The organism is Ornithinimicrobium sediminis, assembly GCF_021272345.1.
Classification (GTDB): Bacteria; Actinomycetota; Actinomycetes; order Actinomycetales; family Dermatophilaceae; genus Ornithinicoccus; species Ornithinicoccus sediminis_B.
This window is the reverse complement of sequence record NZ_JAJSDQ010000002.1, coordinates 1-55,245: the sequence shown is the minus strand read 5'-3', so window position 1 is coordinate 55,245 and position 55,245 is coordinate 1. Positions and strand designations below refer to the sequence as shown.

Annotated in this window: 56 protein-coding genes, 1 tRNA gene, 1 pseudogene and 1 riboswitch (1 of these 59 only partly in view); of the genes and pseudogenes, 32 read left to right on the top strand and 26 right to left on the bottom strand. The window is 73.1% G+C overall.

The window, feature by feature from the left end; genetic code table 11:
* From LVO85_RS04625 to LVO85_RS04615, 3 genes are all read right to left on the bottom strand, one after another.
* Positions 1–217: the 5' portion of an NADH-quinone oxidoreductase subunit A gene (locus tag LVO85_RS04625; RefSeq protein WP_232746252.1), read on the bottom strand. It extends 146 nt beyond the left edge of the window; 217 of the gene's 363 nt are visible here — the first part of the coding sequence; the start codon lies at positions 215–217; its stop codon lies off the left edge, out of view.
* Positions 218–539: 322 nt separating this feature from the next.
* The gene (locus LVO85_RS04620) at positions 540–1,448 is read right to left on the bottom strand and encodes a hypothetical protein (protein ID WP_232746251.1); all 909 of its coding nucleotides are present in this window, start codon (positions 1,446–1,448) and stop codon (positions 540–542) included.
* Between the two features lie 174 nt (positions 1,449–1,622).
* Complete coding sequence (locus LVO85_RS04615; protein WP_232746250.1) at positions 1,623–2,315, bottom strand: demethylmenaquinone methyltransferase; 693 nt, start codon at positions 2,313–2,315, stop codon at positions 1,623–1,625.
* Between the two features lie 38 nt (positions 2,316–2,353).
* Here LVO85_RS04615 and LVO85_RS04610 point away from each other — a divergent pair, with 38 nt between their 5' ends.
* Positions 2,354–3,670 (top strand): isochorismate synthase, encoded by a 1,317-nt coding sequence (locus tag LVO85_RS04610; protein WP_232746249.1) that lies wholly within the window; start codon positions 2,354–2,356, stop codon positions 3,668–3,670.
* Positions 3,654–4,187, top strand: coding sequence for a GNAT family N-acetyltransferase (locus tag LVO85_RS04605; protein WP_232746248.1), 534 nt, complete (start codon positions 3,654–3,656; stop codon positions 4,185–4,187). The genes LVO85_RS04610 and LVO85_RS04605 overlap by 17 nt, the downstream gene beginning before the upstream one ends.
* Here the strand turns inward: LVO85_RS04605 and LVO85_RS04600 are convergent.
* Complete coding sequence (locus tag LVO85_RS04600) at positions 4,166–5,383, bottom strand: MFS transporter (protein WP_232746247.1); 1,218 nt, start codon at positions 5,381–5,383, stop codon at positions 4,166–4,168. The genes LVO85_RS04605 and LVO85_RS04600 overlap by 22 nt on opposite strands.
* Before the next feature lie 152 nt (positions 5,384–5,535).
* On the opposite strand from LVO85_RS04600, the gene LVO85_RS04595 reads away from it, so the two are divergent.
* On the top strand, positions 5,536–6,864 hold the full coding sequence (locus LVO85_RS04595) for a GNAT family N-acetyltransferase (protein ID WP_232746246.1): 1,329 nt from the start codon (positions 5,536–5,538) through the stop codon (positions 6,862–6,864).
* 11 nt (positions 6,865–6,875) lie between these two features.
* Here LVO85_RS04595 and menD read toward each other — a convergent pair whose 3' ends face one another.
* Positions 6,876–8,579 (bottom strand): 2-succinyl-5-enolpyruvyl-6-hydroxy-3-cyclohexene-1-carboxylic-acid synthase, encoded by a 1,704-nt coding sequence (menD, locus tag LVO85_RS04590; protein WP_232746245.1) that lies wholly within the window; start codon positions 8,577–8,579, stop codon positions 6,876–6,878.
* A gap of 135 nt (positions 8,580–8,714) precedes the next feature.
* Between menD and LVO85_RS04585 the strand changes: the two genes are divergently transcribed.
* Complete coding sequence (locus LVO85_RS04585; RefSeq protein WP_232746244.1) at positions 8,715–9,491, top strand: SurA N-terminal domain-containing protein; 777 nt, start codon at positions 8,715–8,717, stop codon at positions 9,489–9,491.
* Positions 9,492–9,514: 23 nt separating this feature from the next.
* Here LVO85_RS04585 and LVO85_RS04580 read toward each other — a convergent pair whose 3' ends face one another.
* From LVO85_RS04580 to LVO85_RS04535, 10 genes are all read right to left on the bottom strand, one after another.
* Entirely contained in the window at positions 9,515–9,943 is a 429-nt protein-coding gene (locus tag LVO85_RS04580) for a hypothetical protein (protein WP_232746243.1), read from the bottom strand.
* Between the two features lie 147 nt (positions 9,944–10,090).
* A complete protein-coding gene (locus LVO85_RS04575) occupies positions 10,091–10,261 on the bottom strand; it encodes a hypothetical protein (protein WP_232746242.1) in 171 nt (56 codons plus the stop codon).
* A complete protein-coding gene (locus LVO85_RS04570) occupies positions 10,261–10,770 on the bottom strand; it encodes a hypothetical protein (protein WP_232746241.1) in 510 nt (169 codons plus the stop codon). Before LVO85_RS04570 ends, LVO85_RS04575 begins: the two co-directional genes overlap by 1 nt.
* A 1-nt stretch (position 10,771) precedes the next feature.
* Positions 10,772–11,302 carry a hypothetical protein gene (locus LVO85_RS04565; protein WP_232746240.1) on the bottom strand — a complete coding sequence of 177 codons (531 nt, stop codon included), beginning with the start codon at positions 11,300–11,302 and terminating at the stop codon, positions 10,772–10,774.
* On the bottom strand, positions 11,299–11,847 hold the full coding sequence (locus LVO85_RS04560; RefSeq protein ID WP_232746239.1) for a MauE/DoxX family redox-associated membrane protein: 549 nt from the start codon (positions 11,845–11,847) through the stop codon (positions 11,299–11,301). The genes LVO85_RS04565 and LVO85_RS04560 overlap by 4 nt, the downstream gene beginning before the upstream one ends.
* Entirely contained in the window at positions 11,844–12,521 is a 678-nt protein-coding gene (locus LVO85_RS04555) for a hypothetical protein (protein ID WP_232746238.1), read from the bottom strand. The genes LVO85_RS04560 and LVO85_RS04555 overlap by 4 nt, the downstream gene beginning before the upstream one ends.
* Positions 12,521–14,074 (bottom strand): cell wall-binding repeat-containing protein, encoded by a 1,554-nt coding sequence (locus tag LVO85_RS04550; protein ID WP_232746237.1) that lies wholly within the window; start codon positions 14,072–14,074, stop codon positions 12,521–12,523. Before LVO85_RS04550 ends, LVO85_RS04555 begins: the two co-directional genes overlap by 1 nt.
* Positions 14,075–14,107: 33 nt before the next feature.
* Positions 14,108–15,607 carry a selenocysteine-specific translation elongation factor gene (locus LVO85_RS04545; RefSeq protein ID WP_232746236.1) on the bottom strand — a complete coding sequence of 500 codons (1,500 nt, stop codon included), beginning with the start codon at positions 15,605–15,607 and terminating at the stop codon, positions 14,108–14,110.
* Positions 15,604–16,881, bottom strand: a complete 1,278-nt coding sequence (gene selA, locus LVO85_RS04540) for an L-seryl-tRNA(Sec) selenium transferase (RefSeq protein ID WP_232746235.1) — start codon at positions 16,879–16,881, stop codon at positions 15,604–15,606. The genes LVO85_RS04545 and selA overlap by 4 nt, the downstream gene beginning before the upstream one ends.
* A gap of 21 nt (positions 16,882–16,902) precedes the next feature.
* Positions 16,903–16,997 (bottom strand) — tRNA-Sec (locus LVO85_RS04535).
* 36 nt (positions 16,998–17,033) lie between these two features.
* On the opposite strand from LVO85_RS04535, the gene selD reads away from it, so the two are divergent.
* The 4 genes from selD to LVO85_RS04515 all read left to right on the top strand — a co-directional run bounded on the left by selD (position 17,034) and on the right by LVO85_RS04515 (position 21,726).
* Positions 17,034–18,020 carry a selenide, water dikinase SelD gene (gene selD, locus LVO85_RS04530; protein WP_232746234.1) on the top strand — a complete coding sequence of 329 codons (987 nt, stop codon included), beginning with the start codon at positions 17,034–17,036 and terminating at the stop codon, positions 18,018–18,020.
* Positions 18,021–18,033: 13 nt separating this feature from the next.
* The gene (locus LVO85_RS04525; protein ID WP_232746233.1) at positions 18,034–18,423 is read left to right on the top strand and encodes a DoxX family protein; all 390 of its coding nucleotides are present in this window, start codon (positions 18,034–18,036) and stop codon (positions 18,421–18,423) included.
* Between the two features lie 55 nt (positions 18,424–18,478).
* Positions 18,479–20,716 carry a helicase-associated domain-containing protein gene (locus LVO85_RS16945; RefSeq protein ID WP_232746232.1) on the top strand — a complete coding sequence of 746 codons (2,238 nt, stop codon included), beginning with the start codon at positions 18,479–18,481 and terminating at the stop codon, positions 20,714–20,716.
* Between the two features lie 197 nt (positions 20,717–20,913).
* Positions 20,914–21,726, top strand: a complete 813-nt coding sequence (locus LVO85_RS04515) for a TrpB-like pyridoxal phosphate-dependent enzyme (protein WP_232746231.1) — start codon at positions 20,914–20,916, stop codon at positions 21,724–21,726.
* A 37-nt stretch (positions 21,727–21,763) separates the two neighbouring features.
* On the opposite strand, the gene LVO85_RS04510 is transcribed toward LVO85_RS04515, so the two are convergent.
* From LVO85_RS04510 to ribD, 6 genes and pseudogenes are all read right to left on the bottom strand, one after another.
* Positions 21,764–23,734, bottom strand: a complete 1,971-nt coding sequence (locus LVO85_RS04510; protein ID WP_232746230.1) for a M13 family metallopeptidase — start codon at positions 23,732–23,734, stop codon at positions 21,764–21,766.
* A 101-nt stretch (positions 23,735–23,835) separates the two neighbouring features.
* The gene (locus LVO85_RS04505) at positions 23,836–24,771 is read right to left on the bottom strand and encodes a hydroxymethylglutaryl-CoA lyase (RefSeq protein WP_232746229.1); all 936 of its coding nucleotides are present in this window, start codon (positions 24,769–24,771) and stop codon (positions 23,836–23,838) included.
* A gap of 18 nt (positions 24,772–24,789) precedes the next feature.
* Positions 24,790–25,260, bottom strand: coding sequence for a 6,7-dimethyl-8-ribityllumazine synthase (gene ribH / locus LVO85_RS04500; protein WP_232746228.1), 471 nt, complete (start codon positions 25,258–25,260; stop codon positions 24,790–24,792).
* 14 nt (positions 25,261–25,274) lie between these two features.
* Positions 25,275–25,889 (bottom strand): annotated as a pseudogene (gene ribB / locus LVO85_RS04495) (3,4-dihydroxy-2-butanone-4-phosphate synthase); the annotation flags it as partial.
* Positions 25,882–26,523, bottom strand: a complete 642-nt coding sequence (locus tag LVO85_RS04490; protein ID WP_232746227.1) for a riboflavin synthase — start codon at positions 26,521–26,523, stop codon at positions 25,882–25,884. The gene LVO85_RS04490 and the pseudogene ribB, both read right to left, overlap by 8 nt.
* Positions 26,524–26,525: 2 nt before the next feature.
* On the bottom strand, positions 26,526–27,581 hold the full coding sequence (gene ribD / locus LVO85_RS04485; RefSeq protein ID WP_232746226.1) for a bifunctional diaminohydroxyphosphoribosylaminopyrimidine deaminase/5-amino-6-(5-phosphoribosylamino)uracil reductase RibD: 1,056 nt from the start codon (positions 27,579–27,581) through the stop codon (positions 26,526–26,528).
* A gap of 145 nt (positions 27,582–27,726) precedes the next feature.
* A riboswitch (FMN riboswitch) is annotated at positions 27,727–27,853 on the bottom strand.
* 120 nt (positions 27,854–27,973) lie between these two features.
* Here ribD and LVO85_RS04480 point away from each other — a divergent pair.
* From LVO85_RS04480 to LVO85_RS04435, 10 genes are all read left to right on the top strand, one after another.
* The gene (locus LVO85_RS04480; RefSeq protein WP_232746225.1) at positions 27,974–29,635 is read left to right on the top strand and encodes a DNA repair helicase XPB; all 1,662 of its coding nucleotides are present in this window, start codon (positions 27,974–27,976) and stop codon (positions 29,633–29,635) included.
* Positions 29,636–29,682: 47 nt separating this feature from the next.
* Positions 29,683–30,396: an HAD family hydrolase gene (locus LVO85_RS04475; RefSeq protein WP_232746224.1), complete on the top strand. Its 714-nt coding sequence runs from the start codon at positions 29,683–29,685 to the stop codon at positions 30,394–30,396.
* Positions 30,397–30,489: 93 nt separating this feature from the next.
* Positions 30,490–31,188, top strand: a complete 699-nt coding sequence (locus LVO85_RS04470; protein ID WP_232746223.1) for a response regulator transcription factor — start codon at positions 30,490–30,492, stop codon at positions 31,186–31,188.
* Positions 31,189–31,219: 31 nt separating this feature from the next.
* Positions 31,220–32,710, top strand: a complete 1,491-nt coding sequence (locus LVO85_RS04465) for a sensor histidine kinase (protein WP_232746222.1) — start codon at positions 31,220–31,222, stop codon at positions 32,708–32,710.
* A 64-nt stretch (positions 32,711–32,774) separates the two neighbouring features.
* Complete coding sequence (locus LVO85_RS04460) at positions 32,775–34,067, top strand: S1C family serine protease (protein WP_232746221.1); 1,293 nt, start codon at positions 32,775–32,777, stop codon at positions 34,065–34,067.
* A gap of 124 nt (positions 34,068–34,191) precedes the next feature.
* Positions 34,192–34,833: a helicase domain-containing protein gene (locus LVO85_RS04455; RefSeq protein WP_232746220.1), complete on the top strand. Its 642-nt coding sequence runs from the start codon at positions 34,192–34,194 to the stop codon at positions 34,831–34,833.
* A gap of 96 nt (positions 34,834–34,929) precedes the next feature.
* Positions 34,930–35,427 carry a hypothetical protein gene (locus LVO85_RS04450; protein ID WP_232746219.1) on the top strand — a complete coding sequence of 166 codons (498 nt, stop codon included), beginning with the start codon at positions 34,930–34,932 and terminating at the stop codon, positions 35,425–35,427.
* A gap of 96 nt (positions 35,428–35,523) precedes the next feature.
* Positions 35,524–35,970 carry a hypothetical protein gene (locus LVO85_RS04445; protein WP_232746218.1) on the top strand — a complete coding sequence of 149 codons (447 nt, stop codon included), beginning with the start codon at positions 35,524–35,526 and terminating at the stop codon, positions 35,968–35,970.
* Between the two features lie 23 nt (positions 35,971–35,993).
* The gene (locus LVO85_RS04440; RefSeq protein WP_232746217.1) at positions 35,994–36,683 is read left to right on the top strand and encodes an HD domain-containing protein; all 690 of its coding nucleotides are present in this window, start codon (positions 35,994–35,996) and stop codon (positions 36,681–36,683) included.
* A complete protein-coding gene (locus LVO85_RS04435; protein ID WP_232746216.1) occupies positions 36,680–37,285 on the top strand; it encodes an SIMPL domain-containing protein in 606 nt (201 codons plus the stop codon). Before LVO85_RS04440 ends, LVO85_RS04435 begins: the two co-directional genes overlap by 4 nt.
* Before the next feature lie 4 nt (positions 37,286–37,289).
* Here LVO85_RS04435 and LVO85_RS04430 read toward each other — a convergent pair whose 3' ends face one another.
* On the bottom strand, positions 37,290–38,066 hold the full coding sequence (locus tag LVO85_RS04430; protein WP_232746215.1) for a DUF4031 domain-containing protein: 777 nt from the start codon (positions 38,064–38,066) through the stop codon (positions 37,290–37,292).
* 134 nt (positions 38,067–38,200) lie between these two features.
* Between LVO85_RS04430 and LVO85_RS04425 the strand changes: the two genes are divergently transcribed.
* Positions 38,201–38,497, top strand: coding sequence for a WXG100 family type VII secretion target (locus LVO85_RS04425; protein WP_232746214.1), 297 nt, complete (start codon positions 38,201–38,203; stop codon positions 38,495–38,497).
* A gap of 89 nt (positions 38,498–38,586) precedes the next feature.
* On the opposite strand, the gene groL is transcribed toward LVO85_RS04425, so the two are convergent.
* Both groL and LVO85_RS04415 read right to left on the bottom strand, forming a co-directional pair.
* Positions 38,587–40,209 (bottom strand): chaperonin GroEL, encoded by a 1,623-nt coding sequence (gene groL, locus LVO85_RS04420; protein ID WP_232746213.1) that lies wholly within the window; start codon positions 40,207–40,209, stop codon positions 38,587–38,589.
* Between the two features lie 255 nt (positions 40,210–40,464).
* Positions 40,465–41,304: an MBL fold metallo-hydrolase gene (locus tag LVO85_RS04415; RefSeq protein WP_232746212.1), complete on the bottom strand. Its 840-nt coding sequence runs from the start codon at positions 41,302–41,304 to the stop codon at positions 40,465–40,467.
* A 166-nt stretch (positions 41,305–41,470) separates the two neighbouring features.
* Here LVO85_RS04415 and LVO85_RS04410 point away from each other — a divergent pair, with 166 nt between their 5' ends.
* A complete protein-coding gene (locus tag LVO85_RS04410; RefSeq protein WP_232746211.1) occupies positions 41,471–41,911 on the top strand; it encodes a universal stress protein in 441 nt (146 codons plus the stop codon).
* Positions 41,911–43,560, top strand: a complete 1,650-nt coding sequence (locus LVO85_RS04405; RefSeq protein WP_232746210.1) for a sodium:solute symporter — start codon at positions 41,911–41,913, stop codon at positions 43,558–43,560. The genes LVO85_RS04410 and LVO85_RS04405 overlap by 1 nt, the downstream gene beginning before the upstream one ends.
* Before the next feature lie 51 nt (positions 43,561–43,611).
* Here the strand turns inward: LVO85_RS04405 and LVO85_RS04400 are convergent, their stop codons facing one another.
* A complete protein-coding gene (locus LVO85_RS04400) occupies positions 43,612–45,303 on the bottom strand; it encodes a formate--tetrahydrofolate ligase (protein WP_232746209.1) in 1,692 nt (563 codons plus the stop codon).
* Between the two features lie 95 nt (positions 45,304–45,398).
* Between LVO85_RS04400 and LVO85_RS04395 the strand changes: the two genes are divergently transcribed.
* Both LVO85_RS04395 and LVO85_RS04390 read left to right on the top strand, forming a co-directional pair.
* Positions 45,399–45,911: a toxin-antitoxin system HicB family antitoxin gene (locus tag LVO85_RS04395; protein ID WP_232746208.1), complete on the top strand. Its 513-nt coding sequence runs from the start codon at positions 45,399–45,401 to the stop codon at positions 45,909–45,911.
* Positions 45,912–45,954: 43 nt separating this feature from the next.
* Positions 45,955–46,779 (top strand): DUF4097 family beta strand repeat-containing protein, encoded by an 825-nt coding sequence (locus tag LVO85_RS04390; protein WP_232746207.1) that lies wholly within the window; start codon positions 45,955–45,957, stop codon positions 46,777–46,779.
* Positions 46,780–46,818: 39 nt separating this feature from the next.
* On the opposite strand, the gene LVO85_RS04385 is transcribed toward LVO85_RS04390, so the two are convergent.
* Positions 46,819–47,118, bottom strand: coding sequence for a DUF3263 domain-containing protein (locus LVO85_RS04385; RefSeq protein ID WP_232746206.1), 300 nt, complete (start codon positions 47,116–47,118; stop codon positions 46,819–46,821).
* A gap of 180 nt (positions 47,119–47,298) precedes the next feature.
* Here LVO85_RS04385 and LVO85_RS04380 point away from each other — a divergent pair, with 180 nt between their 5' ends.
* The 9 genes from LVO85_RS04380 to LVO85_RS04340 all read left to right on the top strand — a co-directional run.
* Positions 47,299–47,982 (top strand): uracil-DNA glycosylase, encoded by a 684-nt coding sequence (locus tag LVO85_RS04380; RefSeq protein ID WP_232746205.1) that lies wholly within the window; start codon positions 47,299–47,301, stop codon positions 47,980–47,982.
* A 23-nt stretch (positions 47,983–48,005) separates the two neighbouring features.
* A complete protein-coding gene (locus tag LVO85_RS04375) occupies positions 48,006–48,827 on the top strand; it encodes an SGNH/GDSL hydrolase family protein (RefSeq protein ID WP_232746833.1) in 822 nt (273 codons plus the stop codon).
* A gap of 235 nt (positions 48,828–49,062) precedes the next feature.
* Positions 49,063–49,458: a TOBE domain-containing protein gene (locus tag LVO85_RS04370; protein ID WP_232746204.1), complete on the top strand. Its 396-nt coding sequence runs from the start codon at positions 49,063–49,065 to the stop codon at positions 49,456–49,458.
* Positions 49,455–50,189 carry a molybdate ABC transporter substrate-binding protein gene (gene modA, locus LVO85_RS04365; RefSeq protein WP_232746203.1) on the top strand — a complete coding sequence of 245 codons (735 nt, stop codon included), beginning with the start codon at positions 49,455–49,457 and terminating at the stop codon, positions 50,187–50,189. Before LVO85_RS04370 ends, modA begins: the two co-directional genes overlap by 4 nt.
* The gene (locus tag LVO85_RS04360) at positions 50,186–51,016 is read left to right on the top strand and encodes an ABC transporter permease (RefSeq protein ID WP_232746202.1); all 831 of its coding nucleotides are present in this window, start codon (positions 50,186–50,188) and stop codon (positions 51,014–51,016) included. Before modA ends, LVO85_RS04360 begins: the two co-directional genes overlap by 4 nt.
* Complete coding sequence (locus LVO85_RS04355; protein WP_232746201.1) at positions 51,013–52,110, top strand: ABC transporter ATP-binding protein; 1,098 nt, start codon at positions 51,013–51,015, stop codon at positions 52,108–52,110. The genes LVO85_RS04360 and LVO85_RS04355 overlap by 4 nt, the downstream gene beginning before the upstream one ends.
* 45 nt (positions 52,111–52,155) lie before the next feature.
* On the top strand, positions 52,156–53,304 hold the full coding sequence (locus tag LVO85_RS04350) for an acyl-CoA dehydrogenase family protein (protein ID WP_232746200.1): 1,149 nt from the start codon (positions 52,156–52,158) through the stop codon (positions 53,302–53,304).
* Positions 53,305–53,326: 22 nt separating this feature from the next.
* Positions 53,327–54,091, top strand: coding sequence for an SDR family NAD(P)-dependent oxidoreductase (locus LVO85_RS04345; protein ID WP_232746199.1), 765 nt, complete (start codon positions 53,327–53,329; stop codon positions 54,089–54,091).
* 232 nt (positions 54,092–54,323) lie between these two features.
* A partial coding sequence (locus tag LVO85_RS04340) for an ice-binding family protein (RefSeq protein WP_232746198.1) occupies positions 54,324–55,245 on the top strand: 922 nt, incomplete at its 3' end.

The window sequence follows — 55,245 nt, the reverse complement described above, 5'->3', positions numbered from 1 at the left end:
CGAAGACGATGAAGAGCATGGCGGTGAGGTAGTACTTGATCGGCACACGCCCCCCGTCCAGCGCCTGCGGGGTGGGCTGGATCCCGCACTCGTAGGCCTCGGACTTCGCCCGGTTGTACGTCTTGCGTCCCAGCAGTGCGCCACCCGCGACGGACACTCCCGCGAAGAGCAGCCCGAGCGAGAAGAAGAACAGCAGCGGGAGGTAAGGATCAGTCATCCTCGCCCACCCTCCTTTCGGTCCCGGCGCATCGGACGGTCCCACCGCGCGATCTGGTCAAGGCTGGGTCAATCCTAGGGGTGCGTGTGGCGATCCCGCCGCAGGGGTCGGCGGGCGCGGTGCCCGGCTGCCGTCGACGCCCACGGCCGCGGAAGGCACTCGCCACGCCGTCCCGACCGGCATCCGTCCTGGGCGGCCGTGCTGCGGGATGTGCACCCACCCGTGACCTCCCGTTCTTGTGAAGACTTTCACGAACTCGCGCAGTCTACGCCGCAGGTGCGGCGCGGCGCCGACACGTAGACCCCACCCTGGGCCACACACCTCACATACCCGGGAAGTGTCGCTCCCACTCGGCGCCGGGCACAGGCATGGAGACATCCATGCCCCTCGAGCTGAGCAGGTCGACCACCCGGTGCAGGGTCGCCCGCGGGGTGCGGAAGATGTCACCCGAGGTCAGGGTCAGGAGGCGCCAGTCACGGGCTGCCAGGTACTCCCGCCGTCGTATGTCGTGGGCCCACTGACGAGGGTCATCGGCGTGATGTCGCCCTTCGTACTCCAGACCCACCCGGATCGAGGCGAACCCAAGGTCGATGCGGTAGACGACGCGGCCCTCATCCAGGACCTTGACGTTGACGGTCGGCTCGGGCAGCCCAGCGAGCACCAGAAGCAGCCGCGAACGCGACTCCATCGCTGAGTCGACCTCCGCTCGCACCAGATGGGCGGCATGTCTCGCGAGAGAGCCGCCACGACCCCGGAACTGGCTCGCAGCGAACCGGAGGTCCTCCGGCGTGCAGCGCCGTTGCCTCACCGGGGAGTCACCCAGCACAACGAGGTCCACCAGCTCCAGCGACCGGGCAAGGTCGACGAAGGTCTGAGGAGCGGTGGTCAGCGGCACGTCTGCGACAGCGTGGACGTCGATCCCGCCGGGGGCGACATGCGCACGGATTCCCGAGGTCTTCGGTCGTCTCTTCGCGCTCGGCACAGTGACATGGGTGTCATGGTGCCGAGGGACCACGCCGCCCAGGACCTCGGCCGCGGTGTGGTGGCTGACCACAGCACCCGGGCCGGCTACCAGCAGGGCAGCCCTCGCCCGGAGCATCGGGGTCAGCGGAGCGTCAGCACTGACCCGCACCGAGCGGAACAGGCGCCGGCAGGACGGGCCGTCGAGGCGATGCTCGGAGATGCCGGACGCCAGCCCGACTGAGCGCAGAAACGGGTGCAGGTCGTTCACACGCTCGTGAGCCGAAGCAGCTGATAGCGACATGGCGACAGCCTGAGGGACCGCACCCCCGCCGCGTCCTTCTTGTCCACAGGCTCGTCCCCGACGGGATAGGCCTACCGGCCCCGGCCCACCCGGTCACCTGACCGCAGGAGGCCGGGCGGCACAGGGACCGTATGCCGGGGGTCAGGGACGCGTGGCGTGGTGCAGGGCGACGACCCCACCGGTGAGGTTGCGCCAGCGGACGTCCCGCCAGCCTGCGTCGAGGATCTGCTCGGCCAGCTGTCGCTGCGCAGGCCAGGCCTGGATCGACTCGGCGAGGTAGACGTAGGAGTCGGGGTTGCTGCTGACGCGCCGGGCCACCACGGGCAGCGCACGCATGAGGTACTGGCTGTACACGACCCGGAACGGGCGCCACGTCGGCTGGCTGAACTCGCAGACCACCAGCCGGCCACCGGGAGCGGTCACCCGCCGGAACTCGCGGAGCGCCGCGTCCACGTCGGCCACGTTGCGCAGGCCGAAGGACATCGTGACGACGTCGAAGGCCCCGTCGGCGAACGGCAGCTGCAATGCGTCCGCGGCCGTGAAGGCCATGTCGGGACGCCGGCGGCGGCCCTCCCGGAGCATCCCGATCGAGAAGTCGGCCGGGACGACCTCGATCTCAGCGTCGGCGAAGGGCTCGGAGCTGGTGCCGGTGCCGGCGGCGATGTCGAGCACCCGCTCGCCCCGGTGGGCACCGACCGCTCGCACGACGGCCTTGCGCCACACCCTGGCCTGCCCCAGGGAGAGCACGTCGTTGGTGAGGTCGTAGCGGCCGGCGACGTCGTCGAACATCTCCGCGACCTCGTCGGGTCGCTTGTCCAGGCTGGCACGGTGCATGCGGTCATCCTCGCACTCGCGCCTTACAGTGATCCGTTGTGACCCCGAACGTCCCACCGCGCCTGTGTGCACGCACCGTGGAGGTGACCGACCGGACCGGGGCCGACGTGGACCTGCTAACCCTCGTGCCACCGGGGGTCGCGTCGGCGTCCGTGTGCTCGTGGATCCGTGAGGGCGAAGGGATCGTGGGGTGGGGCCGCGTCGCCTCCTGTCTCACCGCGGGCACCGAGCGCTTCGCCGTCGCGGAGCGGTGGTGGGCCGAGGTCTGCGCTGCCGCCACGGTGCGCGACGAGGTCACTCTGCCGGGCACCGGCATGCTGGCCTTCGGGTCCTTCACCTTCGCCCCGGACTCCGCCGACGCCAGCCGTCTCGTCGTCCCTGAGGTCGTCGTGGGACGCCGCGACGGGCGGGTCTGGCTCACGACCGTCGCCCCCGAGGGTCTCGAGCCCCCGCAGCCCACCCTCGGGGGCGCCGAACGGGTCCGGGCCGGCACCGGGCCGACGACGTTCGTCGACGGGTCGGTCTCGTCGGCGCAGTGGCCCTCCGTCATCTCCAGCGCCGTCGAGCACATCGAGGCCGGCAGGGTCGACAAGGTGGTGCTGGCCCGCGACGTGCTCGCCCGCTCGCAGGGTCCGGTCGACCTGCAGCGGGTCCTGCAACGGCTCACACAGCGCTATGCGGCCACGTGGACCTTCGCCGTCGACGGCCTGGTCGGCGCCACCCCCGAGATGCTCGTGCGGCTGCTCGACGGCCGGGCCCGTTCGCGGGTGCTGGCCGGCACCGTGCGCCGTGACTCCGAGCCGGCGCCGCTGGTCACCGAGGCCCACCCGGAGCTCGCGGAGCCACACCCCAGCGACCCCCGTCTGCGGCTGATCTCCAGCGACAAGGACCTCGAGGAGCACGCCTTCGCGGTGCGCTCCGTGGCCGAGGCGCTGGCACCGCACTGCCGCGACCTGCAGGTGCCCGAGGAGCCCTTCGTCCTCGAGCTGCCCGACGTCTACCACCTGGCCAGCGACCTGTCGGGGCCGGCGGTCGACGGTGCCACGTCCCTGCGCCTGGTGGCTGCCCTGCACCCCTCGGCGGCCGTCTGCGGCACGCCCGCGCCGGAGGCGGCCCGTCTCATCGCCGAGCTGGAGCAGATGGACCGGGGCCGCTACGCGGGTCCGGTCGGCTGGATCGACGCGGACGGCGAGGGCGACTGGGGCATCGCGCTGCGCTGCGGTGAGCTGCTCGAGGACGGCAGGACCATGCGGCTCTTCGCCGGTGGGGGCATCGTCGCCGCCTCCGACCCGCGCTCCGAGCTCGCCGAGACCGACGTCAAGCTCGCGGCGATGCGCCATGCCCTGGGCGACTGACGCGACCTCCGGCCTGGTGCTGCGACCGCCGCGGATGTCCGACGAGGACCAGCTCCGGGCCGGGCACGCCGAGCTCGTGCAGGAGGGCTTCCCCTACCTCTTCCACCCCGAGCTGCCCTGGGGCGAGCAGCTCGACCTCGTCGACCGCGAGGCACGCGGCGTGGACCTGCCGCCGGGGCGCGTGCGCGGTGACTACCTTGTGGCCCAGCTCGGGCCTGACCTGGTCGGCCGGGTGTCGGTCCGGCACGCGCTGACCCCTCTGCTGCTGGAGATCGGCGGTCATGTCGGGTATGCGGTCCGCCCGGCCTTCCGCGGGCGGGGCCTGGCCACGGCGATGCTCCGGTCGAGTGTGCACCGGCTCGCCGGGCTCGGGGTCACCGAGGTGCTCGTCACCTGCGACGACGACAACCCGGCCTCGGCCGCGGTCATCGAACGCTGCGGCGGGGTGCTCGAGGACGTGCGCCGCTTCGCCGACGAGGCGCCGGCCAAGCGGCGCTACTGGATCCGTTCGACCTGACCTGCATCCGGCGCGAGGCGGGCCTCGGGCCGGGGCTGCACCCGCAGGTTGCCCGCGAGCAGGATCATGACGACCAGGGCGAGGACCACCGCGTACAGCGCCTGGTCCAGGCCGAAGGCCTCGGCGAGCAGCCCGACCATCGGCGCCCCGAACAGGAACGCACCGTAGGCGATCATGCTCACGGTCGTGATCGAGCGGTTGCCGCGGCCGGGGATCTCACCCGCCGCCGAGATCGCGGCCGGAAAGACTGTCGATACACCCAGACCCCACAGCAGACCGCCGACGAGGGCGAGCCCGAGGAGGGGCTGCTGGGAGGCCAGCAGGATGCCGCTGATCGCGAGGACGCCACCGACCCGGGTCACCTGCACGCGCCCGAACCGGTCGATCGCAGGACCACCGACCAGTCGCCCGAGGGTCATGGTGATGTTGAAGAACATCAGCGCCAGGGCTCCGACCGCCTCGGGTGCACCCTGCACGTCCACCAGGAGCAGCGCCAGCCAGTCGTTGGCCGCTCCCTCGGCCAGCGTGCTGCCCAGGCAGACGACGCCGACCAGCACCTCCAGTGAGGTGAGCCCACGACGGGGCGGTGGCTCGGTGTCACCGACACCCCCCGCGCTGGAGTCCTCGGCGACGAAGCCGCGCACCGCGTACAGGCCGACCACGATCCCCACTGCACTCAGCACCGGCAGCTGCACGAGGCCGACCCCGAGCGTCGCGGCGAGCACACCCGCCCCGGCACCGACCACGGCACCACCGGAGAAGGCGGCGTGGAAGTAGGGCATGAGCGAGCGGCTGCGCCGCTGCTCCACGTGGCTGCCCTGGATGTTCATCGCCACGTCCCACACCCCCACCGGGCCTCCGGTCAGGACCAGGGCGGCCGCCAGCACCCAGACGTTGGGGACGAAGGCCAGGGAGGCCCAGCCGGCGGAGCCGAGCACGACGCAGGTCGCGACCACGGCCCGGCTGCCGAACCTGTCGACCAGACGGCCGGTGAAGGGCATGGCCAGCAGCGACCCCAGGCCGCCACCGACCAGGGCCACCCCCAGCTCGCCGACGCTGGCGCCCAGCGCGTCCCGCACTGCGGGCAGGCGGGCGAACGTCTGTGCCATGACGAAGCCCGCGGTCGCGAAGACCAGCAGGACCGAGAGGACGGAGCCACGACGGACGTCGTGGCCCGCGACGGGGACGGTGGGCACGGAGCAGACCTCAGATGGTGTCGGGCACGGCAAAGCGCCCGCAGTCCTGCGGGCTTCACCTCCATGCTAGGAGATGCGGGTCCCGGCCGTGACATGCCCGGCGTCGCGGAGACAGGTGGCGGACGGCCACCACGCTGGGCGAGGGTGGGGGCATGAGCTCGCAGACGACCCCGGGGCCGGGCAGCGGCCACCGCCTGGTGCCACTGACCCCGCAGGACGCCCCACGGATGACCCGCCTGGCCGAGACGGCCTTCTTCGAGATCGCTCCCGGCATCACGCCGGAGCAGATGGTCGCGACCTTCGCCTACCACCGCTCCTCGGGTGTCGAGACCGACGAGCCGGCACCGGTGGGCGTGCCCGCCGACGCACCCCGACCGCTGGTCGGCCTGTACTGCGCGTACGACATGCACGTCACCGTCCCCGGGCCGGGCGCCGGGCACGCGCAGGTGCCGATGTCGGGCCTGTCCTGGGTCTCGGTGCACCCCGACCATCGACGCCGCGGGATCCTGCGGAGCATGATGGCCCACCACCTGCACGGGCTGCATGACGACGGCGGGGCTCCGGTCGCCGGTCTCTGGGCCGCCGAGGTGGGCATCTACGGGCGCTTCGGCTACGGGACCGCCTCGCACAACATGAAGCTGGAGCTCGGTCGCGGCACTGCCCTGCAGGCTCCCCCGGCCGTGGTGGAGGCGGCTGCGGGTCTGCGCAGCCACATGGTGCCGGTCGACAGCGAGGAGGCCACCGCGGCGCTGCAGCGCGTGCACACGGCTGCAGCCGAGCACCAGCTCGGGGCCGTGACCCGGGGCGAGGACGTGCGTCGGGACTGGTTCCGCGACCTGCCCAAGGCGCGTGGGCCCAAGGAGCCGCTGCACGTCCTCTTCGTCACCCGCGACGGAGAGGCCACGGCCTACGCCACCATGCGTCGCGAGTCCGACTGGAACGACTACGAGATGCCGCAGGGCAAGGTGCGCGTCGGCGAGCTGGGTGCGACCGACAGCGCCGGTCTGTATGCACTGGTCCGCCGCCTCGTGGACTTCGACCTCACCGGCTCGGTGTCCCTGCCCGCCCGGGGCGTCGACGACCCGGTGCTGTGGTGGGCCGGCGGGCCGCGCTCGACGTCGGCCAAGGTCACCGACGCCCTGTGGCTGCGCCTGGTGGACGTCGACCGGGCCCTGAGCCGGAGGGGGTATGCCGCCCCGGTCGACGTCGTGCTCGAGGTCGCCGACGACACGTGCCCGTGGAACGCACGCCGCTGGCGGCTCACGGCCGGGAACGACGGCGTCGGCACGTGCGTCGCGACCGAGGACCCCGCCGACCTGCGGCTGCCCGTCGAGGTGCTCGGCGCCGCGTATGCCGGGGGCCGGTCTGTCGCCGCACAGGCGGCGGCCGGATGGGTGACCGAGGAGACCCCGGGTGCGGTCGTCCGGCTCTCGCGTGCGATGCGGGGTGACCACGAGCCTCTGGGCACCATCGGCTTCTGAGCCGTCCCGCGTCAGGTCGCGGTCGACCGGGCCGCCGCCCGCAGGCGGGCCCGCAGCGCCCGGTGGGCGGACGGGTCGAGCGGGACCTCCAGGACGCGCACACCCCGGACCGGTTCGGCCAGGGCGGCGAGCAGGGTCTGCGTGCTCGGCACCAGCCGGTGCTCCACGCCGTAGCCGCGGCAGAGGGCGGCCAGGTCGGCGCCGGTGGCGGTGCCGAAGACGCGTGCGAAGTCGGCGGCACGCTCGGGAGCGCCGTGCTCCAGCGTGGCGAAGATCCCCCCGCCGTCGTCGTTGAGGACGACCACGGTCAGGTCGGGGCGCGGCTCGTCCGGGCCGATGAGCAGGCCGTTGACGTCGTGCAGGAAGGTCAGGTCGCCGACCAGCGCCACCGTGCGACCCGGGGCTGTCAGCGCGACACCCACCGCGGTGGACAGCATGCCGTCGATGCCGGCCAGCCCCCGGTTGCCCACGACCGTCCGGGCACCGCGGGGCGTGGCGGGGTCGGCGAGGTCGACGTCGCGGGGCGGGTTGGACGACCCGAGCACCAGGGTGTCCCCGTCCGCCAGCGCCCCGAGGACGGCGACGGCAGCGGACGGCCCGGTCGTCGACCCGTCCTGCAGGACGGGAGCCACACGTCTGGCCAGGGCTGCTCCGGCCGCGTGCCAGCTCTGGGCCCAGCCAGGGTCCACGGGGCCGTCGGTGGTCGCGAGGAGCCTCCCCAGGGGATGCACCGCGCGCACGACGTGCGAGGGGTTGGTCCACGTCGAGGTGGCGCTGACGTGCTCGACGTGGACGTCGCCACGGCGCAGGAGTGCCCCGACCTCACGGCTCAGGGTGGCGCGGCCCACGGTCAGCACGGTCTCGGGCAGGTGCTGTGCGAGCCACGGCTCGTCGGTGAGCAGCAGCGGGCCGTGCGGCAGGGCTCCTCTGCGGTCGGACGTGCCGAAGGGCTCGGCGACCACCGGCCAGCCGCGGCGCTGCGCCACCGCCAGCACCTCGCCGGCCACCGCCGGGTCGGGCAGGTCACCGAGCACGAGCAGCGTGCGGGCGGGCAGGTCGGCGAGCGGCTCCATCCGGAGCACCGGCTGCGGTGCCCGCACCCACGGCCCGTCACCGGGCCTGCCGTCGAGGGGCTCTGGCCACGGCACCACCTCCTCACCGGGGAGGGCAGGGGGCAGGGGGTCCCGGAAGCCCACGTTGAGGTGGGCGGGGCCGGGGTCGCCCGCAGCCCCGACCGCGGCGGCCCAGGCCCGACAGGCCACGGAGCGCCATGCCGCCTGCTGGCCCGCAAGTGGCTCGGCAGGTGGCTGGTCGTGCTCGAGACGCACGACCGCGCCGAAGAGGCCCGGCTGCACCGTCGTCTGGTTGGCGCCGGTCCCCCGCAGCTCTGCGGGACGGTCGGCGCTCAGCACGAGCATCGGCACGCGGGCATGGTGTGCCTCGAGCACGGCCGGATGCAGGTTCGCCACGGCCGTGCCGGAGGTGGTGACGACCACCGCCGGCCTGCGGGTGACCTTGGCCAGGCCCAGGGCCAGGAAGCCGGCAGACCGCTCGTCCACCCGCACGTGCAGCCGTAGCCGACCCGAGCGCTCAGCCTCCTGCACCGCATACGCCAGCGGCGCGGAGCGCGAGCCCGGGCAGAGCACGACCTCGCGCACGCCGCAGCGGACCAGCTCGTCGACCAGGACGGTGGCCAGCGCCGTGGAGGGGTGCACAGCACGATCCTGCCACCCCGGCTCGACCCGCCCCTGGTGGGCCCCTGCCCGATCGGCGCCCGTGGCAGAAGCCTGGACGAGGCGGACATCCGCCCGTGTTACCTTCGCCGGTCACCTGTCCACCGAGGGAGAACGATGCCGAAGCAGATCAAGACCTGGCTCACCGCAGCCGCACTGTCCGCCGGCGTGCTCGGCCTGGCGGCCTGCGGCGCCTCCTCCGACGACGCGGGCGACAGCGTGGCCGACACCACCGCGACCGCCCCGGCCGACCCCGGCGACCCGGCCGCCCAGACGGCCCCTCCGGTCGCCGAGCCCGACGTCAGCGACGTGCCCGACGTCGTCGCCGAGGTCAACGGCGAGGAGATCACCGCCGAGGAGTTCGTCACGCTCTACGAGAGCCAGTACGCCCGGGTCGCGCAGCAGTCGCCGACCCCGGTCGACCAGGACGAGCTGAAGCTGCAGACCCTGGACAGCATGATCGGCAGCGCGCTGCTGGTGCAGACGGCCGAGAAGCGCGGGATCTCCCCGACGCAGGACGAGGTGGACGCGAGCCTCGAGGAGCTGGCGGCGGGCTACGGTCTGGAGTCGCCCGAGCAGTTCCTCGAGCTGCTGCAGGAGCAGGGCGGGCTCACCGACGAGGAGGCCCGTGCCGAGGTCGAGACGCAGGTGAAGGTCGACACCCTCATCGCGGAGGAGGCCACCGTCGAGGACCCCTCCGAGGAGGACCTGCGTGACCTCTACGACTCCCTGGTCAGCGACCAGGAGGGTGCTGCGCAGGAGGCCGAGGTCCCGCCGTTCGAGGAGGTGCGCGACCAGCTCGCCGATCAGCTGCGCGGCCAACGTGAGGCGGACGCGGTCAGCACGCTGGTGGAGGACCTGCGCGAGGACGCCGACATCGTCATCAACCTCTGAGGGCGCCGGCGGGACGCGCCGGCTCACCCGCCGAGCACGGCGACGAGCAGGAGCACCGCCGTCACCGTGCTGCCGAGCCTCTCGAGCACCCGGCTGTGGCCGGACAGGAACTGGGCCCAGCCGTCCCTGCCGAGCAGCACGAACTGCAGGATCGCCAGGCTGCGGGAGAACCCGAAGGCCGCCGCGACGGCAACGGTGAACCACCAGGGGTGGTGCGCGAGCACGAGGTAGCCGGCGACCATGTAGGACGCTGCCCCCGGGACGAGCGTGCGCACCCCTGAGCCGTACTCGACCCCGAACCGGAACAGGCCCCGGGCCAGCCCTCGGCCGAACACCTCCTGCGGGATCAGCCGGTCACGCTGCGGCAGGCGCAGGGTGGGACTCAGCAGGTCGGTCGCCAGCAGCGCGACCACCAGCAGCGCCGTCGTCAGCACCCGTGCCGCGGGAGGCACCGGCGAGAGGAGCCCCGACAGGACCGCCAGGAGCAGCCCGGTGAGGGCACCGCCGAGGGCCGTGCCGACCGCGAAGGCCAGCCAGTGGCGACGTCGTCCGTGTCCGCCCCCGACCGAGGCGAGCAGCGCCCAGGCGCTGTTGAGACCTCAAGTGGAGCCGGACAGCGACACCCCGGCCACCACGACGGCCGACAGCACCAGCACGGAGGTCGCTGCGGGCGCACCGGCGACCAGACCGACGGACAGGACGGCCAGCAGCACCATCGTGACCAGGGGGTCGGCGACCCACCGTCGGGACCGGGAGACCTCCGGGGGCATCAGACCACCCAGGGACAGATCGAGCGGTAGCACCCGGCCGAGCTGCAGGTCCACCCGTCGGAGCACCGGTAGGTGTTGCCGTCGCTGAACTTCCAGTGCCACGAGTCGTAGGTGCTCTGGTAGCACGCGTCCGGACGGTGCAGGTAGTAGGTGCCCCCTCGACCCGGCGCCTCCTTGTGCCAGCCGACCCGGTTGCCCGCGCCGTGGTGGTAGCGCCAGCAGCACTGGCGGTCCAGGCACATGGCGGAGGGGCCGCACTGGATGCCCTCCTCCGTGTGGCCCGCGGCGTAGGTGGCACAGGGCCCTGTGGTGGTGCTGGTCCAGTCCTGGAAGTAGGCCGCCCCCGCGCTCGACACGCCGCGGTTGACCAGGGCGAAGGCGCCGAAGGCCAGGCCGACGCCACCGAGCCAGGCGGTGCGCAGCACGCCACGCCGGGACACCGGGTGGCGCAGCCGAGACTGCAGGTGCCCGGTGTCGGCGGCGGGAAGGTCGTCGTACGTCAGGGGCATGTCATCGAGCTCCAGGGGCGGGACGGGAGGCGCGCAGGGAGGCGAGGAAGTCGCGGACCTGGTCCGCGTCGCCCGGCAGCGCCGTGCGGCCGATGACGCCGTCGGCACCCACCTCCATCAGGTACGGCGTGCCGGGGACGCCCAGACGCTCCATGAGGGCGGTGGTGCCCCCGGTGCACCTGGCCTCGTCCAGACCGGGGGGGAGGTCGTCGGGGCAGGGTCCGGTGGAGGCGATGACCAGGTGCCTGCCCAGACCCTGGGCGGCGGCCTCGCCGAGCGCAGCCTCGCAGGACGGACACCCCGGCGACACGAACGCGACGAGCCCTCCCGACACCGGGCGGAGCACGCCGAGGTCGCCGTCGGCCGGCAGCACCAGGCCGGTCAGGACGGGCGCGAGCCGACCCGTCCGTGCCCCGGAGCCGGCGAGGGCACGCTGCACCTCGCCGAGCTGGCGCATCAGCCCGGCGAACCCGAGGGCGAGGACGGCGATGGCCACCCAGGAGACCAGCAGCGCTGCGGTGGTGAAGGTCATGAGGTGGCCCTCCCGAGGACGAGTGGAGCCGACAGCGCGCGCGCCGCCGGCAGGTAGGTCAGGCCCACCGAGAGCGCCGTCGTGGCGCTCACCAGGACGACGACCTCGTGCCACGGGCGACCTGCCACCCCGGCGGCCTCGACGGCCACCGCTCCCCCGAGGGCCAGCAGCCCCAGCAGCACCGCCCGCAAGGTCACCCAGGGCCCCAGCGGGGACTCGCCCACCCCGCAGGCACAGGCGGATGCCGCACCAGGGCGGGCTCGCCAGGCGGCGTGGGCGTACCCCGCCAGCAGGAGGAACAGCGCAGCGGCCGTCAGGCCCAGCCCTCGCTGCGCCGGCGCGTCCCCGAGCAGGACCGCGGCGAGCAGGCCGGCCCCGAGCAGCAGCTCGACCGCCGTCAGCAGCACCACGACGGGGCCCGCCCACCCGGCGCCGAGCACCCCGTGGGCGACCACGGCCCGCCGGGTCGACGCGTGGGTCACCGCGTGAGCCAGCCCGGACGCGGCCAGCACGACGGCGGCGGTCGCCAGCAGGGCCGGGCTCATCCGCGCCTCACCTGCACCTGCGACATCGACCCGACCAGCACGTCCAGGTCGGTCTCCGGGAGCGGGATGCCGTAGACCACGTGGTCGGGCGCCTCGAGGATGACGTGGCGCCCCTCCTCCGGTGCGCTGCGACTGAGCCGACCGCCGGCCACCCGCCTGCCCGAGCCGGCCTCGCCGGGTCGTCCGGGCGTGAAGGCCCTGCGCACGTCCATGACGTAGCGCTGGCCACCGCGCACCTGCACCGGCACGACGGCGTCGTGGGTGCGGTAGGGGGACCACTCGATGCCGCCGCGCGGGTCGAAGCGGGGACCGGCAGCCGTAGTCGTCATGCGGGCCCCGACCAGCAGGGCGGCGAGGTCCTCGACCGACAGACCCGGTGGCGCCGGCCCGAACACCGGGTGGGGGTGCAGCTCGACGAGGAAGACGAGCCCGCTGCCGCCGCCCAGTGCGCCGGTGCGCAGGGTGGTGCCACCGCGCAGCGTGAGCGCCGAGGTCAGCGCCGACCCCGTCGAGGTGACGAAGTGCTCGGCCGCCTCCGGTGTGCCGGCGTTGACCTCGACCTCCCGCCCCGCCGCGAACAACACGCTCGTGCGCACGGGCGTCGTGAGCTCCTCGGCGTCAGGGACGTCGATGACGGCGGTCTCACCGTCGAGCAGCAGCGTCGTCAGCTCCATCAGCTGCCCCCCGCCCAGGGCAGGGTGCGACCGTACTGGTCCCGGACGATCGGCTGCAGCGACGAGGTGCCTCCCAGCACCGTGCCCGTGAGGTCTGCGGTGGCGGCGAGCCTGCTGCGCACCACGTCCGGCAGGTGGTCCGGCCGAGCCAGCAGCAGCGGGGCTCCCCGGGCACCGGCGAGCGCACCTCCGGTGACGGCGTCGGCGAAGCCGGTCCCCGTGGCCAGGTAGGAGGCCGAGGGCGTCCCGAACTCCGCGGCGACCGCGGCCGCGACGGCATACCGGTCGTCGCCACCGAGTCGGCGCAGCGGGGTGGAGCCGGTGGCGTAGCCGGCCAGCTCCGCGGCGACCGCGTCGCTCACCGCCGAGGGACCACCGAGCACGACGACCTGGCGCGGCTGCAGCCGGACGAGCTCCTCGCGGACCGTGGCGGGCAGCGACGTGCGGCGCACGAGGAGCACCGGGCTGTCCCGGTGCGCGGCCAGGGCCCCACCGGCCAGGGCGTCCGGGAAGTTCTCTCCCGTGGCGACATAGGCGGTGGCCACACCCGGCGCGAAGTGCTGCGCCACGAGCGCGGACGTGCCGTAGCGGTCCTCTCCGCCGACGCGCTCCACACTCGGGGCGTAGGCCTCCAGCGCCTGCGCGACGGCGTCGCTGACCGCGGTCGTGCCGCCGAGCACGACGATGCGGTCCGGGTCGAGGCGCTGGAGCGCCTGTGCCGTGGCCGCGGGGACGCTCCCGGTGCGCACCAGCAGCACCGGTGTCCCCGTGCTGCCGGCGACCGCCGCACCGCTCAGGGCGTCCGGGAAGGCCCCGCCCGCCGCCACGTATGCCGTGGGCACGCCGGCGGGGAAGGCGTCGGCGATGCGTGCGGCGGTGGCGTAGCGGTCGGCACCGGCGACCCGTGCCGTGGAGTTGGACCGGCAGTGGTAGACCTCCGCCTGGTCGACCTGCACGGACGTCGCCCGTCCCGAGGTCGCCCGGTGCTCGAACCAGGTCCCGAGCCAGCCGCTCTCGTCGGAGGTCGCCGGCGTGACGTCGACCGCGACACCACGCCACGACGACCCGGTGGTGAACGTCGTCAGCACCGAGTTGACGGCCACCCGAGCCCGCGCGACAGAGGTGCCCCGGGTCGTGAAGCCCAGGAAGGTCGACCTGCCGACGCTCACCTGGCGGTAGGGCAGGAAGAAGTGCTCGGCCTGCCCGGAGACGCCGGGCAGGTAGGAGCGGACGCTGTAGCTGCCGGCGGTCCCTCCGGCGTGCCGCGCGAAGCCGGTGTTGAAGCGAGGCTCCGGCAGGGACCCCTCGAAGCCCTGGACGTAGGTCGTGCCCGAGCGGCTGCGGCCCTCCGGGCAGGGGGCCTGGCCGCTGCGGTTGGGCGGGAAGGTCACCGGGGTGGCGGCGGCGTCGGTGGCCTGGGAGGACACCGAGGCCGGCAGGGGTCCGTCGACCGAGGCGACGGTCGCCGGTACCGTGGACAGACCGAGGGCCGCGACCGTGGCGGCGAGGACGACCGTGGTGCCCCTCCGGCGCGCGCTGGAGCGTCTGTACACCGTGTGTCCTCCCCGGGCCTGAGCAGGTGCAGGTCAGCGCCGGTCGGTTGGCGTGCCCTGCCGTGTCCGGAGTATACGACGGTGCTCGGCGTCCGTGCGGGATGTGAGCTGCCGGGCGTCCAGGTGCTCCAGCAGGGCGACGGTGACCCGGCGCGAGGCGCCCAGGGCGATGCGTGCCGCGCTCGTCGTGAAGGGCTGGTCGAGCGCGGCGAGGGTCTGCCACGCCCGCGCTGCGGCATCCCGGTGCAGCACCAGTCCGCGACCGAGATGGAGCACCCGGCCGGCTGCCGCCAGGTCCCGCACCTCCTGGGGCGTGACCTCCCACGCGGCCAGCTGGTCCTGGTGCGGGGCGGCCAGCGGTGCTGCGGCGAGGTGCTCCAGCAGCAGGCGCACCCCCGTGCCGTCCGGGGCCGCGGGTGTGCGCCGGCTCCGTCCAGAGTCGCGGGCGGAGACACCCCCCGGCTGCTCGAGCGCGACCCCTGCCAGGACGCGCCGGCCCCCCGGGTCGCGCACCACGACCCGGTCCCCCGGCTCCAGGGCGAGCGCCTGCGGGAGGCCGAGCCGCACGGCCCCCTCGCGCACCGTGAGCCGCGCCGACAGGGTCGTGGTCCCCACCGACACGAGCGTCTCCCGGGGCCAGCGCGGCGGCACGCTCACCGGCACCAGCCGTCCGCGGGCCGTGCGCGACCGCACCGGGTCCGGGTCCGCGGTGAGCAGCGTGCCCCGGGGCACCTGGTCCGGCGGCGTGCCGGCGAGGTTCACCGCCAGACGGGCCGGTCCCTGCGCCGAGGCCGTCGGCCGACCGTGGTGCTGCAGGCCACGCACCCGCATACGCTGCCCGCCGGCATACAGGTGGTCACCGACCACGACCCGACCACGAGCCAGGGTGCCGGTCACGACGGTGCCGGCTCCGCGCACGCTGAACGAGCGGTCGACCCACATCCTGGCCGGCCCCGGCGGGCCGGGCCGCTGTGCGGCGCCGATGCGCTCCAGCACCTCGAGCAGGTCGCCCCACCCCCGGCCCGTGCGGGTGCTCAGCGCCACGGCGTCGCAGGGCTCGAGACCGAGGTCACGCATCCGCACGGCCGCGCTCGAGAGCACCCCTGCGGGGTCGGCCAGGTCGCTCTTGGTCACCACGAGCACGACACGGGGCAGCCCCAGTGCCACCAGCGCGCCCGCGTGCTCCTGGGTCTGCGGGGACCAGCCCTCGTCCGCGGCCACGACGAGGAGCGCCGCGCCGGCAGCCGCCAGCCCGTGGACGGTGGTGCCCAGGAAGTCCTCGTGGCCGGGGGCGTCGACGACGGACACCTGCCGCCCCGACGGCAGCGTGGCGTGCACGTGCCCCAGCTCGATGGTCAGGCCACGGCGTCGTTCCTCGGCCAGCGTGTCGGGCTCGGTGCCGGTGAGCCGGCGGACCAGGGAGGACTTGCCGTGGTCGACGTGCCCGGCCGTCGCGACCACCGCCGTCGCGGTCGTCCCCGTGGCGGCTGTCCCCGTGACGGCCGCCGAGCGGCCTCTCTCGGGAGTGCTCACCCGGCCAGCGCGGCCTGCAGAGCGGCGACCAGGCGGCCGGTGTCGTCGGCGGCGACGCAGCGAGGGTCGACCAGACACCGTCCGTCCTGCACCCGCGCCACCACCGGGGGTGACCCCACCCTGAGCCGCTCGGCGACCGGGGCGGGTAGTGCCAGCGCCCAGCCCGCCAGCTCGACGCCGGGGGCACCCCCGCCCCCCACGACGGCGACGGAATCCACGACCTCCCCGCCGACCGCCGCCTGCAGCGCTCGCACCCGTGCCAGCAGGTCGTCCGGGCGGGCAGCCAGCGCGGCCGCCGTGGGCGTCAGGTCCCGCTGGCGCAGGGTGGCGGCGAGCGCCGCCAGGGAGAGCTTGTCGGCGCGCAGGGCACGCGCCACGGGGTGCCGGCGAGCCCTGGCCACCAGCGCCTCGTCGCCGAGGACGACACCACCCTGCGGGCCGCCGAGCAGCTTGTCGGTGCTGAAGGTGACCAGCGAGGCCCCCGCCTGCAGCGCGCTGCTCGCGTCCGGCTCGTCGGGGAGGACGGTGGAGGGGGCGAGCAGACCCGAGCCGAGGTCCACCACGAGGGGCACCCCGAGTCCGGCCAGCTCGCGGACGGACGGCGCACCGGTGAACCCGTGCAGCGTGAAGTTGCTCGGATGCACCTTGAGCACGCACCCGGTCCGCGGTCCGAGGGCCGAGGCGTAGTCGGCGACGCGCACCCGGTTGGTGGCTCCCACCTCCCTGACCGTGGCTCCGGCGCCGGCCAGCAGCTCGTGCAGCCGGAAGCCGTCGCCGATCTCCACCATCTCGCCGCGGGCCAGGACGACCTCCCCCGGCAGGGCCAGGGTCGCGAGCAGGAGTGCCGCCGCCCCGTTGTTGACGACCAGCGCGTCGCCGGCTGCGCCCACCCGGTCGAGCAGCAGCCGCCTGACCGCGTCGCCCCGCGCGGCCCGGCGACCGGTAGCCAGGTCATGCTCCAGGGCGACGTAGCCACCGGCGGCGAGCACCGACTCCCGGGCCGCCCGCGACAGCGCGGACCGCCCCAGGTTGGTGTGCACGATGACCCCGGTGGCGTTGAGCACCGCGACCTCCTCGGCGCGCGGGGCGAGCTCGGCTGCCGCCGCGGTCGGCACGTCGCCGACGGCCAGCGCACCGCGGCGTGCCCGGTCCTGGGCTCGCCGCACGCCGGCGCGCACGACCTCCGGGTGCAGGCCTGCGGCCGCCGTCCGCACGACGTCGGAGGCGAGCACCTCGTCGGTGCGCGGGACCGCTCGGCGCGGGTCGTCGCTCACGGGCCCCCCTCGGTGCAGGACTGGCGGAGGCGGACGGGAATCGAACCCGCCAGACGAGCGGTGCTCGTCTCGTCGGTGTTGAAGACCGCGGGGCCCACCAGGACCCGGACGCCTCCCTGGTGTAGTCCCGCGAGCCTATACGCTCGGCCCTCATGGACCGCCGCCCTCGCCTCACCTCCTACTCCTCGGGAGGGGGATGTGCCTGCAAGCTGCCCCCCGGCGAGCTCCGTGAGCTGGTCACCTCGCTGGGCCCCGGTGACGCGTCGCTGCTCGTCGGCGCCGACAGCGCCGACGACGCGGCCGTCATGGCGATGGGCGGCCCGGAGGCGACCGTGCTCACGGCCGACTTCTTCAGCCCGGTCGTCGACGACGCGGGAGACTGGGGCAGGATCGCCGCTGCCAACGCCCTCTCCGACGTCTACGCGATGGGGGGCACGCCGCGGCTGGCGATCAACCTGCTGACCTGGCCTCGAGGTGAGCTGCCCCTGTCGCTCGCGGCCGAGGTGCTCGCCGGAGCCCAGGAGGTATGCCGACAGGCGGGGTGCGCCGTCGGTGGCGGACACAGCGTCTCCGGCCCTGAGCCGCTCTTCGGGATGGCGGTCGTGGGGACCGTCGACCCTGCTCGGCTCATCCGGGTGGACCGGGCACAGCCCGGCCAGCCGCTGACCCTGACCAAGCCGCTGGGTGTCGGCATCCTCAACGCCCGCCACAAGGCCACCGGCGAGACCTTCCCCGAGGCGGTGCGCGTGATGACCACCCTCAATGCCGCGGCGGCGGAGTCGGCACGGGCGGCCGGTGTCACGGCCGGCACCGACGTGACCGGCTTCGGGCTGCTGGGGCACCTGCTGTCGATGGTGCGCGGGTCGGGTGTGTCGGCGGTCGTCCACGCCGGTGCGGTGCCCGTCGTCGAGGGCGCCCGCGAGTCGCTGGCCGCCGGCTACGTGCCGGGAGGCTCGCGACGCAACCTGGACTGGGTGCGGGAGGCGCTGCGCTCCGACCTGCCCGAGGAGGAGCTCCTCCTGCTGGCCGACGCGCAGACCAGCGGCGGGCTGCTCGTCGCGGGTGAGGTCCCCGGATACCCGGTCGTCGGCGAGGTCGTCGCAGCCGGGGGCGCGAGCACCGTCACGGTGCGGGGCTGACAGGCTGTCGGCCGTGCCCTCACCCGACCACCGGCTCCTCGTCGCCCTCTTCACCGCGTCCGGGCTGCTGCACCTGGTGCGGCCGTCCGTGTTCGAGCCGATCATCCCTGCCCCGCTGCGGCGCTGGGACCGCGAGCTCGTCGTCGGCAGCGGGGTCGCCGAGCTGGTGTGCGCGGCCGGTCTGGCCCATGCCCGCACCCGTCCCGCAGCAGGCGCCGCGAGCGCGGGGCTGCTGCTCGCGGTGTGGCCCGCCAACGTGCAGATGGCCGTGGCCCACGGGCGCAGCGCGCGCCGCCGTGGGGACCTCGCGTCACGAGCGCTCTGGGTCGGCAACGTGGCGCGGCTCCCGGTGCAGGTGCCACTCGTCCGCATCGCCTGGCGGGCGGCACGCAGCCGGACCTGAGGCGCCCGGCAGGAGGTGGTCCGTTCCCGGGCGGGCACGCGACTACCGTAGGACGGTGCCCTCCTCGACCCGCTCCCTCGCCGACGACCTGAGGCGGCGCAGCGACACGGAGCTGGCCGCACTGCTCGTCCGCAGGCCGGACCTGGCCCGCCCCGCTCCCGCCGACGTCACGACACTGGCCGCCCGCGCCACCACCCGCGCCAGCATCCAGCGTGTCCTCGACAGTCTGGACCTGGCCCACCTGCACACGCTCGAGGCCCTCGTCGTCGCCTCCCCCGCCTCGCGTGCCGAGGTCGCCCGCCTGCTCGGGGAGCCGCCACGGTCGTCGCGGGTGGCCGGCTGGGTGCAGGACCTGGCCTTCCTGTCGCTGGTCTGGGAGAGCGACGAGGGCTTCCGGGTCGCGCGCACCGTGGCGGAGGTCATCGGTGACCCCGCCGGGCTGGGGCCGGCCCTGCCGCAGACGCCGACCGGACCCGCCCTGGACGCCGCGCTGCAGGGCCTGGACCGGCACGGTCGGGCGGTGCTCGACGCGCTCACCTGGGGCCCCGCGACGGGGGTGCTGTCGGAGTCGACCAGCTCGGGGGACACCGCTGTGGGCGCGGCGGCGCGCAGCCTCATCGCCCACGGCCTGCTGCACCGGGTCGACGAGTCGCACGTCGTCCTTCCCCGTCAGGTCGCGCTCGTCCTGCGGCACGGTGTGCTGCACCGGGACCCGGCTGCGGAGCCGCCGCGGCCCCGAGGCCCGGTCGTCGACCCCGAGGTGGTCGACGCGACAGCCGGTGGCCGCGCCGCCGAGCTGCTGGTGCTCAGCGCCGAGGTCATCGACGCCTGGGGCGCCAAGCCCCCCAAGGTGCTGCGTGCCGGCGGGCTGGCGGTGCGCGACCTGTCGCGCCTGGCGTCGCGGCTGGAGATCGGGCAGCCGGAGACCGCCTGGCTGCTCGAGGTGATGCACGCGGCCGGCCTCCTCGCCCGCGACGACACCGAGGACGCCACGTGGATGCCGACCGGCGAGACCGACGAGTGGGTGGACCAGGACCCGCACCATCGGTGGGCCGACCTGGCGCACGCCTGGCTCACCATGACGGCCGCGCCCTCGCTGGTCGGGCAGAGCGAGGCGGGCCGGGTGAACGCCCTCAGCCTGCAGACCTCCTGGCCGGCGGGCCGACAGCGTCGGCGCGACGTCCTCACCGCGGTGGGCACCCTCCCCGCCGGGTCGGCGCCCGGGCAGGACGACCTGCTGGACCTGCTGCGCTGGCGCCACCCGGTCCGCATGGCGCGGGCCTCCGCGGCGGGCAGCGGTCCGGGCATCGAGGCGGTGCTGCGGGAGGCCGAGTGGGCCGGTGTGCTGGGCCGGGGCGCTCTCACCGCGCCCGGGCGGGCGCTGCTCGAGGACGGCCGGGACGCCGCTGCCTCGCTCATGGCGCCGCACATCCCGGCGGCGGTCGACCACGTCCTGCTGCAGGCCGACCTGACCGCCATCGCCCCGGGGCGGCTCGAGGGACCGGCCAGGGCCGTCATGCGCCTGCTCAGCGACGTCGAGTCCCGAGGTGGCGCGACGGTGCACCGCATCACCGAGGAGACCCTGCGACGCGCCCTCGACGCGGGCTGGTCGGCCGACCGTGTGCTGTCCGAGATCGCCTCGGTCAGCCACACCGGTGTGCCCCAGCCGCTCGACTACCTGGTGCGCGACGTCGCCCGCCGCCACGGGGTCGCGCGGGTCGGGGCGTGCGCCGCCTACGTGCGCTCCGACGACGAGGCGCTGCTGGACCGCGTCGAGGCGGACCGCTCGCTGTCGCTGCTTCAGCTGCGGCGCATCGCTCCCACCGTGCTCGTCACCCCGGTGCCGGCGGCCACGGTGCTCGACCTGCTCCGCGAGGAGCAGTACGGCCCGGTCGCCGAGGGCGTCGACGGCGGCATCTCCCTGGACCCGGGACGACACCACCGCACCACCCGGCGGGACACCCCACAGGTCCAGGTCAGCGGGGTGGACGCGGACGTCGCAGCACGGATCGTGGCGGGGATGCGACACGGGGACACGGTGCGCGACTCGCACCCCGACAGCGAGACGCCCCCCGCCACGGAGCCGGTCGTCACCCTCGCCCTCCTGCGTGAGGCTGCTGCCGAGGGAGCCGCGGTCTGGGTCGGCTACGTCGACGACATCGGTGGCGTCCAGCACCACCTCTTCCGTCCCGAGCACGTCGAAGGGGGCAGGGTGCGCGGCACGACAGGCGACGGCGACGCCCCGCGCACCCTCCTGCTGCACCGCATCAGCGGGGTGCGCCAGGCGCTGTGAGCCGCGGCCCGGGCACTGGTGAGAGTGCCTCATGGCACGCCCTGACGACACCCGGTCCAAGATCCTGCTCGACGAGTCGGAGATGCCGACGCAGTGGTACAACCTGGTCGCCGACCTGCCCGAGCCTCCCCCGCCCGCGCTGCATCCCGGCACCCACGCCCCGGCCGGCCCCCGACGACTTCGCCCCGCTCTTCCCGATGGCCCTCATCGAGCAGGGAGGTCTCGACGGCCGCTCCCTGCTCGCCGAGGACCCCGACCACCCCGGCTCGCTGGGCATCGCCATCTCCGAGGCCGTCATGATGGCCGTCGCCGACCCGCAGGCACGCTACGCCCTGGGCTCGGTGCTCAACCACGTGCTGCAGCAGACCGTCATCGGCGAGGAGGCCCTGCTGCAGCTGGCCAAGGTGGGTGAGAACCCCGATGTGCTGGTCGGGTGCACCGGCGGCGGCTTCAACTTCGGCGGTCTCTCCTTCCCGTTCCTGCGCGAGAAGCTCGCCGGCCGCATGAACCCGACCGTCCGCTGCGTCGAGCCCGCGGCCTGCCCGAGCCTGACCAAGGGCGAGTACCGCTACGACTTCGGCGACACCGCCGACCTGGCCCCGCTGATGAAGATGCACACGCTCGGTCACGACTTCATCCCCGAGCTCATCCACGCCGGCGGGCTGCGCTACCACGGGATGAGCCCGCTGGTCTCGCACATCTACGAGCAGGGGGTGGTGGAGGCGATCTCGGTGCCGCAGACCGAGTGCTTCGCCGCGGCGGTCCAGTTCGCCCGCTGCGAGGGCATCGTGCCGGCGCCGGAGCCCACCCACGCCATCGCCGCCGCGATCCGCGAGGCGCTCCAGGCCAAGGAGTCCGGGCAGGAGAAGGTGATCCTCACGGCCCTGTGCGGCCACGGCCACCTCGACCTGGCCTCCTACGAGCAGTACCTCAGCGGGGCCATGGTCGACTACGAGCTGCCCGACGAGCAGATCGCCACTGCGATGCGGGGGGTGCCCGTCCTGGACTGAGCGCCCCGTCGGGGGCGCTCGGTCCGGGAGCCGGATCTCAGAAGATGCGGACGCGCTCCTGCGGCGGGAGCCACAGGCCGTCGCCCTCCTTGGTGTCGAACGCGTCGTGGAAGGCGTCGACGTTGCGCACCGTGTTGCCGCGCAGGTCGGCCGGTGAGTGCGGGTCCACCGAGAGCAGACGCTTGGCCTCCTCGACCCGGGCCTTGCCACGCCACACCTGACCCCAGCCGATGAAGAACCGCTGGTCACCGGTCCAGCCCTCGATGTCGGGCGCGTCGCCACCGGTCGCGATGCGGTAGGCGGACAGCGCCAGCTCCAGCCCGCAGAGGTCGCCGATGTTCTCGCCCACCGTCAGCCCCCCGTTGACCCGCTGGCCGGGCACCTCACGGGGCGAGAGGGTGTCGAACTGCGCGATGAGGGCCTGGGCCCGCTCGTCGAACGCGGCGCGGTCCTCCTCGGTCCACCAGTCGGTGAGCGAGCCGTCGCCGGCGAAGCGCGAGCCCTGGTCGTCGAAGCCGTGGCCGATCTCGTGGGCGATGACCGCCCCGATGCCGCCGTAGTTGACGGCGTCGTCCGCCTCGACGTCGAAGAAGGGCGGCTGCAGGATCGCGGCCGGGAAGACGATCTCGTTGAGCATCGGATGGTAGTAGGCGTTGACCGTCTGCGGGGTCATCAGCCACTCGTCGCGGTCGATCTCCTCGCCGAGCTTGCGCAGCTCGCGGTCGGTCTCGACCGCGTGGCCACGGCGGACGTTGCCGACCAGGTCGGTCGGGTCCACCACGTAGGCCGAGTAGTCGCGCCAGGTGGGCGGGTGCCCGATCTTGGGGCGGAAGGCGCCGAGCTTGTCGAGGGCACGGGCCCGGGTGTCCTCACCCATCCACTCGAGCTCCCCGATCCGCCGGCGGAACGCCTCGATGACGTGCTCGACCAGCTGCTCCATCCGCTCCCTGGCCTGCGGAGGGTAGTGCTGGGCGACGTAGAGCTGACCAGCGGCCTCACCGAGCAGGGCCTCGACCAGGCCCACCCCGCGCTTCCAGCGTTCCTTGTTGTCCGGCGTCCCGCTGAGGGTGCGGCCGTGGAAGTCGAAGTGCTCGGCCACCAGGTCGTCGGTGAGGAACGGTGCGGTGGAGTCGAGCAGGCGCACCACCAGGAAGGCCCGCCAGTCCTCCACAGGCGTGCCGGTGAGCTCCTGTCCCACGGCCGTGAGCACGTCGGGCTGACGAGCGACGAGGTGCTCCAGGCGGTCGCGGGAGATCCCCAGGCCTTCGGCCCATGCCGTCCAGTCGAGCCCCGGGGTGCTGTCGACGAGCTCGGCCCAGGACAGCTTGTTGTAGGACTTCACCGCGTCCCGGGCGGCGACGCGGTCCCAGTGCGCGCCGGCGATCCGTGCCTCGAGGTCGAAGACGCGCTGCGGCACGTCGCCACCGAGGTCCAGCCCCACCTCGGTCAGCGCCGGGGCAGCGAGCTCCAGGAGCCGGCCGAGGTAGCCGAGGTAGGCCTCGCGCACCGAGGCGTGCTCCTCGTCGCGGTAGTACGCCTCGTCGGGCAGGCCGATGCCGCCCTGGTGCAGGTAGAGGACGTAGTCCTCGGGGCTGCCGGCGTCGGCAGTGACCCAGACGTGGGCGAGCCCGTCGACGCCGTGGCGCTGCAGGTGCGCGGACACGCGCACCACGTCGGAGGGGTTCTCGACCTCCGCGACGGACCGCAGGTCCTCGACCAGCGGGCTGGTGCCCAGGGCAGCGATCCGCTCGGTGTCCATGAAGCTGGCGTACAGCGCCCCGACCTTGCCCTCGGGGGTGTCCAGCGCGGGCTCCCTCGCCGCGGCCTCCTCGATGAGGGCCCGGACGTTGGCCTCTGCGGCCTCGCGCAGCATGTCGAAGGCGCCGTAGCGCCCGCGGTCCCCCGGGATCTCCGCCGTGTCGAGCCATGTGCCGTTCACGAACCGGAAGAGGTCGTCCTGCGGCCGGACCGCAGTGTCCATGTGGGTCGGGTCGATACCTGAGTGCATGAGCACACCGTATGCGGTCCCACCGGCCGACCTACAGTGGAACCCACGCCGGGGCCTGCGCTCGCGCAGTCTGTCGCAGGCCCGGCGCAGTCGTGTGCCCGTCAGCCCGAGAGGGCTCGCACGACCCGGCTCGGCGAGGGCCGGCCCAGGTGCCCGGCCATCCACCCGCTCGTCTCGACGAGCGTGTCGAGGTCGACCCCGTGCTCGACGCCCAGCCCGGTGAGAGTCCACACGAGGTCCTCGGTGGCCAGGTTGCCGGTGGCCGACCTCGCGTAGGGGCAGCCGCCGAGCCCTCCGGCGGAGGCGTCCACGACACTGACACCCCGGCCCAGGGCGGTCACCGTGTTGCTCAGCGCCTGGCCGTAGGTGTCGTGGAAGTGGACGCCGACCTGGTCGACCCCGATGCCGACCTCCTCCAGCGCGTCGAGCAGCCGCTCCACGTGCCCCGGCGTGCCGACGCCGATGGTGTCGCCGACGGAGAGCTGGTCGCAGCCCAGGTCCATCAGCCGGGCACAGACGTCGACGACCTGCTCCACGGGCACCGGACCCTCCCACGGGTCGCCGAAGCACATGGACACGTAGGCCCGCACCCACGCCCCCGCGTCCAGGGCACGCGACACGACCGGGGCGAACATGTCGACCGACTCGGCCACGGAGCGGTTGAGGTTCTTGCGGGCGAACGTCTCGGTGGCGCTGCCGAAGACGGCGACCGCGGACACGCCGGCCTCCAGGGCCCGCTCCAGCCCGCGCTCGTTGGGCACCAGCACCGGTCGCTGCCGACCGACACCCACCGGACCGAGCGCGGCGACGAGCTCCTCGGCGTCACCGAGCTGCGGCACCCACCGCTGCGGCACGAACGAGGTGAGCTCGACGGTGTCGAGGCCGGCGGCGACCAGGCGTCGCACGAACTCGGCCTTGACCTCGGTGGGCACCCGCGTCGACTCGTTCTGGAGCCCGTCGCGCGGCCCGACCTCGTAGATCGTGACGCGCTCGGGCATCCCGGAGCGGGGCTGGACCATCGGCAGCATCGACGACATGGCCCCAGCCTGCCACCCTCAGTGCGGGCGGAGCACCAGGGCGGTCGCCAGCGCCGCCGTCACCGCCTCGTGCCCCTTGTCCTCCGAGGACCCGGGCAGACCCGCGCGGTCCAGCGCCTGCTCCTCGTTGTCGCAGGTCAGCACACCGAATCCGACGGGGATGCCGGTGCTCACCGAGACCTGGGTCAGCCCCTGGGTGGCGGCCTGGCACACGTAGTCGAAGTGAGGGGTGCCGCCGCGGATCACGACGCCCAGCGCGACGACGGCGTCGTAGACACCGCTGCCCGCCAGCCGGGCGCAGGCGACCGGCAGCTCGAAGCTGCCCGGCACGGCGACGCGCTCCACCCGCCTGACGCCGGCCTCCTGCAGGGCCCGGTCGGCCCCGGCCCGCAGCCCGTCCATGACGTCGGTGTGCCAGGACGCGGAGACCACCGCGACCCGCAGGCCCGAGCCGTCCACCTCCACCTGGGGTGCGCCGCTGCCACTCATGAGGTCCTCCTGTCGTCGAGCATCCGTCGATGGGCGACCAGGTCGGCCACGCTCATCACCGGCAGGCCGTGGGCCCGCCCCAGCGCGTGCACAGCGGCTCCGCGCAGCATCTCCCCCTCGTCGTCGACCAGCTCGGCGATCGCGGCCACCGGGCTCAGCCCTGCGAGCCGGCACAGGTCGACGGCGGCCTCGGTGTGCCCGGGGCGCTCCAGCACTCCCCCCGCACGGGCGCGCAGCGGCACCACGTGACCGGGTCTGACCAGGTCGGCGGCCGTGGTGCGGGCGGACCCCAGCAGCTGCACTGTACGGGCCCGGTCGGTCGCACTGATGCCGGTGCTCACACCGGTCGCCGCGTCGACGGTGACCGTGTAGGCCGTGCGGAGCGGGTCCTCGTTGTCCTGCACCATGAGCGGCAGCTCCAGACGGTCGGCCCACTCCGCCGGCATCGGGGCGCACACGTAGCCCGAGGTATGCCGCACGGTCCAGCCCATCCAGCGCGGGGTGACCGTCTGTGCCGCCAGCACGACGTCGCCCTCGTTCTCCCGCCGGGCGTCGTCGAGCACCAGCACCGGACGTCCGGCGCACAGGGCCTCCAGTGCCTCGCCGACCACGACCTCGACCTCACTCACCGAGAGGTCCGGACGCGGGGGCGGAGGGCCGGGCCGCGGACGGGGAGCCGGCAGCCATCAGCCGCTCCACGTACTTCGCCAGGACGTCGACCTCCACGTTGACCCGGTCGCCCACCTGCCGACGCCCCAGCGTGGTCAGCTCGAGCGTCGTCGGGATGAGCGAGACGGTGAAGGTGTCGGCGCCGAGGTCGGCCACCGTGAGCGAGACCCCGTCGAGGGTGACCGAGCCCTTCTGCACGACATACCGGGCGATCTCCGGCGGCAGCCGGAAGGTGACGACCTCCCAGCGGTCACCCGGCTCCCGGGCGAGCACCTCGGTCGTGGTGTCGACGTGCCCCTGCACGACGTGCCCCCCGAAGCGCCCGTCGCTGCGCAGCGCCCGCTCCAGGTTGACCACCGACCCGACGGCCAGGTCGCCGATGCTGCTGCGGCTCAGCGTCTCGGCCATGACGTCGGTGCTGAACTCCCCGTGGCCCCACTCGGTGACCGTGAGACAGACCCCGTTGACGGCGACCGAGTCGCCGTGGCCGGCGTCCTCGGTGACCAGCGGGCCGCGGATACGCAGCTGCGAGGACGCACTGTGCTCCGTGATCGCCACGACCTCGCCGAGCTCCTCGACGATTCCGGTGAACATCCCTACTCCTCCTCCTGCCCGGCCACCGGGTGTGCGGTGATCCGGACGTCCGGCCCGATCCGGGCCACGTCGTCGATCTGCAGCCGGGCGATGCCGGCCATGCTCGTGATGCCGAGGTCACCGACCGCGGCCGGCCCGGCGCCCAGCAGCGCCGGCGCGACGTAGGCGACCACCTCCTCGACCAGCCCCGCCCGCCAGAACGCCGCGGTCAGCGTCGGGCCGCCCTCCAGCAGGGCCCGCCGCACGCCGCGGCCGTGCAGGCTGGCCAGGGCCGCGGCGAGGTCGTCCCCGGGCAGCTGGACCATCGGAGCCGCGCCGTCGTGCAGCCGCGCCTGCCGGGGCAGCGGGGTGCGACCGAGCACCACGCGCAGCGGCTGCCGCTCACGCGGCGTGCCGTCCGGGTGACGTGCCGTGAGCGAGGGGTCGTCGGCCAGTGCGGTGCCGGTGCCCACGACCACCGCTCCGCAGCGGCTGCGCAGGTCGTGCACGTCGGCACGGGCCTGCGGCGAGGTGACCCAGGCGCTGCTGCCGTCCGCCGCGGCCACCCGGCCGTCGAGCGTGCTGGCGGTCTTCCAGGTGACCCAGGGGCGGCCGTGCCGGGTCGCGAAGGACCAGTGCCGCAGCACCGCCTCGGCCTCGGCGCTGGGACGGTGCTCGGTCTCGACCCCCTGGGCCCGCAGCACGACGGCGCCACCGGCAGCCTTGGGGTCGGGGTCCGCGACGGCATACACGACCCGACGCACCCCGGCCTCGACGAGGGCACGCGTGCACGGCGGGGTGCGGCCGTGGTGGGCACACGGCTCCAGGCTCACGTACGCCGTGCCGCCGGCGGCCCGTCGGCCGGCCTCCCGCAGGGCCTCGACCTCGGCGTGCGGGGTGCCTGCGCCGCGGTGGTGCCCCACCCCGGCGACGACGCCGTCGGCGTCGAGCACGACGGCCCCGACCCGCGGGTTCGGGTCGGCCTCGGGTCCCAGCAGGGCGGCGTCCAGGGCGCGGCGCAGCATGGCGGCGTCGAGCGAGGTGTCCCCCGCGTGGCTCACCGGCCTCATCGTGCTCATCACCCTGGTCAGATCTCTGCTCGTCGGTCGAGCTCCGGGGTGGACACCGATGGTCGGTGAGCTGTGGTCACGCACGGACCCGGCGGGCACGCCTGGCGTGCCACCACCGCGGCCGACCGTGGCCACGGGCCTGCTGTCGCAGGCCCCGCGCTGCCTCCCATCCGGACTTTCACCGTCGGTCCTGGAGTTCCACCAGGTCAACCAGCCGCTGGCTGCGGCCGGGTCGCGGACTGTCACCGCCGGTTCGGACTTGCACCGACCCCGGAGCGCGTGTTGCTCCCTCCATGCTAGTGGACGCCGCGGGCATCCTCTGCCCCCGGACCGTCCCGGCCACCACGCCGGTCCTCACGGTCGGGAACAGGCGCACCGCATACCGGCGTTGTCACCCGGTGATGAGCGGCCCACTGATCGTCCAGTCCGACAAGACCCTCCTTCTCGAGGTCGACCACCCCGACGCCGAACCGGCGCGGCGTGCTATCGCACCCTTCGCCGAGCTCGAGCGCGCCCCCGAGCACGTGCACACCTACCGGGTCACCCCGCTGGGGCTGTGGAACGCGCGTGCCGCCGGCCACGACGCCGAGCAGGTGGTCGACGCCCTGGTCACGCACAGCCGCTACCCGGTGCCCAACGCGCTTCTGGTGGACGTCGCCGAGACCATGGCCCGCTACGGACGGCTCACCCTCGAGAAGTCCGAGGAGCACGGCCTCATCCTGCGCACGACCGACCGTGCCGTGCTCACGGAGGTGCTGCGGCACCGCAGGATCACGCCACTGACCGGCGACCGCATCGACGACGACACCGTGGCGGTGCACCCCTCCGAGCGCGGTCACCTCAAGCAGGAGCTGCTCAAGGTGGGCTGGCCGGCCGAGGACCTCGCGGGCTATGTCGACGGCGAGGCCCACCCGATCGCGCTCCACGAGGCCGACTGGCAGCTGCGGCCCTACCAGCAGCAGGCCGTCAACGGCTTCTGGGACGGCGGCTCCGGAGTCGTCGTGCTGCCCTGTGGCGCCGGCAAGACGCTGGTGGGGGCCGGCGCGATGGCACGCTCGAGCACGACCACCCTGATCCTGGTGACCAACACGGTCTCGGCACGTCAGTGGCGCGAGGAGCTCATCCGGCGCACCTCGCTGACCGACGACGAGATCGGGGAGTACTCCGGCGCCCGCAAGGAGATCCGCCCGGTCACCATCGCGACATACCAGGTGCTGACGCTGAAGCGCAAGGGCGTCTACCCCCACCTGGACCTGCTGGACGCCCGCGACTGGGGGCTCATCGTCTACGACGAGGTGCACCTGCTGCCGGCGCCCATCTTCCGGATGACCGCCGACCTGCAGGCGCGCAGGCGCCTCGGCCTGACCGCCACCCTCGTGCGCGAGGACGGCCGCGAGTCCGACGTCTTCTCCCTGATCGGCCCCAAGCGCTACGACGCACCGTGGAAGGACATCGAGGCCCAGGGCTACATCGCCCCCGCCGACTGCGTCGAGGTGCGGGTGACCCTGCCCGAGTCGCTGCGCATGGCGTATGCCGTGGCCGAGCCCGACGAGCGCTACCGCTTCGCCTCGTGCGCCCCGCCCAAGGACGCCGTGGTCGAGGAGCTCGTGGCCAAGCACCGGGGTCAGCAGGTGCTGGTGATCGGGCAGTACCTCGACCAGCTGGAGACCCTGGCCAACCGGCTGGACGCCCCGATGATCACCGGGGAGACCAGCGTGACCGAGCGGCAGAAGCTCTACGGCGCCTTCCGCACCGGCGAGATCGACCTGCTCGTGGTCAGCAAGGTCGCCAACTTCTCGATCGACCTGCCCGAGGCGTCCGTGGCGATCCAGGTGTCGGGCACCTTCGGCTCCCGGCAGGAGGAGGCCCAGCGCCTGGGCCGGGTGCTGCGCCCCAAGGGCGACGGCCGGACCGCGCACTTCTACACGATCGTGGCGCGCGACACCGTCGACGCGGAGTTCGCCGCCCACCGTCAGCGCTTCCTCGCCGAGCAGGGCTACGCCTACCGCATCGTGGACGCCGACGACCTTGACCAGCTCGACGGGGCACCCACCCTGCCCTGAGACTCCGACATCGACACCCCGCGGCCACCTGCGGTAGACAGGGACCGATGACATCTGCAGCCCGCGACACCGTCCTGCTCGACGTCGACGGCACCCTGGCCGACACGACCTACCACCACGCCCTCGCCTGGGCCCGGGCCTTCGCCCGGCACGACCTGGCCCCGCCGCTGTGGCGCGTCCACCGCGCGATCGGCATGGGCGGCGACAAGCTCGTCGCCATGGTCGCCGGCGACGACGTCGAGCGTGACCTCGGCGACGCTGTGCGCGAGCGCTGGGAGGTCGAGTACGAGCACCTGCTGCCCGAGATCGTGCTCCTCGACGGCGCCCGCGACATGGTCATGGCGCTGCACGAGCGCGGCCTGCGGATCGCCCTGGCCTCCTCGGGCAAGTCGCGGTTCACCGACCACGTGATCGAGCTGCTCGACCTTCCGGAGGGGGTCCTGGCCGCGGTGACCTCCTCCGAGGACGCCGACGAGTCCAAGCCGCAGCCCGACATCCTGCAGGCCGCCCTCCACGACGCGGGCGGCGGGCGGGCGCTGCTCGTCGGCGACACCCCGTACGACGTGGCCTCGGCCGCGCGGATGGGTGCGCCGTGCGTGGCGCTGCGCTCCGGAGGGTTCGGGGTCGAGGAGCTGGAGACCGCCGGCGCCGTCCTGGTCGCCGACGGTCCGCGCGACCTGGTGGACTCCGACTGGGACGAGCTGCTGCGCCGCGAGCCCCCCGAGCGCGCCGAGGGCACCCACGCCCCCATCCCGCACTGACCGGCGCCTTCCAGGGAGGCGGCACGAGGGCACCGGCGCGTGCTCCCAGGCGACCCCCAGCAGACTCACAGAATCGCCGTTCACACTGGGTGCATGAGCACACCCGAGGCCACCCTCCTCGTCGTCGAGGACGAGACCAACATCCGAGAGCTGCTGGCGACGAGCCTCAAGTTCGCCGGCTTCGAGGTCCACACCGCCCCCGACGGGGAGACGGCCCTGCGCCTGGCGGACGAGCACGAGCCCGACCTGGCCGTCCTCGACGTCATGCTGCCGGACATGGACGGATTCACCGTGACCCGGCGCCTGCGCGAACGCGGTCGTGACGTGCCGATCCTGTTCCTCACCGCACGCGACTCCCTCGAGGACAAGGTCAAGGGGCTGACGGTCGGCGGTGACGACTACGTCACCAAGCCGTTCAGCCTGGAGGAGGTGGTCGCCCGCATCCGCGCCGTCCTGCGTCGCACCCAGGAGCTGCTCCCGGAGACCGACACGACCCTGCGCGTGGCCGACCTCGAGCTCGACGAGGACAGCCACGAGGTGCGTCGAGGCGGCCGGGTGATCGACGTGTCGCCGACGGAGTTCAAGCTGCTGCGCTACCTCATGCTGAACCCGGGCCGGGTGCTGTCGAAGACACAGATCCTGGACCACGTCTGGGACTACGACTTCCGCGGCGAGATGGGGATCGTCGAGTCCTACATCTCCTACCTGCGGCGCAAGGTCGACACCCAGGGCGAGCCGCTCATCCACACCAAGCGCGGTGTCGGCTACGTCCTGCGCCCACCGCGCGACTGATGCCCGCCGCGACCTGCCCCTGGGACGGCCCGTGATCGGGGCCCGCTCCCTGCGGCAGACGGCCTACAGCCGGCTGCACGCCCTCTCGCTCACCACCCGGCTGGTGGCGGTGGTCGTGCTGATGGTGCTCGCGGCCTACCTCGTGACCACCACGCTCACGACGATGCTGCTGCGTGGCTACCTCACGGAGCGGATCGACACCGAGCTGCGGCAGTACATCGCCCCGCTGGGCCAGGTCGCCTACAGCAACCTGCCCGAGACCGGCATCGTGCAGACCACACTGGTCCCGCCCAACAACTACTTCGTGCTGCTGACCCCTCGGGCGACCGGCTCCACCACCTACACGCTGGTCACCCCGACCACCGGTGACGACCGTCCCGCGCTGCGGCGCGTCGACTGGGACGACCCTCGGCTGGGGGACGGCCCTTTCACCGTCACCTCCCCCGGTGGCCACGACTGGCGCGTGCTCGCCGACCGCGTGCCCACCGGTGAGGGCACCGTCGCGATCGCCCTGCCGCTGGCGCCGGTCGACAACACTGTCAAGCAGCTGTGGGTGCTCACGTCCTTCATCGGCGCCGCCACCCTCGCGGCGGTGGCGGTGCTCGGGTGGGTCGCAGTGCGCCGGGCCTTCCGTCCGTTGCGGCGGATCGAGGACACAGCAGCGGCCATCGCGGCCGGCGACCTGACCCGCCGCATCCCGCAGCCCGGTGCCGACGACGAGGTCGCCTCCCTGTCGGAGTCGCTGAACGCCATGCTCGCCCACATCGAGCAGGCCTTCTCGGTGCGGGAGGCCTCGGAGGCCCGCATGCAGCAGTTCGTGGCCGACGCCAGCCACGAGCTGCGCACACCCCTGGCGACGGTGCGCGGGTATGCCGAGCTCTACCGGGTGGGCGGGGTGCGTGACCCGGACGACGTCGCCGGGGCGATGAGCCGCATCGAGGGCGAGGCCACCCGGATGACCCGCCTGGTCGAGGACCTGCTGCTGCTCACACGCTGGGACACCGCACCACGGATGGCCGACGAGCCCGTCGACCTGACCGTCCTCGTCGGGGACGTGGTCCAGGACTCGAGGGTGCGCAACCCCGAGCACCACGTGCGGATGGTGCCGCTGGAGGGCGGCACAGGGTCGCCGGTCACCTGCGGTGACGACGGTGCCTTACGACAGGTGCTGACCAACCTCGTGGCGAACGCCGTCGCGCACACACCTGTCGGCACCGACGTCGAGGTCGCGCTCGGTGTGCAGCAGGCACGGTGCGTCGTCGAGGTGCGTGACCACGGCGCGGGCATCGACCCCGCCCTCGCCGAGCGGGTCTTCGAGCGCTTCTTCCGGGTCGACCCCTCACGCAGCCGCGAGCGCGGTGGCACGGGCCTGGGGCTGGCGATCGTCGCGACCATCGTGGCCCGCCACGGTGGCACAGTGCGCCATGTGCCCACCCCCGGCGGTGGCGCCACCTTCCGCGTGGAGCTGCCGCTGAAGACCCGTGACCAGGCACGGAGCGCCGTGCCCGCACCGACGGCCTGAGGTCTCCAGCCAACTCACAGCAGAAGCCCAGACTCGGCCGAGACCGGTGGTGTGTGATGGACCCATGCCTGATCCCTACACCGGTGAGCGGACCCCGCAGTCTCCGAGCGACTCCTCCACCCGCCAGCCCAGCGACACCCAGCCGTATGCCGGCCCTCCGGTCGGCAGCACCCCACCCACGCAGGGCTCCCCGTCGGCAGGCCCGCCGTCGTCCGCACCGGCGCAGCCACCGCCGCACGGTGGCAGCTCCCCGCGGCGCTGGTCCGACCTCCTCGTCGTGGGTGTGCTCTCCGCAGTGCTGGCCTCGGGCGGCACCTACGCCCTGACCGGTGGTCCGGGCGACGAGGGCCCGGTGGTCACGGGCGCCGGCGAGGTCGCCGAGAGGGAGGGCGGCAGCTCCCCTGCCTCGTTCACCTCCGCGGAGGACTGGGGCGGCGTGGCCGAGCAGGTCTCCCCCTCGGTCGTGGCCATCGAGATCGCGACCGGCTCCGGCGGCGGCTCGGGCTCCGGTGTCATCTGGGACGACCAGGGGCACGTCGTCACCAACGCCCACGTCGTGGCCGGAGCCGAGCAGGTGCGGGTCACCCTGGCCGACGGTCGCGCCTACGAGGCGGAGGTGTCGGGCTCCGACCCGGCGACCGACCTCGCGGTGCTCACCGTGACCGACGCACCGGATGACCTGCAGCCCGTCGAGGAGGGTGACGACCAGTCGCTCACCGTGGGCTCCCCTGTGATGGCCATCGGCAACCCGCTGGGCCTGTCGGGCACGGTCACGACCGGGATCGTCAGCGCCCTGGACCGCCCGGTGACCACGCAGTCCACCGAGGGCGGTCAGCCGACGGCCGTCGTCACCAACGCCATCCAGACCAGCGCGGCCATCAACCCCGGCAACTCCGGCGGTGCCCTCGTGGACGCCTCGGGGCGCCTCGTCGGCATCAACTCGGCCATCGCGTCGCTCTCGGCACCCACCGGCGGGCAGGCCGGCAACATCGGCATCGGCTTCGCCATCCCCATGCGCTCGGTGTCCTCCATCGTCGAGCAGCTCATCGAGACCGGGACGGCCGAGCACGCCTTCCTGGGCGTGGGCCTGGACGACGCCGAGGCCACCCTCGACGGTGCGGTCCTCGCCGGGGCCGCCGTCGTGCAGGTCGAGGAGGGCTCACCCGCCGCCTCCGTGGGCCTGGCCGCCGGAGACCTCGTCATCGACATCGACGGTGACCGCGTGTCCAGCGCCGAGGCCCTCGTGGCGCAGGTGCGCGAGCGCCGGGCCGGCGAGGAGGCCGTCGTCGGGGTGCTCCGGGACGGTGAGCGGCAGGAGTTCGAGGTCGTGCTCGACACCCGGCCCGACGTGCCCTGACCGGCTGCCTCGACCCTCGGCCCCACCCCGGGTGCTGCCTTGTCCGACGGGCGCTGTGCTGCAGGACGGCACGCGACGGACAAGGCGGCACCGGACGCGACCGGAGGCGCAGGACCTCTCCCCGATGCAGCTGCGTGCGGTCGGCCGGTGGGCCGCGACCGGCTCGCTGACAGTGCTGGGCGACATCGCGCAGGGCACGACGCCGTGGGCGACCACCTCGTGGGAGGAGTCCCTCGGGCACCTGGGAGCGGACGGCGCACACGTGGAGGTGCTCGAGCGCGGCTTCCGGGTGCCGGGAGCGGTCGTCGACTACGCCGCCCGCCTGCTGCCGCACATCGCCCCCGGCCTGAGGGGACCGTCGGTGCGGCACGACCGGGGACGGCTGGACGTGGTGTCCGTCGACGACCCGGTCACGGGTGCGGTCGCCGAGGTCGCCCGGGTCGCCCGCCACCCGGGCACCGTCGGGGTGGTGAGCACCGACGCCGCGGTGCCGACGCTGGCCGGAGCCCTGAGCGCCGCGGGCACGGCCCACGTGGTGCTGGGCCAGGAGCACGACGACACCCGACCTCCACGGACACAGGTCGTGCCGGCGACCCTGGCCAAGGGCCTGGAGTTCGACCAGGTGGTCGTCGTCGACCCCGCGGCGGTCGTGGCCGCCGAGCCGGACCGGCGCACGGGGCTGCGCCGGCGCCACATCGTCCTGACACGTGCCGTGTCCGGGCTGAGCGTCGTCCACGCAGCACCGCTACCTCCGGAGATGCGCTGAGTCCCACCCCCCGGGGTGGCGTCGCCGGGACACCTCGTCAAGGATGGGGTGCAGGGCCAGGTGGCCTCACGACCGTCCCGTCCTCGAGGAGATGCAATGCACCCCACCCACATCCCGATCCGCGTCGCGACCGGCGCCTACATCCTCAACTCCGGGCTGAGCAAGCTCGGGGCGGACAAGGAGACCGCGGAGGGCCTGCACGGCATGGCCTCCGGTGCCTACCCCTTCCTCAAGAACGTCAAGCCCAAGGACTTCACCGAGCTGCTGGCCTACGGGGAGATCGCCCTCGGCACCACCCTGCTGGCGCCGATGGTGCCCTCCGCGGTGGCCGGCACGGCCCTGGCGGGCTTCGGCGCAGGCCTGGTGGGCATGTACCTCAAGACGCCGTGGATGACGGGGGACGACGGCATCCGTCCCTCGCAGCAGGGGGTCCCGTTCGCCAAGGACGTCTGGCTGGTGGGCGCCGGGGTCACCCTGGCCACCCAGAGCGCCCTCGGCGCCGCCAAGTCGGCCGCCAAGAGCGCCAAGGGCTCGGTGCAGGACCTGGCCTCGGACATCGGCTCCACCACCAAGGACGCCCTGCCGTTCGGCTGACCTGACGGAGGCCGCACAGCCACCCCCCCGGGTGCTGCGCGGCCTCCCAGCGTGGTGACGTAGTCTCGGCGCCAGCACGATCGCCGAGGAGGATGGATGCCGCGCACACGCCTGCGCCCCGGCACGACCCGGGTCGCCATGGTCGCCTGGGGTCTCCAGGTGGTCTTCGCCGTCGGCTGGGTCGCCAGCAGCGCCGTCGACGGGGCGAGCTGGTGGATCTGGCCGTTCGGCCTCCTGTGGGCTGCCGTGGCCCTGGCGTTCCTCTACCGCGCGCACCGGCAGGCGGTCATCACCGACGACCAGGGCATGACGCTGCTCACGGGTCTCCACCGCACCGCCACGATCCCGTGGTCGGCCGTCGCCGACATCAGCGGCAACCCTCCGGGGCCACTGGTCACCCAGCTCGCCGTCGTGCTCAAGGACACCCGCATCGTCGAGACCCCCCTGGGCAGGAGCGACTCCCGGCTGCGGGAGATCTGGCTCGGGCGCACCGCACCCACGAGTGACGCCGCGGACTCACCGGCGGGTGAGCCCCAGCGGTGACCGCTGCTGGCAGACTCGACCCCATGGACGTGGGGACGCTGCCGGCCTCGGTGTCGGCCGCTCTCGTCGCGCTGGCGCCCGATGCCGGGCCCGAGCTGCACCGCGCGGAGCTGCAGCGGATCCACGCGGCCTGGGCCGAGCCGCACCGTGCATACCACACCCTCCGGCACCTGACCGAGATGCTGGAGGCGCTCGAGGAGCTCGCCTGCGCGGGCGAGCTCGACGACGACGCGCTCCCGGTCGCCCGGGTCGCCGCCGCCTACCACGACGTGCGCTACGACCCCCGGGCCGCGCCGGGCAGCAACGAGCACCGCTCGGCGGCTCTCGCCCGTGACCACCTGCACCGGCTGGGGGCCGACCCCGCGGACGTCGACGTGGTGGAGGCGCTGGTCCTGCTGACCGTCGACCACGACCCGGGAGCGGTGCGTGGTCTGCTGGGCCGGGAGCGCCTGCGCGACGCCTTCAGCGACGCGGACCTGTGGATCCTGGGTGCCCCCGCCACGCGCTACGCGGCCTACGCGAGGTCGGTGCGCGCGGAGTACGCACACGTGCCGACAGCCACCTTCCGCACCGCCCGGGCCGCCGTGCTGCGCACGCTGCTCGATCGTCACGCCCTCTACGCCACCGCGCACGCCCGTCGGGCCTGGGAGGACCGGGCACGCACCAACGTCGCCGGCGAGATCGCCGCGCTCACCACGGAGGGACCTTCATGACCCGCATCCACGTCACAGGCACGGGCGCCGCGCGCGCGGTGCCCGACTACGCCACGCTGCACTTCCGTGCGCAGGCCGAGGCAGCCACCCCGGCGGAGGCGCTGGAGACGGTGGGACGCTACGCGTCGGCCGTGCAGCGGACCCTGGACGACCTCGGCACCGACCGGGCCGACCGTGGCAACCAGAGCACGACGGTGCAGCGACGCAGCCGCTGGGACGACGGCACCGAGACGCTCCTCGGCTGGCAGGGGGCGATGACGACCGAGTGCACCGTGCGGGACGTGACCCAGGCCTTCCGGGTGCTCGAGGCGGTGGCCGCCCTCGAGCACGTGGGGGCGACCGGACCGGACTGGCGCATCTCGCAGGACAACCCCGCCCACGCGCGGGCACGGGAGGCTGCCGTGGCGGCCGCCCGGGCCACGGCGGAGGACTACGCGCGCGCCTGCGGGCTGACCCTGGGCGAGCTGGTGCGGGTCGGTGACGCGGAGCCGGTGGTGGGGCCGCTGCGGGCCGCCTCCATGCGTGCCGTGGCGGCCGAGACCGTCGACCCCGAGCTCGCCGAGGTCACGGCCACCGTGTCGATGGAGTGGGAGACGGCCTGAGCCGTCAGAGCCCCTGGCCCACCAGGAAGTGGTCGACCAGCAGCCACCAGTGCTGCTGCCCGCTCAGCCCGCGCGCCTCGGTGGGCGTCGCCCACCGCGCCTCGGTGACGTCGTCGGCGCGGGGCGCCACCGGAGGACGCAGCAGGGGGATCGAGGCCGAGAAGACGGCGATGTGGTTGTCCCCCGCGTCCCACGGGTGGACCTCGTGGCCGACGGGGATGGTGATGCGCTCGTAGCCCACCGGCCGCAGGGTGTCGGCGGTGAGCCGCAGACCGGTCTCCTCGAAGATCTCGCGCACCGCAGACTCGCGCACCGACTCGCCGTGCTCCCGCTTGCCGCCCGGCGGGGCCCAGCCGGGGCGGGAGACGTCGCGCACGAGCAGCAGGTGCACGCCGTCGGTGACCAGGACCACGGCGGCCCCTGAGGAGGCCGGGGGTTCCAGCGGGGAGGCGACGACGTCCAGCACGTGCGGTCCCGGCACCGCCGGCAGACCCTGGGGGTAGCGCCCGAGCGGCCGCTCACCCCTGCGCTTGCGGAACCGCAGGCCGCTGTCGCGCAGCCGGCGCGCGAGGTCGGACTGGGTGGTGGGCACGGCGCCCGCCAGCACGGCGTCGGTATGCCGTTCCTCGGGGATGTCGTAGTGGTCACCTTCGAAGGAGCGCACCGGGATGCCGGCCCGGGCCGCGAACTCGTGCAGCTCCTCGTAGGACGTGTCGCTGATGACGTGCGACCACAGGCGTCCGTGCGCCGGCCACGCCGGCGGGTCGATCCAGATGGCCACGCCGGTCAGCATAGAGGTGGGTGTCGTCGGTGAGCCTGTGGAGAACTCCTGCGACAGCCAGGACACCCGGCCTACGGTCTCGGCAGCGGGGGTGCCGTCCGGTCACCCCACCCACCACGACCCCGGGAGGACACATGAGCACCACCTTCAGCGTCGACACCGCGCGCATCGCCGCGGCGTCCGGCGACATCCAGCGCATCGCCGCGTCGATCGAGAGCGAGGTGCGCGCCATGATGGGCACGCTCACCGCCCTGCAGGACTGCTGGCGTGGGTCGGCGGCCGGCAGCTTCGCCGCGGTGACCCAGGACTGGAGCGCCACCCAGGAGCGGGTCCGCCAGTCCCTGCAGCAGATCTCGGTGACCCTGAAGACGGCCGGCGACGACTACGACCTCGTGGAGCAGGCCAACCGGGCACGGTTCATGCCGCAGTGAGCGACCGGGCATGACAACGGGGCGGCCTCCCGTGGGAGGCCGCCCCGCCGTGCTGTCCGCGAGGAACGCGGAAGTGGGTCAGGACCTGCTCAGAAGTCCATGCCGCCCATGCCACCGTCGCCGGCCGGCATGGCCGGGGTCTTCTCCGGCTTGTCGGCGATGACGGCCTCGGTGGTGAGGAAGAGCGCCGCGATGGAGGCGGCGTTCTGCAGCGCCGAGCGGGTGACCTTGACCGGGTCGGCGATGCCGAAGCCCAGCATGTCGCCGTACTCGCCGGTCGCGGCGTTGAGACCGTAGCCGGGGGTCAGGTTGCGCACCTTCTCCGCGACGACGCCGCCCTCGAGGCCGCCGTTGATGGCGATCTGCTTGAGCGGTGACTCGATCGCGACCCGGACGATGTTGGCGCCCGTGGCCTCGTCACCGGTCAGCTCGAGCTTGTCGAAGGCGGTCGAGGCCTGGATGAGCGCGACACCGCCACCGGCGACGATGCCCTCCTCGACCGCGGCCTTGGCGTTGCGCACCGCGTCCTCGATGCGATGCTTGCGCTCCTTGAGCTCGACCTCGGTGGCCGCACCGGCCTTGATGACCGCGACACCGCCGGCCAGCTTGGCCAGACGCTCCTGCAGCTTCTCGCGGTCGTAGTCGGAGTCGGAGTTCTCGATCTCCTTGCGGATCTGCGAGACCCGGCCGGCGATCTGGTCGGCGTCGCCGGCACCCTCGACGATGGTGGTCTCGTCCTTGGTGACGACGACCTTGCGGGCGTGGCCCAGCAGGTCCAGGTCGGCGGTCTCGAGCTTGAGGCCGACCTCCTCGGAGATGACCTGGCCACCGGTGAGGATCGCGATGTCGCCCAGCATGGCCTTGCGGCGGTCGCCGAAGCCCGGGGCCTTGACGGCGACGGACTTGAAGTTGCCGCGGATCTTGTTGACCACCAGGGTCGCCAGGGCCTCGCCCTCGACGTCCTCGGAGATGATCGCCAGCGGCTTGCCGGACTGCATGACCTTCTCCAGCAGCGGCAGCAGGTCCTTGATCGAGCCGATCTTGGAGTTGACGATGAGGATGTAGGGGTCCTCCAGGACCGTCTCCATGCGCTCGGTGTCGGTGACGAAGTAGGGCGAGATGTAGCCCTTGTCGAAGCGCATGCCCTCGGTGAGCTCGAGCTCCAGGCCGAAGGTGTTGGACTCCTCGACGGTGATGACACCCTCGTTGCCGACCTTGTCCATGGCCTCGGCGATCATGTCGCCGATCTCGTTGTCGGCAGCGGAGATGGAGGCGCTCTGGGCGATCTGCTCCTTGGTCTCCACGTCCTTGGCCATGCCCAGCAGCTCGGCGGTGACCGCGTCGACGGCCTTCTCGATGCCGCGCTTGAGGGCCATCGGGTTGGCGCCGGCAGCGACGTTGCGCAGGCCCTCGCGGACCATGGCCTGGGCGATCACCGTGGCCGTCGTCGTGCCGTCACCGGCGACGTCGTCGGTCTTCTTGGCGACCTCCTTGACCAGCTCTGCGCCGATCTTCTCGTAGGGGTCCTCGAGCTCGATCTCCTTGGCGATGCTGACACCATCGTTGGTGATGGTGGGCGCACCCCACTTCTTCTCGAGCACGACGTTGCGGCCCTTGGGGCCGAGGGTCACCTTGACGGCGTCCGCGAGGGTGTTCATGCCCCTCTCGAGACCGCGGCGAGCCTCCTCGTCGAAAGCAATGGTCTTGGCCATTCGGGTGGTTCCTCCCACACGCTGAACGGGTTGGCGACCGGGCCTGTCGCCCGCGACGGTACGAGTCGTTCGCCCCGGGCTCACGTCGCCCCGGACGGCGGACCCTCAACAGGATCGGTCGAGTGCACTTCTGTCACTCTCATGGTGAGAGTGCTAGAACCATGATTAGCACTCGACCCCCCCGAGTGCAAATACGGGCGCACGGCAGGTGCCCCGGCATACGTGCTGCCGCGCACGGCGTATGCAGCGCGCCGCTCAGCGGTCGGTCGTCTCCAGCACCCGCATGGCGGCATGGCGCAGCGTGGCGTCCTGCAGCCCCAGGCCCCGGCAGGTGGAGACGAGCTGGTCGACGTCCCGCACCCGGCCGGCGACAGCCTCGGCGAGGGTGTCGGCCAGCATCCCCAGACGACCGGCCTGCTCGACGACGAAGTCGCGGTCCACGACGTCCCCGTGCCCGGGCACGGCGATCGGCGCGTCCTTGACCTGCGGACGTGCGAGCAGGGCGTGCAGCGTCGCGGCCCACGCCAGCGGGAACGAGTCCTCCATCGCCGGGTCGGCGCCCTGCTCGATGACGTCGCCCCAGAAGACCACGCCGGCATCGGGCACCGCCACGGCCAGGTCGTGGTCGGTGTGCGCGGGCCCCCCGTAGAGCAGGTGCACGCTGCGCCCCCCGAGGTCGATCTGCGTGTCCTCCTCGACGAGGTAGTGGGGCACGACGATCTGCGTGGCCAGCAGCTGCGCCGCCAGGTGGGGGCGCTCGGTGGCGTGGAAGTGGGCCACCACCTGCTCCCGCTGGTGCTCGGCGGTGGCGCGCAGGTCGTCGGCGGCCCGGGTGTGGGCATAGATCTGCGAGTCACGGAACGCGGCGTTGCCGAAGCAGTGGTCGTAGTGGGCGTGGGTGTTGACCACGACCGGCTCGAGCGTGGTCACCTCCCGCACGGCGGCCAGCAGCTCCTCACCGCGCTCCTCGGTGCCCCGGGTGTCGACGACGAGGGCCCGGCCCTCGCCCACGACCAGCCCGCAGTTGAGCTCGAGCTCGACGTGCCGACGGACGAAGACCCCAGGGGCGATCTCCTGCCACGTCACCTCGGCCATGCCCCTGACCCTATGCGCTGCCGGCACCTCGCGGGTACCGCCACCCGCTCGACGACGGTCGACCCGGACACCCCCGAGACGGAAACGGAAGGGTTTCCGGTCGCGGTCCTCCCAGGTTGCGCCTACTTTCGCGGTGGCCGGTCACCGTCGACCCGAGGAGGGCCCCATGACCCAGTTCCCGCACCGCATCCTTTTCGCCGCCGATGGGTCGGCAGAGTCCGACATGGCGCTGCACCACACCGTGGACCTGCTCGGGCACACCCAGGCGGAGGTCCATGTCGTCCATGTCGGCCTGGTCTCGCCGTGGACCAACCCGGACGCGATGAACCCCACCCAACAGGCCCGGCTGCGCGCCGAGGGCCAGGTCGTGCTCGACGCCCAGGTGGCGAAGTTCGAGGCGGCGGGGATCACCCCCACCGCGACCTACCTGCGGATGGGGCGGGCCACCGACGAGATCCTGCGGCTGCGCGACGAGGTCGAGGCCGACCTGATCATCCTCGGAAGCCGTGGCCTCAACGCCTTCAAGCGCGTACTGCTCGGCAGTGACGCCGAAGGCGTCGTCCGCCATGCTCCCTGCCCGGTGCTCGTCGTGAGGAAGGACCGCTGATGCAGCTCCCCGCCCAGGTGCAGATCCCCATGCAGGAGACCACGACCCCCGACTTCACGGTGGGCCCCCTCGACCTCACGGTCATCATCGTCTACCTCGTCGCCAGCCGGATCATCCCGCTGTGGCTGGGCGCCCGCGCGAAGAAGAAGTCGACCAAGGAGTCCAGCGAGACCGAGAGCTACTTCCTCGGCGGCCGGAACTTCATCTGGCCCTTCGTGGGTCTCTCGCTGGTGGCGACCAACATGTCGGGCGCGACCTTCGTCGGACTCGCCGGCGGCGCCTACAACCAGGGCATCTCGATCTTCGCCTACGAGTGGATGACGACCGTCATCCTGGCGGTCTTCATCTTCTTCATCCTTCCCTTCTACCTGCGCTCCGGGGTCTTCACCCTGCCGGAGTTCCTGGAGAAGCGCTTCGACCGTCGGTCCCGGATGGCCTTCGCCGGGTTCAACCTCTTCGCCAACATGTTCATCGACATGGCGGCCGCGCTCTTCGCCGGTGCCATCGTCGTCCAGACCCTCTACCCCGAGGTGCCGATCTGGGTCGCCGTCGCGGCCCTGGCGATCCTCGCCGCGATCTACACCGTCGTCGGTGGTCTGGGCGCCGTCATGATCTCCGACAGCATCCAGGCGACCGTCACGATCCTCGGTGGCCTCATCGTCTTCATCGCCACCTGGCGGGCCATCCCGTCGTGGGATGCGGTCTACGAGACCGCCGGCGACGACAAGATGAGCCTGATCCTGCCGGCCGACAACCCCGACCTGCCGTGGCCCGGCCTCATCACCGGCGTGCTCATCATCGGGCTCTACTACTGGACCACCAACCAGCTCGTCGTGCAGCGCACCCTCGGAGCGCGCAGCCTCGACCACGGCCGCTGGGGCGCGCTGATGGCCGGCTTCATCAAGCTGACGTTCCTCTTCCTGTTCATCCTGCCCGGCGTCATGGCGCTCACGCTCTACGACCTGGACAACCCCGACACGGTCTTCCCCACCCTGGTCTTCGACCTGCTGCCGGCGGGCCTGTCCGGTCTCATCGTCGCCGCCGTCATCGCGGCCATCACCTCGACGGTCGACTCCATCCTCAACTCGGCCTCGACCATCGTCACGATGGACTTCGTCAAGACCTTCAAGCCGGAGACCACCGACCGCAGCCTGGTGCTCATCGGTCGCATCGCCACCGTGGTGGCGCTGGTCGTCGCCATCATCTGGGCGCCCTTCATCGCCCAGTTCGACACGCTGTACAACTACCTGCAGTCGGTGCTGTCCTACCTGGTGCCGCCGGTCGTCGCCGTGTTCCTCATGGGCATCGGCTGGAAGCGGGTCAACGCGACGGCAGCCTTCCTGACCCTCGTCATCCTGCAGCCGCTCGGCGTCATCGCGTTCATCTTCATCGAGGTCAACGAGGTCATCGAGCTGCAGTTCCTCTACGCCTCCGGCATCGGCTTCGCCACCGCGCTGATCATGCTCACCGTCATCAGCATCGTCGGCAAGACCCCCGACCTGGAGAAGACGGACGAGCTCACCTGGAAGCGCAAGTACTGGAAGGAGGAGACGGACACCCTGCGCGGCACGCCGGTGTGGGCCAACTACCGCGTGCTCACCGGCATCATGCTGGCCGCCACCGTCGGCCTCGTCGTCTGGTTCGCCTGACCACAGCGGTATGCCGTGTCCCTCGTCGGAGGGACACGGCATACCGCTGTCTCAGGACAGGCCCACGACCTGGCCGTCCTCGTCCAGGTCGATCCGGTGCGCCGCCGGGTGCAGGCTCAGGCCGGGCATGGTGCGCACCGTGCCCGCGATCGGGTAGACGAAGCCGGCTCCCACCGACGCGCGGACCTCGCGCACCGGCATCCGCCAGCCGGTCGGGGCGCCCAGCAGCGCCGGGTCGCTGGAGATGGACGCGGGCGTCTTGGCGATGCAGACCGCCAGGTCGCCGAAGCCGGCCCGCTCGTAGGTGTCGAGCTGCCTGGCCGCCTGGGGCGACAGGTCGACCCCGTCCGCACCGTAGACGCGGGTTGCGATCGTCTCGATCTTCTCCCGCAGGGGCATCGTCAAGGGGTACAGCGGGGCGAAGGTGCTGGGCTCCTCGGCGGCCTCGCGCACAGCCTCGGCCAGCTCGACGGCGCCGGCCCCACCGTCTGCGAAGTGGGTCGAGATCGCGACCCGCGCACCCACCCCCTCGGCGATCCGGCGCACCGCCTCGTGCTCGGAGGCGTGGTCGGTCGGGAAGGCGTTGATCGCCACGACCGGGGAGACGCCGTGCAGCCGGAGGTTCTCGATCTGCTTGACCAGGTTGGCGGCGCCGGCCTCGACGTCCGCCGGGTTCTCGGCCAGCAGGTCCGCGGGCAGGGGCTTGCCGGCCTGGATCGTGAACCGGCCGGAGTGCATCTTCAGGGCCCGGGTGGTCGCGACGAGCACGGCGGCGTCCGGGGCCTCGCCGGACACCCGGCACTTGATGTTGAAGAAGCGCTCGGCGCCCATGTCTGCGCCGAAGCCGGCCTCGGTGACGACGTAGTCACCGCAGCGCAGCCCGATGAGGTCGGCCACCACGGAGGAGTTGCCGGTCGCGATGTTGCCGAACGGGCCGGCGTGCACCAGGGCCGGGGTGCCCTCCAGCGTCTGCAGGAGGTTGGGCTTGACCGCCTCGCGCAGCATGACCGCCATGGACCCGGCGGCCTCGAGCTGCTCGGCGGTGACCGGCTCACCTCCGTGGGTCCACCCGATGACGATCCGACCGAGCCGAGCCCTCAGGTCGGCGAGGTCGGTGGTCAGGCCCAGCAGGGCCATGACCTCCGAGGCGGCCGTGATGTCGAAGCCCGACTGCCTCGTCACCCCGTCTGCCCGCCCGCCCAGCCCGACCACGACGTTGCGCAGGGCGCGGTCGTTGACGTCGAGCACGCGGGGCCAGGTGATGGAGCGCACGTCGATGTCGAGGGCGTTGCCGTGGTGCAGGTGGTTGTCGACCAGCGCCGCCAGCATGTTGTGCGCGGACGTGACGGCGTGGAAGTCGCCCGTGAGGTGCAGGTTGAGGGTCTCCATCGGGACGACCTGGCTGTAGCCGCCACCGGCGGCACCGCCCTTGATGCCGAAGGTCGGGCCCATCGAGGGCTGCCGCAGGGCCAGCACGGCCTGCTTGCCGATGTGCTTGAACCCCTGGGCGAGCCCGACCGCGGTCGTGGTCTTGCCCTCGCCCAGCGGGGTGGGGCTGATGGCGCTGACCACGACGTACTTGGCGCGGGGGCGGTCGGCCAGCGCCGCGATGGCGGCGAGGTCGATCTTCATCACATGTCGGCCGTAGGGCTCGACGAGCTCGTCGGGCAGTCCCATCGAGCGGGCGACGTCGGCGATGGGCCGAAGGGTGGCGTTGCGGGCAATCTCCAGATCGGTCAGCACCCTCGCAGTATGTCGTCTGACCGCCGCGCCGCATCCGCAGGCTCGCGTCAGCCGTGAGGCTTGCCATGACATCATGGTGCCGTCATAGTGACGTCATGGATATCAGCACCTACGCAGAGCGACTGCGCCACGAGGTCGCTGCAGCGACAGCACTGGGCGGCGACGAGGCGGCAGCGGCGGCCGAGCGCGTGCTCATGGCCCTCGACCCGGCGGTGCGGCTGACCCTCATGGAGGCTCTCTCGGACGCCGCTGCCGAGATCTCCGCCGAGCTGCCCGAGGGCAGCGTCGAGGTGCGGATGCGAGGTCGGGACGTCGAGCTCGTCGTCGCCACCGACCCCGCGCACCAGCGGGCCCCCTGGGTGACGCCACAGGAGGGCGACCAGGACCAGGCGTCAGCAGACCTCGTGCGCCTCACGCTTCGCCTCCCACCGGACCTCAAGGCGCGCGCGGAGGACGCCGCGACGCGCGCAGGACAGTCGCTGAACAGCTGGCTGGTCGCCGCCGTGCGCAGCGCGACGCTGCAGGGCAGGCCCGACCTGGGCCCCACTTCGCCCACCTCCCCCAGCCAGCCCCGCGTGCCCCGGCGGCACGTCACGGGCTGGGCCTGACCCTCCGACACCACCACGACACCACACCACCCGGGAGGCCCTCATGGACCACGCCTTCAGCACCCCCACCGTCGTCGACCTGCACGTGCAGATCGGCGCCGGCACCGTCACGGTCACCGCCACCGACACCGACCGGACCGAGGTCGAGGTCACCGGCGCGCGCGCCGAGGACGTCGTCGTCGAGCAGAACGGGGACCGCATCAGCGTCAAGGAGCGCGACGTCTTCCGGATGTTCTCCACGACGCGGCCCGTGCACGTCAGCGTCAGCGTGCCGACGGGGAGCGGCCTCACCAGCCGGATGGGCTCGGCGTCGCTGCGCACCCACGGCCGCCTGGGCCGATGCCACCTGGCGTCCGGCTCCGGCGACGTGAGCCTGGGCGACACCGGCGACCTCGACGTGATGACCGGCTCCGGAGACGTGTCGGCCCAGCACGTCGCGGGTGACCTGCGCGCCAAGACCGGCTCGGGCGACCTGTCGGCCCTGGACGTCTCGGGGTCCGCCGACGCGATCACCGGATCGGGTGACCTGCGCCTGCGCACCGTCGGAGCCGGCCTGACGACCAAGTCCGGCTCCGGTGACGTCACCGTCGGCCGGGTCGGTCTGGACGTGTCCTCGACCTCCGGCAGCGGTGACGTCGAGGTGGGCGAGGTCGGCCGCGGCGTCGTCACCTGCCGGAGCGCCTCCGGGGACGTCACGGTCGGGGTGAGCGCCGGCACCCCGACCTGGACCGACCTGCACACGGTCTCCGGCCGCCTGGTGCAGGAGCTGGAGTCGCTCGGTGCGCCGGCCGAGGGCCAGGCCCACGTCGAGCTGCGGATCCGCACGGTGAGCGGCCGCATCCGCGTGCGCCACGTCACCCCGGCCTGAGCTCAGCCCGCTCCGAGACCACCCGGCCGGGGCCGACCCTCAGACGTCGGCCGGGTCGAAGCCCAGACGACGGGCGGACCGCGCCTTCTGCCGCGAGGAGCGCAGCCGTCGCAGGCGCTTGACCAGCATGGGGTCGTGCTCCAGGGCGACCGGTGAGTCGATCAGCTGGTTGAGCCGCTGGTAGTAGCGGGTCGTGCCCATGTCGAACTCGGCCCGGATCGCCGCCTCCTTGGAGCCCTGGTACTTCCACCACTGCCGCTCGAAGTCGAGGATCCGGCGGTCGCGCTCGTCCAGCTCGACGGACGCGTCGAGCTGCTGGACCTCTCTGGCCGCTGCCATGTCTGCGCGACTCCCCTTCCCGTGACGCTGGGTGATGCCTGTCTGCCGGTCAGTCTACGCACGTAATCACACCGGTGTCATTCACGCGCGAGACGCGTCAGGACCCCATCCACCACGCCGTTCACAGCCGCCCCAGGCGCCCCGCAGCAGGCCCCGCTGGACACGTCATACAGTGGCGTCGTGAGCCCTGCACCGACCCCGCTGCGCGACCTCGTGCATCCCAGCTGGGCCGACGTGCTCGCCCCTGCGGAGGCGACGGTGGCCCGGCTCGGCGACTTCCTGCGGACCGAGGTCGCGGAGGGTCGCGGCTACCTGCCGCCGGGCCCGCACGTGCTCCGCGCGTTCCAGCAGCCGCTCGACACCGTGCGTGTGCTGGTGGTCGGCCAGGACCCCTACCCCACGGTCGGCCACGCGGTCGGGCTCAGCTTCTCGGTCGCCCCCGACGTGCGGCCGCTCCCCCGCAGTCTGGCCAACCTCTATGCCGAGCTCGTCGAGGACCTGGGCGTGCCCATGCCCAGCACGGGTGACCTCACCCCGTGGACCGACCGCGGCGTGCTCCTGCTCAACCGGGTGCTGACGGTGCGCCCGGGGGCCCCGGCCAGCCACCGGGGCAAGGGGTGGGAGGAGGTCACCTCCCTGGCCATCGACGCGCTGGTGCGGCGGGGTGGTCCGCTGGTGGCCGTACTCTGGGGCCGGGAGGCCCGCAGCCTGGCCCCCGCCCTCGGAGACGTGCCCACCGTGCAGAGCGCGCACCCCAGCCCGCTGTCCGCGCGAGGGGGCTTCTTCGGCTCACGACCGTTCAGCACAACCAACGACCTGCTCCGCGCCCAGGGTGCGGAGCCCATCGACTGGAGGCTGCCGTGAGCGACAGCGACAACGGCGCCGGTATGCCGCCGCGCCCCTTCCAGGGCACCGGCAGCATCCGCCCCGAGGCGCGGGGCTGGTCCCGCTACGTGGCGGTCGGTGACAGCTTCACCGAGGGCATGTCCGACGTCGACCCGCAGGTGGACAACGGCTACATCGGGTGGGCCGACCGGCTGGCCACCCTCCTGGCCCCCCATGTCGAGGAGTTCGGCTACGCCAACCTGGCCGTGCGGGGGCGCAAGCTCTCCGACATCGCCGGACCGCAGACCGCCGCCGCGCTCGACCTGCGGCCCGACCTCGTCAGCATCGTCGGCGGGGGCAACGACATCCTGCGCCCCCGCGCCGACATCGACGCCCTGGCCGCGCGGCTGGAGGAGGCCGTCGCCCGCCTCCGCGCCACCGGGGCCGACGTGCTGATGGCCACCCCGAGCGACCCCCGGGACGCACCGGTCATCAGGCACACGCGCGGCCGGATGGCCACGTACAGCGCTCACGTCTGGAAGATCGCCCAGCGCAACGGGTGCTACGTCCTCAACCAGTGGTCGTTCGACTTCCTGCGCGACTGGCGGATGTGGTCCGAGGACCGGATCCACATGACCAGCGAGGCCCACCGGCGGGTGGCCCTGGCCGCCTACGCCACCCTGGGCCACGACCCTTCCGAGGCCGACTGGCACGTGCCGCTGCCACCCAGGCCTCGAGCCGGACGCATCGAGGTCATCCGCGACAACGCACAGTGGGCCAAGGTGCACGCCGGCCCCTGGGTGCAACGGCGGATCCAGGGTCGCTCCTCGGGCGACTCCGTCCAGCCCAAGCGTCCGGTGATCCGCCCCCTCCCTCGCCCCTGACCCCGCTTTGCGAGGGGTTTCCCACCGTCCTCCCGCGTTGCGAGGGGTTTCCCGCCCCCTCCTCCCGCGTTGCGAGGGGTTTCCCACCCGTCCTCCCGCTTTGCGAGGGATTTTCCCGGCAGCAACCTCCCTGGCTACGCGAGGTCGGGGACGGAATCTCCCTCGCAACGCGGCGGTGGACGCGACATCTCCCTAGCAAGGCGAGAGACGCAGATGCGGGACTACAGTAGCCGTCATGACGCATCTGCGAGTTTCTGAGGCTGCCGACCTGCTGGGGGTGTCCGACGACACCGTCCGCCGGGCCATCGACGCCGGACGGCTGTCGGCCACCAAGGACGACGCGGGCCGCCTGGTCGTGCCCGGTCGGCAGGTCGCTGCGATGGCCCAGGACCTGTCCCGTGCCCCCGAGGTGGGCACGCTGGGTCGCACCTCGCCTCGCAACCAGATGCGCGGCATCGTGACCCGCATCGTGACCGACACCGTGATGGCCCAGGTCGACATCCAGGCGGGGCCGTTCCGCATCGTGTCGCTGCTCAGCCGGGAGTCGGTCGAGGAGATGGGGCTGGAGGTCGGCAGCGTCGCCGTGGCCTCGATCAAGGCCACCCACGTGACGGTCGGGGTGCCCGGGTGAGACCGGCCGCGGTCCTGGTCGGCCTCCTGGGCACGAGCGCGCTCGTCACCTCGGCCTGCGGTGCACCGGGCGACGACACCGTCACGGTGCTCGCCGCCTCCTCCTTGTCCGTCGTGCTCCCGGAGGTCGAGGCGCTGCTGGAGGCGCAGGACCCGACGACGGACATCGAGATCGCCTACGCCGGCTCGTCGACCATCCTGCAGCAGGTCGACGCCGGTGCCGGCGTCGACGCCGTCGTGCTCGCCTCGGAGGACCTCGTGGACCGCCTCGACACGGCGCTGGTCACGGGCGACCCCGTCCTCGTAGCGGCCAACTCCCTGGCCGTCGTCACCCCGGCCGACAACCCGGCCGGGGTCAGCGCCCTCCGCGACCTCGCCCGCGACGACCTCACCCTCGTGCTCTGCGCTCCCCAGGTGCCGTGCGGGGCCTCGGCCGCGGTGATGCTCGAGCGGGCCGGCATCTCACCGGCGGTCGCGTCCTACGAGCCCGACGTGGTCTCCACCCTGCGCCGCGTCTCCGGTGGGGAGGCGGACGTGGGGGTCGTCTATGTCACCGACGCCCTCGACAACCCCGACGTCGCCACCGTCGCGGTGCCCCCGGAGCTGGACGTCACCACCCGCTACCCCGCCGTCGCCCTCGGTGACAGCGCAGCGGGCGAGCATCTCGTGGCCGCCCTGGTCTCCGCCGAGGTGCAGCGCCTCTTCGCCGCCGCGGGGTTCGCCGCGCCATGACGACGCCCACCACCAGGACGGGGTCTGCCACCGCTGCCACCCGCGGGAGGGCCGGCAACCCGCGGGCGTGGGCGCTGCTCGTGCCCGCCTGGGCAGCCGTCGCGCTGCTGGTGGTGCCCCTCGTCGCACTCGTGCTGCAGGTCGACTGGGCCGGCCTGCCTGAGGACCTCGCCAGCCCCCTGGCGTGGCAGGCCATCCGGCTGTCCGCCCTCACGACGTCGACCACGCTGGTCGTCGTCCTGCTGCTGGGCACGCCGCTGGCGTGGATGCTCGCCCGGGGCACACACCCGGCGATCCCCTGGGTGCGAGCCCTCGTGACGGTCCCCCTGGTGCTCCCACCGGTCGTCGGCGGGGTCGCCCTGCTCGCTGCATACGGCCGCACCGGTGTGCTCGGTGGCCCGCTGGACGACTGGCTCGGCATCACCCTCCCCTTCACCACCGTGGCCGTCGTGCTGGCCGAGGTCTTCGTGGCGATGCCGTTCTACGTCATCTCCGTGGAGGGTGCGATGCGCGGGCTGGACCGACGCTACGACGGCATCGCGGCCACCCTCGGCGCCTCGCCGCTGCGCACCTTCCTCACCGTGGTGGTGCCGATGGTCGGCCCCGGCATCGCCGCCGGAGCGGCTCTGGCGTGGGCCCGGGCGCTGGGCGAGTTCGGCGCCACCATCACCTTCGCGGGCAACTTCCCCGGTCGCACCCAGACGGTGCCGCTGGCCGTGTTCACCGCACTCGAGCAGGACCCTGACGCCGCGGTCGCCCTCTCGGTGCTCATGCTCGCGGTGTGCGTGCTCGTGCTCGCCGTGCTGCGCCGGCGGTGGCTGACGTGACCGGCACGCTGCACGTCGACCTGGGCCTCACGCGGGGTGACTTCACCCTCACGGCAGCGCTCGACCTCGCGCCCGGCACCGTGACCGCCGTGCTCGGTCCCAACGGCTCCGGCAAGTCGACCCTCCTGCTCGCGCTGGCGGGCCTGCTCCCCCTCACCGCCGGCTCGATCACCCTGGGCGGGTGCGCAGACCATCCGGTCACCACCTGGGCCGAGGCCGAGCGAGGGCTCCACCTGCGACCGCAGGACCGGCGGGTGGGCCTGGTGCTCGCCGAACCGATGCTGTTGCCCCATCTGTCGCTGCGCGACAACACCGCCTACGGCCCACGCTCGCGCGGAGCCTCCCGCGCCCAGGCCCGCCAACGGGCCGACGAGGAGCTCGACCGCGTGGACCTGCGGGACCTGGCCGACCGGCGCCCTGACGCCGTCTCCACGGGTCAGGCACAGCGGGCTGCCCTGGCGCGGGCCCTGGCCACCGACCCCGACCTGCTCCTCCTCGACGAGCCGCTGTCGGCCCTCGACCCGGAGACACGCAGCCGCACCCGGGCCGACCTGCACCACCGGCTGTGCGACTTCGCCGGCGCCACGGTGCTCGTCACGCACGACCCGCTCGACGCGCTCACCCTGGCCGACCGGCTCGTCTTCCTCGAGGCAGGGAGGGTGGTGCAGGTCGACACCCCGCGTGCCGCCATCGCGCGACCGCGCAGCCCGTATGTCGCCCGCGTCGTCGGCCTCAACCTGCTGCCCGGCACGGCGCGGGTGGGGCACCGTGTCGAGGTCGAGGTGTCCGGCGGCGTCGTCGTCACCGCGGAGGACCCGGCCGAGGTGGCCGACGGCGCCGCGCTGTGGCTGGCCATCGACCCCTCGGCGGTGGCGCTCTACGAGGAGCCGGCCCCGGGCTCGACGCGCAACACCTGGCCGGTGGTGGTGGCCGACGTGACGGTGGCCGGCCAGCGCGCCAGGGTCGGGCTGGAGGGGCCGCTGCCACTGCAGGCCGAGGTGACCACGGGCGCGGTGGCCGACCTGGGCCTGCGTGCCGGGCGACGCCTGTGGGCGGGGGTCAAGGCGACCGAGGTCACTGCCTACCCCGCCTGAGCCCGGCTGGCGCTGACGTGACGTCCACTCGTTACAGTGCTGGTCATGCCCGTGCAGCGAGTGCTCCCCACCGAAGAAGCCGAGGACCTCATCGCCCTCGTCCGCGAGATCGCGCAGGAGCAGCTGCTCCCGCACGTCGACGAGGCGGAGCGCGAGGGCCGCTTCCCGGCCGAGGTCTTCCGGCTGCTGGGTGAGTCCGGCCTGCTGGGACTGCCCTACCCCGAGGAGCTCGGCGGCGGTGGCCAGCCCTACGAGGTCTACCTCCAGGCCGTCGAGGAGATCGCCTACGCCTGGATGTCGGTCGGCGTCGGGGTCTCGGTGCACGCGCTCACCTGTTTCCCGGTGGCGACGTTCGGGACGCGCGAGCAGCAGGAGTCACTCCTGCCGGGCATGCTCGGCGGCTCCCAGCTGGGGGCCTACTGCCTGTCCGAGCCGCAGGCCGGCTCCGACGTCGCAAGCATGCGCACCCGCGCGGTCCGCAGCGAAGAGGGGTATGCCGTGACCGGCACCAAGGCCTGGATCAGCCATGCCGCGCACGCCGACTACTACTCCAGCTTCGTGCGCACGAGCGACGACGGCGCCCGTGGCCTGAGCTGTCTCATTGTGCCCGGGGACGCCGACGGCCTGACGTTCGGTGCCCCCGAGCGCAAGATGGGCCTGCACTGCGACCCGGTGGCCGAGGTGCTCTTCGACGGGGTGCAGGTGCCGGAGGATCGCCGCATCGGCGAGGAGGGCCAGGGGATGCAGATCGCCATGGCGGCGCTCGACTCCGGGCGCCTCGGCATCGCGGCGTGCGCCACCGGTCTGGCCCAGCGTGCGCTCGACGTCGCCACGGCATACGCGATGGAGCGCGAGCAGTTCGGCAAGCCGGTCATCAGCAACCAGGGGCTGGCCTTCCTGCTCGCCGACATGGCCGCAGCGGTGGGTTCGGCGAGGGCGACCTACCTGCACGCCGCCCGGCTGAAGGACGCGCACCGGCCGCACACGCAGGAGGCCTCGATCGCCAAGCTGGTGGCGACCGACACCGCCATGAAGGTGACGACCGACGCCGTGCAGGTGCTCGGCGGCTACGGCTACACCCAGGACTTCCCGGCCGAGCGTTTCATGCGCGAGGCCAAGGTGACCCAGATCTTCGAGGGCACCAACCAGATCCAGCGGCTGGTCATCTCCCGCCAGCTGCAGACCAAGCACTGAGCACGCGACAGGAGCGGGACACGTGAGGATCACAGACAGCACCGTCGCCCTGGTGACCGGTGGCGCCAGCGGCCTCGGCGAGGCCACCGCCCGACGCATCCTCGCCGACGGGGGCTCCGTCGTGCTGGTGGACCTCCCGTCCGGCCGAGGTGAGGAGCTCGCCGCCGAGCTCGGCGAGCGGGCCCGCTTCGCGCCCGCCGACGTGCGCGACGAGCAGCAGGTGCGCGCGGCCGTCGACATGGCCGCCGAGCTCGGCGAGCTGCGCATCGTCGTCAGCTGTGCCGGCGTCGCCACTCCCGGCCGCATCCTGTCCCGGCGGGGGACGCTGGACCTGGACACCTACCGCACCGTCGTCGAGATCAACCTCGTCGGCACCTTCAACGTGCTGCGGCTGGCTGCCGAGCACATGGCGGGCAACGAGCCCGTCGACGGCGACCGGGGCGTGATCGTGATGACGGCCTCCGTCGCGGCCTACGACGGGCAGATCGGGCAGGCGGCCTACGCGTCGTCCAAGGCCGGTGTGGTCGGGCTGACCCTCACCGCTGCCCGCGACCTGGCCGACAAGGGGATGCGCGTCATGACGATCGCGCCCGGGGTCTTCGAGACGCCGATGATGGCCGGGATGCCTGGTGACGTGAAAGAGACTCTCGAGGCGATGGTGCCGCACCCCTCGCGGCTCGGGAAGCCGGAGGAGTATGCCGCGCTCGTGGCACACATCGTCGACAACCCGCTGCTCAACGGAGAGGTCATCCGGCTCGACGGAGCCCTGCGCATGCCTCCTCGCTAGTGTCCCGACCCGGCATAGCATTCCCCTGAGTTGCTCCCTGTTTTCGTATAGTCTCCGTATTCTCATGTTTTCATTTTGACAAACGGTCAGACCGCGCCTACTTTTTCCACAGGTGGGAATCTTTTCTGGTCTCATTTCGAGCGCAGCCGTCCGCTGCGAAAGATTGAGGTCAAACATGGTTTTTCGAGCCACTCATCGGCGACCCCGCCGCACCGGCAGAATAGTTCCCACCGTGATCGCCCTCGGCGTCACCTTGATGATGGTCATCGGCTTCGCGGTGCCTGTCTCCGCCCAGGCCGAGGTCAACCTCGGCACCTCGTCGAGCTTTGCGGTGCTGGCCGGCTCGACCGTCACGAACACCGGGCCGTCGGTCATCTCCGGCAACCTCGGCGTGAGCCCCGGCACCGCAGTCGTCGGCTTCCCGCCGGGACTGGTCAACAACGGGGTGATCCACGCGGCTGACGCGGTCGCACTCCAGGCGCAGGCCGACCTCACCACGGCATACAACGACGCAGCGGGGCGGCCCTCCAGCACCACCATCACCGCAGACCTGGCAGGCCAGACACTGGTCGCCGGGGTCCACACCGGCGGGGCCATCGCCCTGAACGGCACACTGACCCTCGACGGCCAGAACGACCCGTCCTCGGTCTTCATCTTCCAGGCCGCCAGCACCCTGATCACGGGCTCGAACAGCTCGGTCGTCCTCATCAACGGCGCCCAGGCGTGCAACGTCTTCTGGCAGGTCGGCAGCTCAGCCACACTGGGGACGGACACCCGGTTCGTCGGCACCGTGATGGCTCTGACGTCCATCAGCGCCTTGACCGGGACGACCGTGGAGGGCCGCCTGCTGGCCCGCAACGGTGCCGTCACCCTCGACACGAACACCGTGACGGTGCCCGAGTGCGCGGAGCCCGAGCCGACACCGACGGAGCCCGAGCCCACGGAGCCCGAGCCCACGGAGCCCGAGCCCACGGAGCCCGAGCCCACGGAGCCCGAGCCCACGGAGCCCGAGCCGACCGAGCCGCAGCCCACGGAGCCCGAGCCGACCGAGCCGCAGCCCACGGAGCCCGAGCCGACCGAGCCGCAGCCCACGGAGCCCGAGCCGACCGAGCCGCAGCCCACGGAGCCCGAGCCGACCGAGCCGCAGCCCACGG

What these genes read in the sequence shown, in the direction of transcription:
- LVO85_RS04450 (WP_232746219.1), top strand. Translation starts at nt 34,930, where the DNA reads ATGCACCCCACCCACATCCCGATCCGCGTCGCGACCGGCGCCTACATC.
- LVO85_RS04475 (WP_232746224.1), top strand. Translation starts at nt 29,683, where the DNA reads ATGACATCTGCAGCCCGCGACACCGTCCTGCTCGACGTCGACGGCACC.
- LVO85_RS04385 (WP_232746206.1), bottom strand. Translation starts at nt 47,118, where the DNA reads ATGGCAGCGGCCAGAGAGGTCCAGCAGCTCGACGCGTCCGTCGAGCTG.
- LVO85_RS04510 (WP_232746230.1), bottom strand. Translation starts at nt 23,734, where the DNA reads ATGCACTCAGGTATCGACCCGACCCACATGGACACTGCGGTCCGGCCG.
- LVO85_RS04515 (WP_232746231.1), top strand. Translation starts at nt 20,914, where the DNA reads ATGGCCCTCATCGAGCAGGGAGGTCTCGACGGCCGCTCCCTGCTCGCC.
- ribD (WP_232746226.1), bottom strand. Translation starts at nt 27,581, where the DNA reads ATGAGCACGATGAGGCCGGTGAGCCACGCGGGGGACACCTCGCTCGAC.
- LVO85_RS04440 (WP_232746217.1), top strand. Translation starts at nt 35,994, where the DNA reads ATGGACGTGGGGACGCTGCCGGCCTCGGTGTCGGCCGCTCTCGTCGCG.
- LVO85_RS04350 (WP_232746200.1), top strand. Translation starts at nt 52,156, where the DNA reads ATGCCCGTGCAGCGAGTGCTCCCCACCGAAGAAGCCGAGGACCTCATC.
- LVO85_RS04460 (WP_232746221.1), top strand. Translation starts at nt 32,775, where the DNA reads ATGCCTGATCCCTACACCGGTGAGCGGACCCCGCAGTCTCCGAGCGAC.
- LVO85_RS04390 (WP_232746207.1), top strand. Translation starts at nt 45,955, where the DNA reads ATGGACCACGCCTTCAGCACCCCCACCGTCGTCGACCTGCACGTGCAG.
- groL (WP_232746213.1), bottom strand. Translation starts at nt 40,209, where the DNA reads ATGGCCAAGACCATTGCTTTCGACGAGGAGGCTCGCCGCGGTCTCGAG.
- LVO85_RS04435 (WP_232746216.1), top strand. Translation starts at nt 36,680, where the DNA reads ATGACCCGCATCCACGTCACAGGCACGGGCGCCGCGCGCGCGGTGCCC.
- LVO85_RS04555 (WP_232746238.1), bottom strand. Translation starts at nt 12,521, where the DNA reads ATGGAGCTGACGACGCTGCTGCTCGACGGTGAGACCGCCGTCATCGAC.
- LVO85_RS04455 (WP_232746220.1), top strand. Translation starts at nt 34,192, where the DNA reads ATGCAGCTGCGTGCGGTCGGCCGGTGGGCCGCGACCGGCTCGCTGACA.
- LVO85_RS04490 (WP_232746227.1), bottom strand. Translation starts at nt 26,523, where the DNA reads ATGTTCACCGGAATCGTCGAGGAGCTCGGCGAGGTCGTGGCGATCACG.
- LVO85_RS04480 (WP_232746225.1), top strand. Translation starts at nt 27,974, where the DNA reads ATGAGCGGCCCACTGATCGTCCAGTCCGACAAGACCCTCCTTCTCGAG.
- LVO85_RS04575 (WP_232746242.1), bottom strand. Translation starts at nt 10,261, where the DNA reads ATGCCCCCGGAGGTCTCCCGGTCCCGACGGTGGGTCGCCGACCCCCTG.
- LVO85_RS04445 (WP_232746218.1), top strand. Translation starts at nt 35,524, where the DNA reads ATGCCGCGCACACGCCTGCGCCCCGGCACGACCCGGGTCGCCATGGTC.
- LVO85_RS04560 (WP_232746239.1), bottom strand. Translation starts at nt 11,847, where the DNA reads ATGAGCCCGGCCCTGCTGGCGACCGCCGCCGTCGTGCTGGCCGCGTCC.
- LVO85_RS04470 (WP_232746223.1), top strand. Translation starts at nt 30,490, where the DNA reads ATGAGCACACCCGAGGCCACCCTCCTCGTCGTCGAGGACGAGACCAAC.
- LVO85_RS04405 (WP_232746210.1), top strand. Translation starts at nt 41,911, where the DNA reads ATGCAGCTCCCCGCCCAGGTGCAGATCCCCATGCAGGAGACCACGACC.
- LVO85_RS04505 (WP_232746229.1), bottom strand. Translation starts at nt 24,771, where the DNA reads ATGTCGTCGATGCTGCCGATGGTCCAGCCCCGCTCCGGGATGCCCGAG.
- LVO85_RS04360 (WP_232746202.1), top strand. Translation starts at nt 50,186, where the DNA reads ATGACGACGCCCACCACCAGGACGGGGTCTGCCACCGCTGCCACCCGC.
- LVO85_RS04595 (WP_232746246.1), top strand. Translation starts at nt 5,536, where the DNA reads ATGAGCTCGCAGACGACCCCGGGGCCGGGCAGCGGCCACCGCCTGGTG.
- LVO85_RS04370 (WP_232746204.1), top strand. Translation starts at nt 49,063, where the DNA reads ATGACGCATCTGCGAGTTTCTGAGGCTGCCGACCTGCTGGGGGTGTCC.
- LVO85_RS04570 (WP_232746241.1), bottom strand. Translation starts at nt 10,770, where the DNA reads ATGCCCCTGACGTACGACGACCTTCCCGCCGCCGACACCGGGCACCTG.
- LVO85_RS04410 (WP_232746211.1), top strand. Translation starts at nt 41,471, where the DNA reads ATGACCCAGTTCCCGCACCGCATCCTTTTCGCCGCCGATGGGTCGGCA.
- LVO85_RS04375 (WP_232746833.1), top strand. Translation starts at nt 48,006, where the DNA reads ATGCCGCCGCGCCCCTTCCAGGGCACCGGCAGCATCCGCCCCGAGGCG.
- LVO85_RS04425 (WP_232746214.1), top strand. Translation starts at nt 38,201, where the DNA reads ATGAGCACCACCTTCAGCGTCGACACCGCGCGCATCGCCGCGGCGTCC.
- LVO85_RS04585 (WP_232746244.1), top strand. Translation starts at nt 8,715, where the DNA reads ATGCCGAAGCAGATCAAGACCTGGCTCACCGCAGCCGCACTGTCCGCC.
- LVO85_RS04615 (WP_232746250.1), bottom strand. Translation starts at nt 2,315, where the DNA reads ATGCACCGTGCCAGCCTGGACAAGCGACCCGACGAGGTCGCGGAGATG.
- ribH (WP_232746228.1), bottom strand. Translation starts at nt 25,260, where the DNA reads ATGAGTGGCAGCGGCGCACCCCAGGTGGAGGTGGACGGCTCGGGCCTG.
- LVO85_RS04415 (WP_232746212.1), bottom strand. Translation starts at nt 41,304, where the DNA reads ATGGCCGAGGTGACGTGGCAGGAGATCGCCCCTGGGGTCTTCGTCCGT.
- LVO85_RS04395 (WP_232746208.1), top strand. Translation starts at nt 45,399, where the DNA reads ATGGATATCAGCACCTACGCAGAGCGACTGCGCCACGAGGTCGCTGCA.
- LVO85_RS04605 (WP_232746248.1), top strand. Translation starts at nt 3,654, where the DNA reads ATGCCCTGGGCGACTGACGCGACCTCCGGCCTGGTGCTGCGACCGCCG.
- selD (WP_232746234.1), top strand. Translation starts at nt 17,034, where the DNA reads ATGGACCGCCGCCCTCGCCTCACCTCCTACTCCTCGGGAGGGGGATGT.
- LVO85_RS04565 (WP_232746240.1), bottom strand. Translation starts at nt 11,302, where the DNA reads ATGACCTTCACCACCGCAGCGCTGCTGGTCTCCTGGGTGGCCATCGCC.